Here is a 57,671-nt window from a genome sequence, read left to right on the forward strand (position 1 = left end):
CAAAAATCATTATTACTACAAATAAAAAAGACAAAGCTTTTGATGCCATTCAATACGGCGTGTTTGATTATCTTTTAAAACCCGTTGCGCATATTGATCTGCTGAAAACCGTTTTGAAGCTTAAGAAAGCAAATCTTGAGGTAAAAACAGTACATTCAACAGAAGAACAGACTTCTATTGCAATTGATAATATTGGTAACGTAACGATTCCTCAGAACGCTCAAAAGCCATTAACCATTTGCATAAAATCGTATGGCGATTACCGATATTTGAATGCCGAGGATATCTGCTATTTTCAAGCTGACAATAACTCGACCGATATTTATTTAAATACTGGCGAAATGATTACGGCCTTCAAAACGTTGAAGCATTTTGAAAGCGTTTTGACCTATCCGTTTATCCGAATTCATAACAGTTATGTCATTAATAGAAATTATATTTCGAGGATTCATAGCGGAAACTCAATCTGTTACATAAAAAACTCGACCAAAAAGATTCCTTTTTCCAAAACCTATAGAGCAAATGTAGAGCAGATAATTGCCGATTTTGCAGCAGGAAATTACCTAGAAGTCTAAAAATTAGACAATTACATTGATTTGCTATCCATTGACTATCAATTGGGTACGATCTACCACAAACCTAATTTTTTGTATAAATTTTTTTTCAATCTGGTGTTAGTTTTACACTCTGATTCGCAAGCAAACGGCGAATTGTCTCCAAAAATTAAAACAACATTAAAACCTCAGGTCATGAAAAAAACAGCTTTAACAATCGGATTATTTTCTTTAGTAGTAGTAGCAACTTCTTTTGCGTCAACAGAAGTTCCAACATATTTAGCAGCAAACGATTCTATTAAAGTTTTACCAGTAGATGGTACGACGACAACTGGTGGTGGTGCAGCAGGTGGAGTTATTAAAAAACACGATTTTCATGGAGCTGCTGAATCATTCCAAAAAAATAGCAATGCAAACTTTGCAAGTGTTAATCAAGCTTTCGGACACGATAAAAAAGTAGATTAAAAGAAATAAAGAAATAAAGAAATATATAAAATTAAGGCTGTCAATTTTTGGCAGCTTTTTTTGTGTCTATAGTTTTACTATTTTTGATAAAATTCAAAGGCACAATTGAAGAAACTAAAAAAAATACTGCTGTTTTTATTCTTTGTTATATTGGCATGTACCAAGAAAGCAGGAAACTTAGAGATGACTTCTTCTAAAGACAGCCTTCCTGCTTATCTTACTTTAGCAAATGAGGATAATCTGCCTTTGCACATTAAACAAAAATACGCTCAGAAAGCATTAAGTATTATTTTAGAACAAAAAGATGATTCGCTTAATAAAGTAAATCTTTTTAAGGTTGCTAATCGATATTACAATATGAGCGATTGGAAAGCCTATCTTAAAACAACTAAATTAATTTTAGAAAGGGCTCGGGTATCAAAGGATTCGGTACATATGGCAAAAGCCTATGTATATTTAGGTGATTACTATTTGTCGCAATCTATTTCTGATAGTGCTTTTTTGAATTATTATAAAGCCGAAAAAACATATCAGAGAATTAATGATCAATTAAATTTGGTCAAGACTTTTTTAAATAAAGCGAATCTACAATACAACGAAGGTGATTTTTTTGAAAGTGAAATAACCGTTTTTAAAGCTTTGAGTATTTTAAAATTAAAGAAAGATGTCAATGAATTGCTTTATGAAAGCTATAATTTGTTAGGTATTTTGTATAATGAAAGAGAAGAGTTTGCCAAAGCTTTAGAGTTTCAGAATAAAGCCTTGAATATATTGGATGATAAAAAAATCCCCTCAGATTTTCAATATAAAGCAGCATCTTTAAATAACTTGGGATACATATATATGCGCATGGGGAATTATAAACGTGCCAAAGTTTTTTTTGAAAGGGGACTTCAAGAAAAAAATCTTTTTGTAGATAGATCAAGTTTATATGCAATTTTACTTGATAATTTAGGATATGCTAAGTTGAAACTAAATGATCCCAATAAGATGCCTGAGCTTTTTTATGAATCTCTAAAAATTAGAGATAGCCTTGATCTTACTTCTGGAATGGTGTCAAGTAAAATACATCTATCAGAGTATTACGCTTTGAAAAAAGATACTCTTAAAGCAATTCAATTTTCAAAACAAGCTTTGGCATTATCTCGTACAAGTACAAGGATTATAAATACATTGGAAGCCCTCAAACAAACCGCAGAAGTGGATCCTAAAAATGCTTCTCAATATTCGAAAGAATATATTCAGCTTAACGAAAAAATGCTAAAAGCAGAGCGCAAAATGGGAGAAAAATTCTCTCGCATCGAATATGAAACCAACGAAATTAAAGATCAAAATTCTAGTCTTCAGGAAAAAAATAAAACTTTGGTTTATGTATTTAGTATTTGTACATTGCTTGGGTTGTTTTTTTATGTTTACAAAACACAACAGGCCAAGAATCGTGAACTTCTTTTTAAACAACAGCAACAGATTGCAAATGAAGATATTTACAATTTGATGATTTCGCAACAGAATGAAATTGAGCTTACGCGAATAAAAGAAAAGAAAAAAGTTGCCCAGGAATTGCACGACGGTGTTTTAGGACGTATGTTCGGTATTCGGATAAGTTTGGATAGCCTAGATAAATTGGATGAATCTGAAGCTATTTCTAAAAGAAAAAAGTATCTTGATGAATTGAAAAATGTTGAACAGGATATTCGGGAAATTTCGCATGACTTAAATAGAGAAAAATCGGAATTAATTAATAATTTTGTTTCCATTTTGAATAAACTATTTGAAGATCAGAAGAATACGTATAGTTCGAAATTGATTACTGTTTTTGATCCTGAAATTAAATGGGATTTAATAAGCAACATCGTAAAAATCAATTTGTACAGAATTGTTCAGGAAGGACTCCAAAATTGTAATAAATATGCTGAAGCAGATATTATTAAAGTGGAGTTTAAAAATGAAAATGGTAATCTTGTTTTAACCATTGAAGACGACGGAATCGGATTTAATACCAATAAAACTAAAAACGGAATTGGCCTTAATAATATAGAATATAGAGCAACAGAGTGTAAGGGAACAGTTACGATAAAATCTGCCAAAGGAGAAGGAACCGTTCTCACCATAAAAGTCCCATTAGAGCCAAATAATAACCTGCATAATGACATTTGATTTACCAGCCTCAGCTCCACAATTAGTTAAAAAGAATATTTTAATAGTAGATGACCATCCATTTATTATTGAAGGATATAAGAATGCCATAACTCGTTATAATCCAAAACAATATGAATTTTTAATTGCTCAGGCGCACGATTGTAGATCCGGTTATGATATAATAGAAAATAATAACAACACTGATTTTGATATTGCTTTTTTGGATATCAGCATGCCTCCTTATGAAGAAAAAGAGATTTTTTCTGGCGAAGATCTGGCAAAATTGCTTCTGAAAAAGATGCCTTCATGCAAGATTATTCTTTTGACGATGTACACCGAATTGCTGAAAATCAAAACCATTATCAGAACCATTCAGCCCAACGGATTAATTATTAAAAATGACCTCACTTTTGACGAATTGCTTTTGGCTTTTGATAAAGTAATGAAAAATGAAAAATATTACAGCCAGTCGGTTGTAAAGATGCTGAATCAATCAACTCATAATGCGATTGAAATAGATCAGTACGATAAACAGATATTAATTCATTTGGACAAAGGAACCCCAATTCATGAAGTGTTGCAAAATATTCCAATTTCTTTAAATGCGATCATGAAACGAAAAAAGCATTTAATGGAATTGCTAAAAATAAAAAGCGGTTCTGATCACGATTTGGTAAAAGAAGCGAAAAGCAAAGGGCTTTTTTAGAATTTAAATCCCAATAAAAGAGCAAAATAAAAATTCCAAATTCCAAGATTTTTTAAGTCCTTGGAATTTGGAATTTTTATTATTTGGAATTTCTAAAATTTATTCTGTCAAAGCATCCCATCCGCGAGCTTTTAAAGCAATTTTTGTGTTCGCGCGGGTTACAAGATGGATTCCTTCACTTTCTTGCGTCATATGTCCGATTACAGAGAAATTCGGATTTCCTTTTATTTTGTCGAAATCATTAATGTCGATTGTAAATAATAGTTCGTAATCTTCTCCGCCATTTATGGCAACCGTTGTACTGTCGATATTAAATTCTTCGCAAGTAGAAATAAACTGAGGATCCAAAGGCAGTTTGTCTTCATATAAATTACAGCCTACTTTAGATTGTTTGCAGATATGCATAATCTCAGAAGATAATCCGTCTGAGATATCAATCATTGCGTTTGGTTTTATATCTAAAGCATGAAGCAAGGTACGAACATCTTTTCGCGCTTCAGGTTTCAATTGGCGTTCTACCAAATAAGTATAAGGATCTAAATCGGGCTGATTGTTTGGGTTGACTTGGAAAACTTGTTTTTCACGTTCTAAAACCTGCAATCCCATATACGCAGCGCCAAGATCACCGGTTACAACTAATAAATCAGTTTTTTTAGCTCCATTTCTGTAAACCAATTCATTTTCATCAGCTTCTCCAATCGCAGTAATGCTGATGATTAATCCTTTTTGAGATGAGGTAGTATCTCCACCGATGACATCCACTTTATATTCTTTTGCGGCAAGTGTAATTCCTGCAAACAACTCTTCTAGAGCTTCAAGCGGAAAACGATTAGAAACGGCAACCGAAACCGTAATTTGAGTCGGTTTTGCATTCATCGCGCAAATGTCAGAAACGTTTACTACAACGGCTTTGTATCCTAAATGTTTCAGTGGCATGTAAGCCAAATCAAAATGAACACCTTCAATTAATAAATCGGTCGAAACTACTACTTTTTTATCTTTAAAATCAAGAACAGCGGCGTCATCGCCAATACTTTTTAAAGTAGATTCCTGAGTAATGTCAAAGTTTTTGGTTAAATGGTCAATTAAACCAAATTCGCCCAATTGAGCTATACTAGTTCTCTGTTGATTTTTATCTTCAATCATTTCTGTTAAGTTCCAAAGTTATTAAGGTGCAAAGGTACAAAGGATTTTTCTTTTTAAGTAACAAAGACACAAAGGTTCAGAGTTGCAAAGTTTTTTATAAACGAATTTTCCGTAGAGACACACCGCAGTGCATCTCCCTTGTGTATAAATTTGGGTGTAGATTTCCGATGTGTTAAACGCATTGCGGTGCGTCTAAAATGTGCTGAATAATATTTTTTTAAAATATTTTTTTGCTGCTGACAAACTGTTGTCACCAGCCCATTTTACTTTTGAAGTATTAAAAATATTTAAACTTTAAAACCATGAAAACATTAGAAGCACAAGTTATTACTTCAGAAGATTTATTGAAACATTGGCAAGGGCATAGAGCGCTTACTCGTCGTTTAATTGAACTTTTTCCAGAGAAAGATTTCTTTGAATTTTCAATAGGAGGGATGAGACCTTTCTCAAAATTAGTAGATGAACTTTTGGCGATTGCAGTTCCAGGTTTAAAAGGAATTGTAACGAAAGAAACTGCTCCATTTTCAGAAGGAACAGAAAAATTGATTTTTAAAGCCCAATATCTTGAAAAATGGGATGAAGCTACAGAAGAAATAAATAAATATTGGGAGCAACTATCAGTTGAAGATTTTAGCGAGACTTTTAACCTTTTTGGGCAATATGAATTTCCTGTAATTCAGAATATCTTATACTTTATCGATAATGAAGTGCATCACCGTGGACAAGCTTATGTGTATTTAAGAGCTTTAAATATCGAACCGCCATTTTTCTGGGAGAGATAATTGATAATTTTTTACTATCTTAATATCACATTCTAAAAACCACTGCTATGAGTTTAAAAAAGATAATGTCCAATTTTGCAGATTACAATTTATGGGTAAACCAGCAATTTGTAAACTGGCTTTCGCCAAAAGCTGATGAATTGCTTTATGCAGAAGTGCAATCGAGTTTCTCTACTATCATGAAAACCTTGGACCACATCTGGTCTACAGAAGAATATTGGTTTTCTGTAATTTCTGAAAATGATATGGCAGAAAAAAAGCCTGAAAGCGAATTGTCAAAAGAAGAAATATTTGAAGGATTACTCAATTCATCTACAAGATTGAAACACCTTATCAATTCATTGTCGGAAGAAGATTTGATGAAAGAAGTTAAAATTACCAATCCGTGGTTTGAGTGCGAATTGCCTGTTTCAGATTATCTGCTGCAGGTTATAAATCACGGAACTTATCACAGAGGACAAATTGTAACCATGGGAAGAAATATCGGAATTACAGATGCTTCCAACACCGATTACAATTTTTATAATGTAATTAAGGCCCAATAAAAAAACTCCCAAAAGAATTTGAAATTCTCTTGGGAGTTTTTTTATAATAGTCTTTTTTTATTGATTTCGATTAAATTTAAAACTTTAGTTTTTAATATTTCAGGTTCTAAAATTTCAGCATAATCGCCAAACATTAAAAACCAGCGAGGAAAACCATTTTCGATATCACGGCAGAGAAAAGTCATTTCTAATTTATCTCCAACTTCTTTTTCAGAAACAAAACCATGATATTTTCTATCGAAAGCTAGATAACGGGCAATTTTCTTTTCTACCAGAAGCCGGACTTTTGTAGTTGGAACCGTTTCTGTTTTGCTCAAATATGTCTCCAAAGAATCATGCTCGATTGTAAAATCTAAATCTGTTTTTTTAAGGTTTTGAATTCTGTCTGCCCTAAACTGTCTGTAATCTTTTCTCAAGTGACAGAAACCAAGAAAATACCAATTGTTATTATCATGAAAAACGCCAACTGGTTCCAAATTACGCTCCGTTAATTCATCTTTCCCAAAGGTTTTATAAGAAAGTGAAATCTGTTTCTTCTCTGCAATACTTTCAAACAAAACCGATAGCGTATTTGGCGAATTATCATTAAACATGGGTTCTGCATCCTGCATTACGATTCTCGATTCGATGTTTGAAAGATAATCTTTGTCGTTACTTCTTAAAACAGCTTTCAGTTTGTACATCGCCGAAGCATAATGTGTCCCCAAAGAAGGATCGGTAAACTTCTGCATCAGTTTTTCAGCAGCAATAAAACTGCTGACTTCTTCCCGAGTAAACATCACGGGAGGAAGGCGATAACCATCCATAAGAGCATAACCAACTCCAGCTTCACTATAAATAGGAACGCCAGACGCTTCCAGGGTTCTGATGTCGCGATAGATTGTCCTCAAACTGCATTCAAAACGATCGGCTAATTCTTGTGCTTTGACAATCTTTTTAGATTGCAATTGTATGAGAATAGCAACAATTCGGTCAAATCGCTTTGGGGTTTCGTCGAGCATTTGTTTTTAAGATTCTAAGGTTCTGAGTTACTGAGATTCTAGGTCTTTTTGCTGATGCAAAGATTCAAAGATACAAATGTAAAAACTAAAGGGAATAAAAAAAGCTGTTCCAAATTGAAACAGCTTTCTATCGTAAATCGAAAAAAAAAAATTAAAATCTATACAAAACTCCAAATTGCGGCTGATCGAAAATGTTTTCAAATAAGTTAATATTTAATTGAAAAGTATCAGACGATGGACCATTTTCTGGAGAAACGCTGTTGTAAGCCAAGACATTTGCAAGGACAAAAGTAACGGCAATGTTTTTGGTTACAAAGTAATTCAAACCAACATTAATATCAGCTGTTAAACTATTGTCTGTATCGCTTCCAACTTGTGGTATTTCTGTTTTGTTTCTTCCATAACCTAAACCAAGTTCGGCATACGTTTTAAAACGTTTTTTATCTAATTCTAAGAAATAGTAACGAGCAAAAGCTCCAACTCCAAAAACATTGGTTTTTACTTGAGTTGTTTCTACTTTGTTGCTTGAGTAATTTAGTTTAGCTCCAACAGCAAATTTATCATTTAGCAAATAGCCAAACTTTGGACTAAAGCCATAATAGTCTGCGTCTCCGCCTGTACTAATTTTGATAGATCCTTCTAAAAACATATCACCCTTTTGAAAAGTGATGCCTTTTGCAGAATTCATTTCCGAATCAACTTGGTCTTGTTGAGCGTTTGCAAAACAGAATGTGAATAGTGCTAAAATAACAGAAAATTTGGTTTTCATAGTCTTATAATGTTAAAGTTGTAAGATTAAAAATACATTTTCTGTGTTAAAAAGACCTTCAGTTTATTTGATTGAGTTAAAGAACGGCTTTTAGAGTTAAAAATCTGCAATATTTGTAAGTTTTTACGTTGTAAATTTTAAATCAGACAAATAAAAAACCCAACAACTTTCGTCATTGGGTCAATCTATTATCTTTATTCTTTACTCTATTATCTAAAAAGAACTAGTCGTTCAATTTCAAAACAGCCATAAATGCTTCTTGCGGAATTTCAACGTTTCCTACTTGACGCATACGTTTTTTACCTTTTTTCTGTTTTTCAAGAAGTTTACGCTTACGCGAAATATCTCCACCGTAACATTTTGCGGTAACGTCTTTACGAAGTGCTTTAATTGTTTCACGAGCGATAATCTTAGCTCCAATTGCCGCTTGAATCGGAATATCAAATTGCTGTCTTGGAATCAATTCACGCAGTTTTTCGGTCATTTTTTTACCGATGTTGTAAGCGTTATCTTCGTGGATTAATGCAGAAAGTGCATCAACGGTTTGTGCATTCAAAAGAACGTCAAGTTTAACCAATTTTGAAGTTCTCATTCCAATTGGAGAATAATCAAAAGAAGCATAACCTTTAGAAACTGTTTTCAAACGATCGTAAAAATCGAATACAATTTCGGCCAAAGGCATATCAAAGTTTAACTCAACACGTTCTGTTGTTAAATACGTTTGATTAGTAATCAAGCCACGTTTTTCGATACATAAACTCATTACGTTTCCAACGAAATCGGCTTTTGTAATGATGGTAGCTTTAATAAAAGGCTCTTCAACTCTATCCAATTTTGAAGGCTCTGGCAAATCTGAAGGATTGTTTACAACGATTGGCGTTTCTGGATGTTTCTTAGTATAAGCTAAGTACGAAACGTTAGGAACCGTAGTAATTACAGTCATATCAAACTCACGCTCTAAACGTTCTTGGATAATTTCCATGTGAAGCATTCCTAAGAATCCGCAACGGAAACCGAATCCTAATGCCGCAGAACTTTCAGGAGTAAATACTAATGAAGCGTCATTTAACTGTAATTTTTCCATTGAAGAACGCAAATCTTCATAATCTTCTGTATCGACAGGATAAATACCTGCGAATACCATTGGTTTTACATCCTCAAAACCAGCAACCATATTCGTTGTCGGAACTTTTGCATCTGTAATCGTATCACCCACTTTTACTTCACGAGCTTCTTTAATTCCAGAAATTAAATAACCAACATCTCCTGCTGAAACTACATTTTTAGGAACTTGATTAAGTTTTAAAGTTCCAATTTCGTCGGCAAAATATTCGTTATCTGTAGCCATGAATTTAATTTTTTGGCCTTTTTTGATTTCCCCATTTACAACTCTAAAGATTACCTCAATTCCACGGAACGGATTGTAAACTGAGTCAAAAATTAAAGCTTGCAATGGCTCTTCCGGATCTCCTTTTGGAGCAGGGATTTTTTCGATAATGGCAGCCAGAATGTTCTCCACACCAAAACCAGTTTTTCCTGAAGCATGAATAATATCTTCCAATTTACATCCTAATAAATCGATAATATCATCACTAACTTCTTCAGGGTTTGCACTCGGCAAATCGACTTTATTTAAAACTGGAATAATTTCCAAGTCGTTTTCAAGTGCTAAATATAAGTTTGAAATTGTTTGTGCCTGAATACTCTGCGCCGCATCAACAATCAATAAAGCGCCTTCGCAGGCAGCGATAGATCTGGAAACTTCATACGAAAAGTCTACGTGGCCAGGAGTATCAATTAGGTTTAAGATATATTCCTCGCCTTTGTATTTGTATTCCATCTGAATGGCATGACTCTTAATGGTAATTCCACGCTCGCGTTCCAAGTCCATGTTGTCAAGCAATTGAGCTTTTTCTTCACGGGCTGTAACGGTTTGTGTAGCACTTAGTAATCGGTCTGCTAATGTACTCTTACCGTGGTCAATGTGTGCAATAATGCAAAAATTACGTATCTTCTTCATTTTAATATATCGGTTCTCTAATCGATTTTAAGTCTTTTTTTGGGAATAATCTGCTTTAAGACAATTGCTTTAAAGCATGTTACTAAGGCGCAAAGATAGCGCAAAGTTTTGGATTCTGGAATGCAGATTTTAGATAGTTGAAAGATGTGAATTAAAATTGGCGTTAAAATTCAAAATTAAATCCTTTTTCAGTTAATTTTTTGTACATCTCATCATCAAATTTATAAAGTTTAGCAGCTCTGTGCGAAACGTCTTTTTGTTTTTCATCTAATGCTGTGAGCAGTTTCATGTGAAGAATTTTTCGTCTGAAATTAGATTTGTCCAATTCAATTCCAAGAATTTCTTCGTACAAATGCATGAGCTGCAATAAAGTAAATTTTTCTGGAAGAAGATTAAAACCAATTGGAGCCTGACGCACACGGTTTCTGAGCTGTAATAAACTGAAATTTAAAATTTCATTGTGGTCAAAGATCAACTCAGGAATATCTTTTATTTTATACCATTTGGCTTCGATAACTCTCAAACTGGCTTTAATATTATAATCTTCACGATTCACCAAAGTGTAATAGCCAATCGTTACAACACGTCTTTCTGGAACACGTTTTGGATTTGTGAATGCTTTCAGCTGTTCCAGATAAATATTTTCAAGTCCTGTAAGTTCATGCAAAATACGTTGCGCAGCATCATCGGCACTTTCTTCCAGCTGAAGCCATCCGCCGAGAAGCCCCCATTTGCCTTTACTTTCACCTTGAGCGTGCTGAACCAAGAGAACTTCGAGACTCTCTTTGTTAAATCCGAAGAAAACACAGTCAATTGTGATTCCCTCTACGGCTGGTTTGTGATGATGATTAGTAGTTATTTCTGCCAATGTATTGTTGTCGTGTTATTGTGTATTGAAAATTAAAATACAAAATTAAATCCCTTTTCTGTTAATTGATCATAAATTTCTGGGTCAAACTTATATAGCTGAGCTGCTCTATGAGAAACATCTTGTTGTTTTTCGTCTAATGCAACCAACAATTTCATGTGAAGAATTTTTCTCCTAAAGTTGGGTTTATCCATTTCGATTCCTAAAATTTCTTCATACAACTGCATCAATTGCAATAAAGTAAATTTTTCAGGAAGAAGGTTAAATCCAATTGGCGCTTGACGAACTCTGTTTCGAAGGTGTTTTAAACTGTAATCTAAAATCTCATTATGGTCGTAAATCAAATCTGGAATTTCATTGATTTTATACCATTGGGCATCGGAAGCGGTAAAACCTGCTTTAATATTATAATCTTCTCTTTTTACGAGGGCATAATATCCAATTGTAATAACACGTCGCAGCGGAAAACGATCAGGATCTCCAAATGCTTTCAGCTGTTCTAGATAAATATTATCAAGTCCCGTAAGTTCGTTCAATAAACGATGGGCGGCATTGTCGGTACTCTCCTTTTTATAAATCCATCCCCCAGGAAGTCCCCACTTTCCTTTACTGATACCCTCTGCATGCTGCACTAAAAGCACTTCAAGACTGCCCTTATCAAAACCAAAAATGACACAGTCAATCGTGATGGCATTCATCGCGCTGTTTTCATTTTTATAAGCAGTTTTGTCTTCTACATTTTCAACCATATATGAGATAAATTTTGACAAATTAAATAAATAAAATCATTATTAGCCTTTTTGAAAGCCTTATATTTTTTTTAACGAAATTAAATTTTGATAATCAGCTATTTAAAAATGCGCTAAAAAAGCCTGTTTTTTAAATAGATTCTTAAATCTCTGATTGTCAATTTTATAAAACGTTGGTTTTTTTGCATTTTTTATTTCAATTCTTGTTTAGATTTTACAACATTAATAAAAAGAAGTTAGGATTTATCAGAATCGAAAAAAAATAACCCTAATATTTTGTTAATATAGAAAATTTGTTTTACACTTGTAGTCAAATTTACCATAAGATAAATTCAAACTGACTATAAGTAAAAAAAGAACAAAACTACACTTAACTTAAACTTACCACAAATGTTTTTTTTAGAAATTGAATTTAATCGCTTTTTGATGAGATTACCATCATCAAATTCTGCTGAAAGAATCGATTTTGAAGCTGCTTATAGTCTACAAGTACTAAATGTTGGAAAAGAGATTCAGGCCCTCTTTTTCGGCATGACCTGCTTGGGAAGTTTTTCCAGATTTCTCTTAGGGTAAAAAACACTAACTATAACTTAAACTTAATCAATTCTTATTATGAAAAGCAAAAATTGTATTAAAACAACAAAGCTTCCATATTTTATGGCGGTGCTGCTTAGCGTATTTATGATGCAGTTTGGATTTGCTCAAGAATCCAAAACTGTAAGTGGGACCATTACCTCTTCTGAAGACGGATTTGGGGTTCCGGGAGCAACTGTACTTGTGCAGGGAACAAAATCGAGTACGGTTACCGATTTTGATGGAAAATATAAAGTAGAGGCTAAAACAGGCGATGTTTTAGTAATTACTTTTGTAGGTTTCAAATCGCAGAATATTACGGTTGGGACTCAAAAAGTGATCAATGCGGTTTTGCAGCCAGAAACTGCAGAACTTAAAGAAATTGTAGTGATCGGTTACGGTACTCAAAAGAAGAAAGTGAATACTGCTGCGACCTCATTGGTGTCTGGAAAAGACATTCAGCAAGTAGCAAGTCTTGATGTTGTAAATGCTTTACAAGGTCAGGCTTCTGGGGTTTCGGTAACTTCATCTTCGGGTCAGCCGGGAGCGAATATGGTGGTAAATATTCGTGGAGCAGGTACAGCAGGAAATAGCGATCCCCTTTATGTGGTTGATGGTGTAGTGGTAGATAACGGAATTGGATATCTTGATCCGTCTGTTATTGAAAGGGTCGATATTTTAAAAGATGCTTCGGCAGCTTCTATCTACGGAGCAAGGGCTGCAAATGGAGTTATCTTGGTTACAACCAAAAAAGGTAAAGATGGTAAAATGAATGTGTCTTTCAGTACTTATACAGGTTTTCAGCAGATTGCAAAAAAACTTGATTTAATGAATACGCAAGAATATACAACAATCATGAATGAAGCTCGTGTAAATTCAGGATATGCTCCATTATACACAAAAGAGCAAATTGCTGGATTTCCAGATCACGATTGGCAGAAAGATTTATTTAATGAAGGCGCAATGAAACAAAATCATTCGCTTTTGATTACTGGAGGCGACGAAAAGTCTACTATTGCAACAGGTTTATCGTACTACGGACAAGAAGGTATGATTGGAGGATCTACGAATCAATCTCAATATGACCGTATTACTTTTACAGCAAACTCTACTTCAGAAGTAATTAAAGGGTACTTAAAAATAGGGGAAAACTTCACTTTATCAAACATCAAGTCAAGCGGTGTTGCCGATGACGGAATCTACAGCAATGCGATTAGAAGTTTCTTAAATGCGGCTCCTATTGATCAGCCATATGACGAGAATGGAGATTTTGCTCGCTCTATTATTTCTCAAGATATCAGCAATCCGGTTGGATCTTTATATTACAACAACTTTAATCAGACTAAGACGAATCGTTATGTAGGTAACATTTTTGCCGAATTAAAATTTGCAAAGAACTTTACTTTCAGAACTAGTTATGGGGTTGATATGACAGATAGCAATTATCGTGCTTTCAGACCTGTTTATTCACTTTCTTCAAATGACAATAATACGGTTTCGAGCGTAACTCAAAGTGCAACAAAATCATTAGGATGGATTTTTGAGAATACACTTCAATACAAATTCAATGTTGCTACTTCTCATAATTTTGATGTTTTAGTAGGTACTTCTGCTAAAAAGAATACGTCTGATTATATGGAAGGGCAAGGAAGAAACTTGATTTTTGATGATTTCGAGCACGCGTATTTAGATAATGCAAAGGATCCTACATCAAATGTGGTAAAAGGAAATCGTAGAGATTATGCAATCCAGTCTTATTTCGGACGTTTATTGTACGATTATAACAATAAATATTTATTCTCTGCAACAGTTCGTCGTGACGGATCATCAGAATTTGGTCCAGATAACAAATATGCTATTTTCCCATCATTCTCTGCAGGTTGGAATTTAGATAAAGAAGCTTTCTTCAAAGAAAACAAGGTTTTAAATACTTTCAAATTAAGAGCGAGCTGGGGACAAAATGGTAACGATCAATTTGCAAGAAGATTTGCTTACATGTCTGTAGTAAACTCGACAGATAAAACATATCATTTTGGAACTGGTGATGAAACTCTTTTAGTAGGTTCAAGCCCAGATCAGTTAGCAAACCGTAATTTAAAATGGGAAACTTCTGAGCAGTTAGATTTAGGTTTTGATGCTACCTTGTTTACCAACTTTACTTTAACTTTTGATTACTATGACAAGAAAACCAAAGATTGGTTAGTATTGGCTTCTATACCGGCTTATGCAGGAGCAACTGCCCCTTATATTAATGGTGGTGACGTAAGCAATAAAGGTTTTGAAATTGGTTTAGCTTATCGTACACATTTTGGAAAAGACTGGAATTTTGCTATTAATGCAAATCTTTCTCGTAACCAAAATGAAGTGTTGAGAATTGCTAACAACGAAGGGATCATTCACGGTGAATCAAATGTATTGTTTCAAGGTTTAGACGAGATGAACCGTGTTGAGGTTGGAAAACCAATGGGTTATTTCTACGGATTAAAAACAGACGGAATTTTCCAAAATGCTGCTGAAGTTGCCGCGGGTGTTCAGCCAAATGCACAGCCAGGAGACGTTCGCTTCGTAGACTTAAATGGTGACGGAAAAATTGATGCAAATGATAAAACTAAAGTTGGAGATCCAAACCCTGATATCAACTATGGTGTTAATTTAGAATTATCATACAAAGCTTTTGACTTATCTGTTAATACTTATGGTATCGCTGGAGGACAAAACGTTTTTGGAGTTCACGATTACACACGTGCTTACACAAATAACACTACAGATGTGTTGAATAGATGGACAACTGAAGGAACTTCGAACAGAATTCCAAGAGTAACTTACGGAACTGATGCAAACGGAAACTATACTAAATTCTCAGATTTATATATTCAGGATTCAGATTTCTTTAGAATTAAAAATGCTACAATTGGATGTGATTTAACGAAGTTGACAGACAGATTAAAGTTCTTCTCTAAATTCAGATTGTATGTGGCAGGAAATAACATTTACACATTCACAAAGTACAAAGGAATGGATCCAGAAATTGGTTTCGGAAACGTAAATCAATCTTGGGCTAAAGGTATTGATGTTGGATATTATCCACAGCCAAGAACCTATTTAATGGGTCTGAATGTTAACTTTTAAAATTTGAAAATCATGAAAACATATATAAAATTATTTGCGCTTTCAAGCTTACTTACTTTAGGAGCTTGTTCGCAGGATTTCTTGGAAAATGAACCATACACAGATAAGGTAACGGAGAATTTTTATAAAACACCATCTGATGCTTTTGAAGGTCTTGTGGCAGTTTATGATGTTTTACAGCGCGAAGCTTACGGCGGACCATTATTAATTAGCGAACAAGCTTCTGATGATTGCTTTGGAGGTTATGGTATTGCCGATGCTCAAACCGATATCGAATGGGATCGTTTCTTATACGTTTCGGACAAAGACATGAACAAAGATGTTTGGTCAAATGCTTATTTAGGAATTTACAGAGCTAACATTTTGTTAGAAAATTTAAATAAAGTAAACTGGGGATCTGATACAGCTTTGAAAACTCGCTACGAAGCCGAAGCACGTTTCTTAAGAGCGCACTTCCATTTTACAGCGGCTAAAATGTTTGGAGATATTATCCCACTTGACCATACGGTAACAACAAGTGAGTTCGAATTGCCAAGACAAGCTCCAGAAGTTACTTATGCTTTAATTGCAAGCGATTTAAGATTTGCAGCAGACAATTTAGGGCCAGAAAATTATTCGCAAGCAGGAAATGCTAATTATGGCCGTATTACAAAATGGGCTGCAGAAGCGTATTTGGCTCGAACATTCTTATTCTATACAGGAACATATGGTAAAGCAGATTTAGCCGGAGTGGTTTCTAAAGCTGAAGCAACAGCTTACATTAACGATGCTGTAAATAATAGCGGACACGGTTTAGTGGCTGATTTTGCTAATCTTTGGTTGGCAGCTTCTTTTGAAAACTTTGTTGGAGAAGATAATACAGAAATGGTTTGGGCGGTTCGTTTTAACGGTTCAGGAAAAGGAAACTGGGATCTTCACGAAGGAAACCGTTTCCAAGTAAATATTGCGCCTCGTGGCGGTTCAATAGGAAGATATGCCACAGGTTGGGGAGGAGCAACAGTGAATCCTAAGTTGGTTGATTCTTACGAAGCTGGTGACACGAGAAAAGCTGCTTCATTTATTGATTATGCAAGTGAAAATTTAAATTTTGATCCACAGGCTAGAGAGCAGCGTCAGTACACAGGATATTCTTGGAAAAAATATTGTCCAATTACCAATGCAGCAGGAACTGCTGTTGTAGAGGCTAATGGAGGAAACTTCCAAATTGATAACTACCAAGATTATGCTATTATTCGTTTCTCAGATGTATTATTAATGGCAGCTGAGTTGAATTTACAATCGAACCCTGCTTTAGCGCAGGCAGATTATGATAGAGTACGTGATCGCGCTTTCAAAAATACCACTCACAGAAAAACAGTCAGTTTAGAGAATATCATGAAAGAGCGTCAGTTAGAATTAGCACTTGAAGGACTTCGTTATTTTGATTTAATCAGACAAGGAATGCCTGCCATGAAAGCGGCTATTGATAACAATACTGGAGATTCTCAGTTTAATGTAACTTTTAGAACAGAGACTCAGGGTTGGTTCCCATTACCGCAATCGCAGATCATTCTTTCAAATGGTACAATAACTCAAAATTCTGGCTGGAATTAATTTAAAACAAAAGACTATGAAACGTATATTATATATTTTAATAGCAGCTGTTACAATGGGTTCGCTGTTATTTTCTTGTGAGGCAATTGAGGATCGCGAAAGTCTTCCAGCAATTACTTTGACACCAGAAACACTTAAATTTTCTGTAACGCAAGATGCTACAAATAAAAATCTTGTAAGTTTTAAAAGTGATGATCCGACTGTAATTCCATTTTGGAAATATGTAGATGGATCGGGAAATGAATTAGGACATTCTAACAAAAGCAGTGATCAAGTGGTTCTCCCTTTTGCTGGAAAATACACTATCTATTACACCGCTTATACAAGAGGAGGTTCTGTAGAAGCGGCTCCTGTAACTGTAAACGTCCCTGAAAATGACGAAAGTTATTTTAGAGATCCAAAATGGCAAATGTTGACCAATGGTGTCGATGGAAAAACTTGGGTTTTAGATTTTACAGATCCAGTGGGATGGGCAGGCTTAGATTACCCAGCTGCATCTGGCGATAACTGGAGCTGGCTGCCAGATTATGCAAGCAACTCTTGGGTAATGACTAATAAAAACTGGGGCGAAATGTATTTTGATTTAAATGGAAATTATAATACAACTGTTACTCAAACAGCGATTGCAAACAATAATCAGACTACAAAAAAGGGAACCTATTCATTTGATATTGCAAATAATAAATTAGTTTTTAATGGTGGGGTCCAAATGCTTTACGGTGGAGACTATTATGGAGACTGCAGCAACTGGATCAGCGTAAAAGTGGTTGAGCTTACAGCTACATCTTTAAGATTAGCAGTAGTGCGTGACCAGAGCAGAACTGGTGAAGGAGTTTGTCTAATTGTATTCCACTACAAGCCGAAATCATAAGTTAGTTAGTTTTGAAGTCTCAGTCTTATAAACATTTCGTAATGTGCTTTAAGACTGAGACTTAAATTATTTTTGTAAGAAAGAAATGAAACCGTTTTTTATTTCTATCTTCCAATTCCAAAAAACAAAAAGGTACCTATGCATATTAGAAAAAACATAAAAAATATAAGTTTATGGGCAGTTGCAGCTGGAGTTCTTTTCTTGAATTCCTGTGCTAAAAAACAAGATGCATTTATAAACCGAAAAGTTTCTTTTAATGAAGATTGGAGCTTTCATCTTAATGACAGTATTGTTGATAAAGATACAATTGGAGATTCAACAAAATGGAGAACTTTAGACGTTCCTCACGATTGGAGCATCGAAGGAAAATTTGATGAAAAAAGCCCTGCAGGTTATGGAGGAGGATCACTCACCGGAGGTTTAGGCTGGTATAAAAAAACATTCAAAGTAGCAACAGAAGACAGTACAAAAATAATTTCAATCACTTTTGATGGCGTTTACAGAAACAGCGAAGTTTGGATAAACAGCCATTATTTAGGAAAACGCCCAAACGGATATATTGGTTTTCAATATGATATGTCACCATATTTAAATTACGGGGACAAAAACAACGAAATAATTGTTAAGGTTGACAATTCAAAACAACCCAATTCACGCTGGTATTCGGGTTCAGGAATTTTTAGAAATGTCTGGATCGAAACAACAGATAAACTTCATGTGGGAAAATGGGGAACTTATATTACGACTCCAAAAGTTACTGCCGAAAAAGCTTCTGTAAATATTGAAACAACAATCAAAAATCAATACAAAGAAGGCAAAAAAGCAACGGTAACCACAACTATTTTTAAAGAAGATAAAAAAGTAACATCAGTTACTCAAGATATAACAATCAATGGCAACGGAAATCAAATCTTGAAGCAATCGGCTGAGGTTGAAAATCCTGCATTATGGTCAGATGAAAAACCAGAATTGTATACGGCAGTTACCGAAATTTCGCTTGACGATAAAATCATTGATCAATACGAAACTACTTTCGGAATCAGAGATTTTAAATTCGATTTGAACAAAGGTTTTATCTTGAATGGAAAACAAGTTAAAATTAAAGGCGTTTGCATGCATCATGATTTAGGGCCATTAGGCTCTGCAATTAATACGCGCGCAATCGAACGTCAGTTGGAAATCCTGAAAGAAATGGGCGTAAACGGAATCAGGACTTCGCACAATCCTCCCGCTCCAGAGCTTTTAGATCTTTGCGATAAAATGGGTTTCATTGTTATGGATGAAGCTTTCGACATGTGGAAACAAAACAAAACCAAATATGATTATGCTAATGATTGGGACAAATGGCATAAACAAGACTTAATCGACCAATTGTTGCGCGACCGCAATCATGCCAGTATTTTTATGTGGAGTATTGGAAACGAAATTCCAGAACAATGGAATGAAAAAGGTATCGAGATTGCCAAAGAATTAGCAGCAATAGTGCGTTTAAATGATAAAACGCGTCCGTTTACTGCAGGAATGAATCCACCAGTAAATATGAACATTGATGCCGTGACTTTACAATTCGAGAAAAAAGAGGTTTCTATTAATCCGCTTGCAGGATCTGGAGTTTTAGATTTAATCGGATACAATTACGCGCACCAAACGTTCGAACATCATCAAAAGAATTTTCCAAATACGCCATTCATCGCCACTGAAACTACTTCGGCTTTAGAAACTCGCGGATATTATGACGCTGTTTCAGATACGATCAAAAAGTGGCCAGTAAGATGGGATCTTAAATTTACTGAAGGAAATCCAGGAAATACCGTTTCAGCTTACGATCAGGTTCAGGCACCTTGGGGTTCAACACACGAGGCAACTTGGAAAATCATTAAAAAATATGATTTCCTTTCTGGAATGTATATCTGGACAGGTTTTGATTATATCGGAGAACCAACGCCTTACGAGTGGCCATCGGTAAGTTCCTATTTCGGAATTGTCGATTTAGCCGGTTTCCCGAAAGACGTATATTATATGTACCAAAGTGAATGGACGAATAAAGATGTTCTACACATTTTCCCGCATTGGAACTGGAAAGCTGGACAAACGGTTGACGTTTGGGCTTATTACAATAATGCTGATGAAGTCGAACTTTTCGTAAACGGGAAATCAGTTGGAAAAAGAGCTAAAAAAGGAGATGATTTGCACGTAATGTGGAGAATTCCGTTTGAAGCAGGAACGCTGAAAGCCATTTCTCGAAAAGGCGGAAAAGTGGTTTTAGAAAAAGAAATCAAAACTGCTGGAAATCCTTCACAATTAAAATTATCTGCAGATAGAAGTACTATCAAAGCAGATAAAAATGATTTGTCTTTTGTAACGGTAGATATTTTGGATGCGAACGGAATTTTAGCTCCAAATGCCAGTAACGAAATCAATTTTTCATTAAAAGGAAATGGAAAAATCGTAGGCGTTTGCAGCGGAGATCCAGTAAGTCACGAATCGTACAAAGGAACTAAACATACGGCTTTGGCTGGAAAATGTTTGGTGATTGTACAATCGGGCGATAAATCAGGAAGATTGGAATTAACTGCGAAGGCAAACGGATTAAAACAATCAACAATTGTAATTACAACAGAATAATTTTTAAAATTTTAAATATAGCCACAGATTAAAAGGATTAAAAAGAGTTTTATGTTCTCGCAGATTTAGCAGATCATGCAGATTTGTTTTTTCAAATCTCTGTAAAAAGATTTAAATCCGCATGATCTGCTAAATCTGCGAGAGAAAAGAAAAAAGAAAAAATCCTTTCGAATCCTTTTAATCTGTGGCAAAAAAATAAAAACTAATCCATGAAAAACTCACAATTAACCGCATTAGTTTCTGCTTTTGTTTTGGGATTTATAGCTGTGCCAAAAGCGACAGCACAAATTCAAAACGCAGATGTACTAAACGCGCCAATAGATATCAGTAAAGATTTTCAGAACTATCTGAATACTTTTTATTTCGCAGATGAACTAGCTTCTTTTGATCCAGCAACGGGAAAAGGAACAATTAAATATTTACGATACAATTATAAAACGCGTCAGGCTTTCAACAACATGATGATGAAACCAGATGTGGAAAAAGCGAACGAATTTCCAACAACAGAATATGAAGCTTCGCCAGTTTTGCCATTCGAAATTCAGTTTGTTTCAGACAGAACCCTTCGTATCAAAACGACTTCTGGACCTCAATTTCATCCGCAAAAAGAATCATTGATGTTGGTTGATGGAGTGGCACCGAATCATCCCGAATTGTGGAAATATGCTAAAATCGAAGGCGGTCACAGTTATACCAGTAAACACGGAAAAGTTGAAATTTTAACAAAACCATGGCACGTAAAAATCTACGATGAAAAAGGGAAATTGCTGACAAGTACACTTCATGATACTGATTTTAAAAACACCTATACACCAACACTTCCGTTTTCTTACGTTCGCAGAAACAGCGATTATTCAAGAAGTATGGGCGCGGCTTTCAGTTTAGAACCAGACGAAAAAATATTTGGTTGCGGTGAATCATTCACACAATTCAACAAACGTGGTTCAAAAGTTGTTTTGTGGGCAGACGATGCCAACGGAATCCAAAATGAAACGATGTATAAACCAATTCCGTTTTACATGAGCAGCCGTGGTTATGGCGTTTTCATGCATCATTCGACACCAATTACAGTTGACTTCGGAAAATATTTTTCAAGTGCAAACGAAATGTACATTGGAGACGATGAAGCCGATTTATTTTTCTTCATCGGAGAACCAAAAGACATTTTAGACCAATACACGAATCTGACAGGAAAAGCGGCTATGCCACCACTTTGGTCATTCGGTTTCTGGATGAGCCGTATTACCTATTTCTCAGAAAAAGAAGGACGCGACGTTGCAAGAGATTTGCGTAAATACAAAATTCCAACCGATGTTATTCACTTTGACACAGGCTGGTTTGATGTAGATTGGAGAAACAACTACGAGTTTGCAAAATCTCGTTTCCCGGATGCTGTAAAAATGATGTCTGATTTAAAGAAAGACGGTTTCCAAGTTTGTCTTTGGCAATTGCCTTATTTCACACCAAAGAACACATTGTTCCCTGAAATTATGGATAAAAATTTGGCAGTAAGAGACAGAAAAGGAAATCTTCCTTACGAGGATGCCGTTTTAGATTTCTCAAATCCAGAGACTATTTCTTGGTACCAAGGGAAATTGAAAAAGCTGTTTGATGATGGGGTAGCGGTTTTCAAAGTTGATTTTGGGGAAGCAGCTCCGCCAGACGGAATTTACCATTCAGGAAGAACAGGTTTCTATGAGCACAATTTATACCCACTTCGCTACAACAAAGCAGTTGCTGAAATCACGCAGAAAGAAAAAGGATATACTTTAATCTGGGCAAGAAGCACTTGGGCAGGAAGTCAGCGTTATCCGCTGCATTGGGGTGGAGATGCCGAAACTTCAAACGGAGCAATGTCGGCAGAATTGCGCGGCGGACTTTCATTAGGATTAAGCGGATTCAGTTTCTGGAGCCATGATGTTGGAGGATTTGCAACTAAATCTCCTGAGAATATTTACAGAAGATGGACGCCATTCGGAATGTTTACTTCACACGTAAGAAGCCATGGAGAACCGCCTCGCGAACCTTGGTTGTACAGCAAAGAATTCTTGGAAGGATTTAGAAAAGCAGATAATATGCGCTACGAATTAATGCCATATATCTACGCTCAAGCAAAAGAAAGTTCGCAAAAAGGATTGCCAATGATGAGAGCTTTATTTGTAGAATATCCAAACGATCCAGGAGCATGGTTAGTCGATAATCAATATTTATTTGGATCAAGCATGCTAGTTGCACCACTTTTTGAAGAAGTAGAAGAAAGAGACGTTTACCTTCCAGAAGGAACTTGGATCGATTACCAAACTAAAAAAGTCTATCAATCTGGCTGGCATAAAATCAAAGCGGGCGAAGTGCCAATCATAGTTTTGGTAAAAGACGGAACGGCATTGCCTCACATCGGTTTAGCACAGTCCACAACAGATATGGATTGGAGTAAATTGACATTGAAAGTTTACGCTAGCGATAAAACAGCTTCGGCTTCAGCTAAAGTTTATTTGCCAAACGGAGACGCTGTCCAAGAAATAAAAGTGACCAAAAACGGAAACAATTTTGATGTAACGACAAATCCATTAAACGGAAAAACCACTTTTAAAACCGAGTGGGCAAAATAAAAAAGTTAGCCACGATCCGAGCGATAGCGAACAGGCGAAGCAATTGCACGAATTAAATTTGTGATAATTTCGGAATTTGTGGTGAAAAAATAAAAAATATTTAAACACATAGAAACATAGATTTTTTTTGTGAATAAAAGAAGTTGGAAAGAAACTAGTTTCTCACGCATAGGCTATGTGAATTTAAACAAGTGAAACGCCTTTTTTTAAAGACTCCAATAAGCTATGATTCTATGTGTTAAAAAAATGCAACCACAAATTGCAAAAATTATCACAAATTCAATTCGTGGAAATTCGTGCAATTCGTGCAATTCGTGGCAAAAAATATAATACCAAAAACATGAAAAACTATCTAATTCTCCCAGCTGTACTGTTTTCAATTGCGGTTGGATACAGCCAGAAAGCAAAAAATGCTTACGAATTGGCATCGCCAAACGGAAAAAATAAAATCAAATTTGAGCTGGTAAAAAACGCTCCAAAATACGCCGTTTCTCACGGAAAAACAGAAGTGATTTCTCCGTCTGATATGGGATTTGTATTGAAAGGAAATGAAGACTTAAGTTCAAATTTCGAAATCAAAGGAGCCAAAACTTCGACTTTTGATGAAACTTGGGAACAAGTTTGGGGAGAAAAGAAAAACATCAGAAACCACTACAATCAATTAGTTGTTGATTTACAGCAAAAAACTGGAAACAAAAGAAAACTTCAGATTCAGTTTCGTGCTTTTGATGACGGAGTGGCTTTTAGATATGTTTATCCAAAACAAAATGTAAAAGACAGCATTTTCATCATGGATGAAAAAACGACTTTCAACTTAAAAGAAGACGGAAAAGCGTGGTGGATTCCAGCCAATAGAGAAAACCGTGACGAATATCTTTTCAAAGATGCGCCAGTAAGTACACTTGATACGGTTTTAACTCCATTAACAATCGAAAGCAAAAGCGGATTAGCTTTAAGTTTCCACGAAGCAAACTTGTATGATTTTGCAAGCATGACTTTGGTCAACACAAAGGGAACAGAATTAAAATCAGATTTAGTGCCTTGGGCAGATGGCGTAAAAGTTCGTGTGAAAGATTCGTTTACTTCTTCTTGGAGAACTATTCAAATTGGAGAAAATCCAGGAGAATTAATTACTTCTTATTTGGTTTTAAACTTAAACGAACCAAATAAATTAAAAAACACAAACAGCTATTTCAAGCCTTATAAATATTTAGGAATTTGGTGGGGAATGCACATTGGGAAATATACTTTCTGGGAAAGCGACAAACAAGGTGCGACAACCAAACATGCTGAAGAATATATTGATTTTACAGCAAAAGAAGGTTTTCACCATTTATTAATCGAAGGATGGAATAAAGGATGGACGCCGGGTTGGTATGAAAACCGTATGCACATGTTCAGCTTCACGAAAAGCGCAGACAATTTCGACTTAGAAAAAGTGGTTGAATACGGAAAGAAAAAGAATATCGAATTAATCGGTTATCACGAAACAGGTTCGAACTTAATTAACTACTTAAAAGAAGTTGACGAAGGTTTTGCCTTATACAAAAAGCTAGGTATTCATACCGTGAAAATCGGTCATGTTGGTTCTAAATTGAATATGAAACAAATGCATTTCGGACAATTTGGAGTAAACTATTTCAGATACATTTTAGAAAAAGCAGCGCAATACGATTTAGCGGTTTTATACCACGAATCAATTAAAGATACGGGAGAAAGAAGAACTTATCCGAACATGGTTTCGAGAGAAGCAGCGCGCGGACAAGAGTATAACGCTTGGAGTGAAGGAAATCCGCCAAATCATTTAAGTATTATTCCGTTTACAAGATTACTTTCTGGACCAATGGATTTCACTCCTGGAATTTTCGATGTTGAGGTAAAACAAGGCTATCCAGGAAAAAGAATTCAGGGAACTGTGGGTCAGCAATTGGCATTGTACGTTACGATTTATTCTCCGATTCAAATGTTAGCTGATCTTCCTGAAAACTACGAAGGGAAACCAGCTTTGCAATTCCTAAAAGATGTTCCAACAGATTGGGAAGACACTAAAATCTTAGAAGGAAAAATTGGTGAATACATCACAACAGCAAGAAAAGACAGAAATAGCGCCGACTGGTATCTAGGAACTTTGACCAATGAAAAACCAAGAAATGTAGAAGTTTCATTATCATTCTTAGATCCAAATGCAACATACGAAGCACAGATTTATGTGGATGCTGAAGGAACTGATCAAACGCATAATCCAGAAGCAGTGGCAATTTCGAAAAAAACAGTAAAAGCATCAGATAAATTACAATTGAAATTAGGCGGAGCTGGCGGTGGCGTAGTAAGATTCAAGAAATTATAATCCACAAAGATTTTCTGTAGAGACGCACTGCAGTGCGTCTAACATATAGTTAGAGAATAAAATATTTAGCCACAGATTACACGGATTAAAAGGATTATTACTCTCGCAGATTTAGCAGATCATGCAGATTTTTTTAAATTTTTAAATTAGCTAAATCTGCCAAATCTGCGAGAGAAAAAAGAAAAAAATCCTTTAGAATTCTTTTATCCCGATGGCTATCGGGAGTGGCAAAAAAATAAACAAAACCATTTTCAGATGAAAAAACTTTTAATCATAGCAACATTTTTATTTAGTTCAATCTATTCATTTGGACAAAATGAAAGCCGAATCATAAAAGTTGATTTCAATAAAACTGCCGGAAAATTAAACACAATGTTCAAAGAATGCATTGGCGCAGGAAGGGCAAATGAAGGACTTCGTGCCGATTGGCAGCAGCAATTGGCATTGGTGAAAAAAGAATGCGATTTTAAGTACATCCGCTTTCATGGTTTATTGTCTGATGATATGGCCGTTTATCGTGAAGACGAAAAAGGAAATCCAGAATACAATTACCAATATGTTGACGTTTTATTTGATTATATTGTAAGTCTGAAAATGAAACCATTTGTAGAATTAGGTTTTATGCCGAATGCATTGGCAAGCGGAAAAGAAACTATTTTTTGGTGGAAGGGAAATGTAACGCCTCCAAAAGATTATAAAAAATGGGAAGATTTAATTAGAAATCTAACGGCGCATTTTAAAGAGCGTTACGGAGATGAAGAAGTAAAAACTTGGTATTTTGAAGTATGGAATGAGCCGAATTTATCACCAGGTTTTTGGACAGGAACACAAACAGAATATTTCAAATTATATGATTACGCTGCTCGAGGCGTAAAGGCAGTAAATTTAGCGTATAAAGTGGGCGGTCCAGCAACAGCAGGTGCAGCTTGGGTTCCCGAAACCATTGATTTTTGTGCCAAGAATAATCTTCCGATTGATTTTATTTCGACACATGCATACGGAGTGAAACATGGTTATTTGGATGAATTCGGAACTTCTGGAACGATATTAAGTAAAGATGAATTTAGCGTAAGCGGAGAAATTATAAATTCACGAAAACAAATTACAGAATCGGCTAAACCAAACTTGGAACTGCATTATACAGAATGGAGTTCATCGTATACGCCAGCAGATCCAATTCATGACAGTTATCATTCGGCTGCTTATATTCTGCAAAAAATAAAACAAGTTGGAAATGCTGCAAACTCCATGTCGTATTGGGTTTTCACTGATATTTTTGAAGAGGCTGGCCCAAGATTTACGCCTTTCCACGGCGGTTTCGGATTATTGAATACGCAAGGAATTAAAAAGCCGGCTTATTTTTCGTATTTTTTAATGAATAAATTGGGAGAAACAGAACTTCAAAATTCTGATAAAGCTTCCTGGACTTCTAAAAATGCAAAAGGAGATGTGCAGGTTTTATTGTGGGATTTTACGAATACACATCCTGGCGATAAAGAGCTGAATCAAACCTATTACATAAAAGACCTTCCATCAAAAGAAAAAGGAAAAGTCAAAGTTGAAGTGGACGGAATGCAGAAAGGGAAATATCTTTTAGAAATATACAAAGTCGGTTATAAAGTGAATGACGCTTACGCGGATTATCTAATGATGAATAAACCAAGTCAGTTAACACGTGAGCAAGTCAATTCGATAAAAAAGAAAAATAACGGGGCGCCAATTTCGACAGAAAAAATTACAATTGACGGAAAAGGAACTTTTAGCAAGGAATTTAAAATCAATGAGAATGATGTTTTTTTTCTTAATTTAATCAAACAATAAAAACCACAAACAATATAATTATTAACTGGATTTGAAGTCTATGCGTGAGGAATCAAAATCTTTAAATTCAAAACACCTAACTATCTATGAAAAACAAAATGATATTCCTATCATCAGCTTTGGTTTTCGCATTTTTTACTTCTTGTAAAAATGATGCGCAAACTTTAGCTTCAAATTCGGTGCAGACCGAAGAATACGTTGGAAAAGAAATAAGCGCGGATCATGATGCAGAAATCGACAAACTGATTTCGCAGATGACATTAGAAGAAAAAGTGGGAATGCTTCACGGAAATAGCATGTTTGCCAATGCAGGCGTAAAACGTTTAGGAATTCCAGAATTAAAAATGGCCGATGGTCCGTTGGGAGTTCGTGAAGAAATTTCAAGAGACAATTGGGCTCCAGCGGGATGGACAAACGACTTTGCTACTTATTATCCTGCGGGAGGAGCTTTGGCAGCGACATGGAACGCAGAGATGGCGCATACTTTCGGAACCAGTTTAGGAGAAGAATTACGTGCAAGAGATAAAGATATGCTACTTTCTCCAGCGATTAATATGGTGAGAACACCGCTTGGAGGAAGAACATACGAATACATGTCAGAGGATCCGTTTTTGAATAAAAAAATCGCAGTGCCTTTGATTGTTGGTTTACAGGAAAAAGATGTAATGGCTTGTGTAAAACATTATGCAGCAAACAATCAAGAAACGAATCGTGATTTTGTTGATGTGCAAATTGACGAACGAACACTTCGTGAAATTTATCTTCCAGCTTTTGAAGCTTCAGTAAAAGAAGCAAAGGCATACAGCATTATGGGCGCTTATAATAAATTTAGAGGTGAATATTTATGCGAAAATGATTATATGCTGAATAAAATCCTGCGTGACGAATGGGGATTCAAAGGTGTCGTAGTTTCAGATTGGGCTGCAGTGCATTCTACAGCAAAATCTTTAAAAAATGGTTTGGATATTGAAATGGGTACGCCAAAACCTTTCAATGAATTTTTCTTAGCCGATAAATTAATTGCAGCAGTTAAATCTGGAGAAGTTTCAGAAAAAGAAATTGACTTGCATGTAAAACGCATTTTAAGAGTTTTATTCCAAGTGAAAGCAATGGGCGGAGGCGAGCGCGCAAAAGGAAGCATTGCAACCGAAGCGCATTACCAAGACGCTTACAAAATTGCTGCTGAAGCAATCGTATTGTTGAAAAACGAAAACAATGCACTGCCGTTAAAGCTTGATGGAGTAAAATCTATTGCTGTAATCGGAAACAATGCAACTAAGAAAAATGCTCTTGGCGGATTTGGAGCGGGAGTAAAAACAAAAAGGGAGGTTACGCCACTTGAAGGTCTTAAAAACAGATTGCCTTCTTCAGTTAAAATCAATTATGCAGAAGGATATTTAGAACGTTACGATAAAAAGAACAGAGGAAATTTAGGAAATATTACGGCTAATGGTCCCGTAACAATTGACCAATTAGATCCAGCAAAAGTTCAGGAAGCTGTAGAAGCAGCTAAAAACTCTGATGTAGCCATCGTTTTCGCAGGTTCAAACCGTGATTACGAAACAGAAGCTTCAGATCGTAGAGATTTGCATTTGCCTTTTGGACAAGAAGAATTAATTAAAAAAGTAATTGAAGCCAATCCGAGAACTATTGTGGTAATGGTTGCGGGTGCTCCATTTGATATTAATGAAGTAAGCAAAAAATCTTCTGCTTTGGTTTGGAGCTGGTTCAACGGTTCTGAAGGAGGAAATGCGTTGGCTGATGTGATTTTAGGAAAAGTAAACCCGTCAGGAAAACTGCCTTGGACAATGCCAGTTGCTTTAAAAGATTCTCCTGCGCATGCCACAAACAGTTTCCCTGGAGACAAAGCGGTAAATTACGCAGAAGGACTTTTAATTGGATACCGTTGGTTTGATACTAAAAATGTAGCGCCGTTATATCCTTTCGGTTACGGATTGTCATATACTACTTTTGCACTTGATAATGCAAAAACAGATAAAACATCTTATTCTCAAAACGATGTAATCGAAGTAACAGTAGAGGTTAAAAACACAGGAAAAGTTGACGGAAAAGAGGTCGTTCAATTGTACACTTCAAAATCTAACTCTAAAATTACTCGTGCTGCACAAGAATTAAAAGGTTTCAAAAAAGCAGAAGTAAAAGCGGGAAGTTCAGAAACAGTAACGATTAAAGTTCCTGTAAAAGAATTGGCGTATTATGATGTTGCTGCTAAAAAATGGACAGTGGAACCAGGAAAATATACTATTAAAGTAGGAACTTCTTCAAGAGACATCAAAAAAGAAATTTCAATAACAATTAAGTAGTCTTTTTTAACCATATAAATAATTTAAGTTCATTCAAACTTTGCTTTAACCTTTGCGTCTCAGTGTCTTTGCGAGATTAATTTGAAGCTTAATTAAATGGACTTAAATTACTTATATGGTTATTTTTTTTAAGCTTTAGAACGCATAAGCTTTAAACGCATTAATCGACGGATTAAAGTAATGTTATAAAACCATACAAGTGATATAAGTAAATTTAAGTGCAACACGAATTAAAAACTTAAAATAACTTATATCACTTATATGGTTCAAAAAAAAATAAAATTAGTATAAATGAAAAAGTTAATAGTTTTTATTTTATTGATAATTAGTGTAATATCTAGTGCTAATGTACGAATGCCTATACTATTTTCTGACGGAATGGTACTTCAAAGAGACAAAAAAATTCCGATTTGGGGCTTTGCAGATGCAAATGAAAGCGTAGAAATTCATTTCAACAAACAAGTTAAGAAAACAACAGCCGATAAAAACGGAAAATGGATTTTAAATTTAAGTGCCGAAAAAGCTGGTGGTCCATTCGAATTGACCATTATCGGAAAAAATAAGATCACAATCAAAAATGTTTTGGTTGGAGAAGTTTGGATTTGCAGCGGGCAATCGAATATGGAATTTCAGGTTTTCAAAACTATGAATGCCGAAAAAGAAATGGCAGATGCTAATTATCCAATGATCCGTCATTTTGGTGTGGCACAGGATTTAAGCGGCACTCCGAAAGACGATTTAAAACAAGGAAAATGGGAAGAAGCCAACAAAAAAAATGTAGGCAACTTTACAGCAGTTGGATATTATTTCGCGAGAAAATTATATGCTGAATTAAAAATCCCAATTGGAATTATTAATACTTCTTGGGGTGGAACTAATGTTGAAACTTGGACAAGTCGTGAGGCTTTTGAAAACAGCCCTGATTTTAAAGCCATGATTGCCGATGTTCCGACTCTAAATGTAGACTCTATTTCAAAATTATATGCCAGAAAGATGAATGAAAGAGTTGAAAAAATTCAAGGAAATCCTGTTAGCTCTGATAACGAAGATTCATTTAAAGAACTTTCTTTTAATGATAATTCTTGGGGCGAACTCAATACGCCAAGTTTATGGGAAAATCAGCCTTTAGGAGATTTGGATGGCGTAGTTTGGATGCGAAAAACAATTACACTCACAGCCGATGATCTTAAAAACAAAGCCGTTTTAAGTTTAGCTAAAATTGACGATGAGGATATTACGTATGTAAACGGAATCGAAATTGGCCGAAACACACAATACGATTTAAAAAGAGTGTATTCTGTTCCTGGAAATGTTTTAAAAGAAGGAAAAAATGTAATTGCTGTCCGAATTGTTGACAACAGCGGAGGTGGAGGGATTTATGGTGAAGCACAAGATCTAAAACTGACTATTGGCAGTAAAAGTATTCCGCTTGACGGAAAATGGAAATTCAGAGTTATTGTTGTAAAAACAGCTTTATCACCAAACAGTTATCCGTCATTATTGTACAATGCGATGGTAAATCCGTTAGTTCCTTACGGAATTCAAGGCGTTTTATGGTATCAGGGAGAAGCCAATGTTTGGAGAGCAGCAGAATACAAAAAATCATTTCCGTTAATGATCAATGATTGGAGAACAAAATTCAAACAAGGAAACTTCCCATTTTACTTCGTTCAATTATCCACTTTTGACGAATTTGGAGGCAATAGTGAGAAAGGTAGCCGATGGGCAGAACTTCGCGAAGCACAGTCTGAAACACTAAAAGTGCCGAACACAGGAATGGCCGTAACCACAGATATTGGAAACGCCAAAGACATTCACCCAACTAACAAACAAGATATTGGATTACGTTTGGCAGCTATTGCCATGAATAATATTTACGGCAAAAAACAAGTTCATAGCGGACCAACTTACAAATCTCAAGAAATAAAAGGAAACCAAATCGTATTGACTTTTGATAATATCGGCAGCGGATTATCAACACCAAACAATGTAGAGTTAAAAGGTTTCGAAATTGCTGGTGCTGATAAAGTTTTTCATTCCGCGAAAGCGATAATGAAGGACAACAAAGTAATTGTCTCGAGCGATCAGGTGCAAAATCCTGTAGCAGTGCATTATGGTTGGGCAGATGATGATACGGCGATCAATCTTTTCAATAAAGAAAAATTTCCGGCTTCGCCTTTCAGAACCGATAATTGGGAGATGCTAACTGCGAATGAGAAATATAAAGTGAGTAAATAAGTCCTAAGTACTTCATAATTAGTGATCAGTTCTTATTAAGAAGTATACAGGCGAATAATAAAAATTTGCAAAATAAAGCTCCAGTGGAACGAAGTGAATTTCGCACCGCTGGAGCTCTTTTGCATTGACAGGATTTAATTTCTAAACGTTATAATTATTTTTTTGCCTGCTCTTTTTCTTCTGGTTTCTTAGAGTGCTCTTTTTTAAACGTTTCGTACCATTTTTCAATCGACGGATAAACAAAAGCTGCAACTTTTTTTACTGGATTATAAAAAATAGAATTGTCTAAAGTTTCTTTTTTAGCGAATGTATTATTGAAGTTTATTTTCTCAAACAAAGCAATAAAAATACTCAGAATTAGAATGGTTTTTAAAACCCTAAAAAATCCGCCTCCCAGTTTATTCATCCAGCCTAACATGGCAAAATCGGCAATTCCGGTTAGAATTTTTGCTAAAAAGTAAACTCCAATTACAACCAAAATAAAGGTCAGGATAAAAGCCGTAATTTGAATATTAGTCGGATTCCAAGAAACGTGCTTTGAAATCATTCCTGTCATTAATGAAGAAAATTTAATGGCAAGATAAATTCCTAATAACAGGGAAATAAAAGAAGCAACTTCTACAAAAAGTCCATTTTTAATGCCTTTATACAAACTGTATCCTAAAAGCGCGGCTACAATAATATCAAAAAAACTCATGTTTGGGTTTGGTGTTTAATGAGGCGCAAAGATATATCTTTTTTAGATCCAAAGGCTCATAGTGGCAAAGGTTCAGAGGTTTTATAGCAGTTGTAATTTTATGTGTTTAAAATTTTTAGGCACATTGAGTTTGAACTCTGTATCTTTGCAAATCAAAATTTAGAGTTCAGATTACGATTCTGCCCCCTCAGAATAGATTTTAATCAGTAATCCAACATCTAAAATCAACAATCTAAAATCACACAATGTCTAGAGATATACAGTTAAAAGAGCGATGGGAAAAGCTCGTTGATATACTTTCCAATCAATTTTCACAAGGTGAAGATCTTGATTTGGACGCTATAATTTATCTAATTGGAGTTCAGGAACTCGGAAAAGTGCATCGTCAATTTAAGAAAGACGAAAAATTAAATCTAATGCATATTGCCATTTGCAGATTGTTAGAACCTTATGGTTATTACGAATTTGATTTTTTTGATAGCGAAGGCTGGCCACACTACAAAATAAAAGAACAATTACCGCCGTTAAAAGCAGGTGAACAATCGGTTTTAATGAAAGAAGCGATTGTAAATTATTTTTTGGAAAGAAAACTTATTGAGTAGTTTTTTTGGTTTACAGTCGCAGTCTCAGTTTACAGTGTTTGAGACTGTAAACTGTCACTGAAAACTGAGACTAAAATTAAAAAAATGTGCAGATACGCAATGACATCTTATAAACCTCATTATGCTTGTTTTAATTGTCGGAAGACTTTTAAAAGAAGATTGATGGTGGATATAAAAAAAGGAGAAGCATCGGTTTTTGAAGCCAAATGTCCGCAATGTGGAGAATTAATGGCGAACATGGGACTGGATTTTGAATCGCCTAAAAAAGATGATGTCAAAAAGTGGGAACATATTAAAAGTTTATTTTCCGTTGGCATTACCTTTCATTCTTGCGGCTGCAGCGGACCAGGCTATATTCCGAATTCAAAAGAAAAATTAGTCGAGTATTTTGAAGACATAAAAAAGACCTATTTTAAAAATATGGATTTTTGGCGTACCAGAATTGAACCTTCAACAAAGCAAGAGAAAGAACGAGATTCAAATAAAAATTGGCATGAACTCGGACGTATTTCTTCTAATTATAAAAAGCAAGTTGTAACCAATCAAGAAGGTTTAGATTATTGGCATCTAAAGATTAAACAAGTTGAAGAAAAGTTAAATCTGATAAAATAATTTACGGAAAACCTAAAACTGCGACTGTGACCGCACATTTTCAACTAAAAACACTAAATTTGTACTCTCAATTATCGAAGGAAAATGATAGATAAGATAAAACAGCACATAGAGGAAGCTAAAGCCTTTAATGAGAAAAATAAAGAATCGTTAGAACAATTCCGTATTAAATATTTAGGAAGTAAAGGTTTGCTGAAAGAACTTTTTACTGAATTTAAAAATATTCCGAACGACCAGAAAAAAGATTTCGGACAAGTAATCAATACTTTAAAAGCAGTAGCTGAAGAAAAAGTAAAGCAGATTCAGGAAGAGCTTGAAAGTAAAGAAGAGTCTAAAGGGGTTTTTGGAGATTTAACGCGTGCTGCAGAACCAGTAATTATTGGTTCGCGCCACCCAATTTCTATCGTTAAAAATCAAATTATAGATATTTTTGCTAATATCGGATTCAACGTTTCTGAAGGACCAGAAATTGAAGACGACTGGCATAACTTTACAGCATTGAACTTGCCAGAATATCACCCAGCGCGTGATATGCAGGATACGTTTTTCATTCAGACCAATCCTGATGTGTTGTTACGTACGCATACATCATCTGTTCAGGTGCGTTATATGGAAAATCATAAACCGCCAATTCGTACGATTTCTCCGGGACGTGTTTTCCGTAACGAAGCTATTTCATCTCGTTCGCACTGTATTTTCCATCAAGTGGAAGGATTATACATTGACAAAGATGTGTCTTTCGCCGATTTAAAACAGACTTTGCTATATTTTACTAAAGAAATGTTCGGAAAATCTAAGATTCGTCTTCGTCCGTCATATTTCCCATTTACGGAGCCAAGTGCTGAAATTGATATTTATTGGGGACTGAAAACAGAAACGGATTATAGAATTACAAAAGGAACGGGCTGGCTGGAAATTGGAGGTTGCGGAATGGTTGATCCAAACGTTTTGAAAAACTGTGATATCAATCCAGATGAATACAACGGTTTTGCTTTCGGAATGGGAGTAGAGCGTATTGCAATGCTTTTATACCAAATTGGAGACATTCGTATGTTCTATGAAAATGATGTTCGTTTCTTAGAGCAGTTTAAATCAAATATATAATTCTAAGTCTAAAAGTCATAAAGTCGAAAGTCTAAAAGTCATTACTTTGGGTTTTCGACTTTATGACTTTCGACTTTAAACTTTTGACTAAAATGAAAAAAGATATAATAATTCCAGAGGTTGAAAACGTCTTTCTTGCAGCAGTACAAGAATGGAGCGACGATTTTATGGAAAAAGTGTGGTACGCTTACTTAGTTAATGACAGTGACTTTAACCTAGACAGCGTAATGGTGGTTTCAAAAGCATTTGGAACTATTGAAGGAGAAATGAAAAAAACGTCAATTCTACGCCATGCATTTGTTGAGGTTCCTGCAGTTTCTGTTGTAAAGATAGAATTGATAGAAAAAAGCCTTTTAGCGCTAAATAACGAATTCATGGTAACTTTCTTCATCGGAAATACTTTGTACGATAAGAAGTTTATTTTTAAAGCCAATTCGCTTGACGAAAACAATACGGAAGAAGTACCGATTTTGTTTGTTGAAGGGATTATGGTGAAATAGAGATTTGGAAGAAGAAAGAAGCAAGAGGAAAGACTATATTAAGACTTAAATAGAATAAAGAAGAAAGAGCCAAGACTGAAATTCAGTTTGGCTCTTTTTTTATCTCAAACAAAAGTCTTTACTCTTGCGTCTTTCTTCTATTTTCTTAAAGATTAATCCAAAGACTCCGTCAATTTCTTGAAAACCGTTTTGGCATCTTTCCCTTCATATAAAATGGCGTAAACTGCGTCGATAATTGGTGTTTTAGCACCATAACCCTGATTTAGTTTGTAAGCACTTTTTGTTGCGTAATACCCTTCGGCAACCATACTCATTTCCATCATGGCGCTTTTTACGGTGTAGCCTTTTCCAATCATATTTCCGAACATTCTATTTCTAGAAAAAACGGAATATCCTGTAACCAACAAATCGCCCAAATAAGCCGAATCATTGATGTTACGTTTCATTTTATGCACTTTTCTAATGAATTTCTTCATTTCGCGAATTGCATTACTCATTAAAACCGACTGGAAGTTATCGCCATAACCTAAACCATGCGCAATTCCGGCAGCAATAGAATAAATGTTTTTCAGCATTGCAGCATATTCAGTTCCGATAATGTCGTCTGAAATTTTGGCTTTTATGTAATTTCCAGAAAGTGATTTTGCCACAATACAAGCTTTTTCTGGATCACCACACGCAATTGTTAAGTAAGAAAGTCTTTCTAGGGCAACTTCTTCAGCGTGGCAAGGTCCCGTAATAACTCCAATGTTGTAATAAGGAATGTCGTATTGAATGTGGAAATGTTCGCCGACAATTAAACTCGTTTCTGGAACGATACCTTTAATAGCAGAAAAAATGATTTTATCGGCTAGAGAAACCGTCATATTTTTTAATTCGGCATCTAAGAAAGCTGATGGAATGGCAAAAATGATGTAATCTGCATATTCAATCGCTTCGTTTATATTGCTTGTCAGTTTAAGTTTGTTAGTGTCAAATTCAACAGAACTTAAATAGTTGGGATTGTGTTTGTATTTCTGAAGATGTTCAATCGCAGATTCATTACGCATATACCACGCAATTTCCGAAAGATTCACACATAGCATTTTGGCAATTGCCGTTGCCCAACTTCCTCCTCCAATTACTGCAAATTTTAACTTTTCGCTCATTATTTTATTAATTTGAAACAAAAGTACTTAATAATGTGCTAATAAAGCAAAATCTGATTTAAGAAATTTGAAAAAGCCCTTTAATTATAATGACTTTCAAGAGTTTTAGCTTAAAATTTTTTTTTGCAATGCAATACAATAAAATCAAAACAGTATCGTTATAAAAGTTTATAAATTAGAATTTTAATGAATTTAAAAAAAATTGAGTTAGTTAGTTTTGTTTTAGTATTTTAAAAAGGCGTTCCTAAACTGGTTAAGAACGCCTTTTTTATTTAAATCTCAATTCTAAAATTCCAAATGGATAATCTCAAAAGATTTGGAATTTGGAATTTTCAAGTTGGAATTTCATTAATAAGAAAGTTCAACAATTGATTTTACTTTGTCTAAAGTTACCAATTGATTTTCTCCTAAACCTTTCCAGCCTCTTTCATCAAAACGTTTTACGATAAAATCTGCTGTTTTAGAATAGTCTTCTGTGTATTGAGAAAGTTTAGTGCCCATTCCCATTGTATGGAAAAATTCAACCGTCTTATTGATGGCTTCTTTAGCTACTTCTTCGTCAGAACCTGTTAAGTTGAAGATTCTTCTTCCGTATTGTGCTAATTTTGCTTTTTTAGTTTCAAACATTACATGGTACAAACTTGGTCCAATTATCGCCAAAGTTCTAGCATGATCAATTTCGTAAAGTGCTGTCAATTCGTGACCAATCATATGCGTTGCCCAATCGCTTGGAACACCTTTTTGAATTAATCCGTTTAAAGCCATTGTACAGCTCCACATAAAATTGGAAGCCAAAGTATAATCGGTTGGGTTTTGTACAACGCCAGGACCAACTTCAATTAACGTCTGTAAAATTCCTTCGGCAATTCTATCTTGAAGAAAAGCATCAGTAGGATACGTTAAATATTGCTCCATTACGTGTGTGTAAGCATCTACAACACCATTTTCGATTTGTCTTTTTGGTAAAGAAGAAATCACAGTTGGATCACAAATAGAGAATTGTGGGAATAAAGCGCTTCCGCCAGAAGATAACTTTTCTTGAGTTGCTTCAATGGTTACCACATATCCAGAATTCATTTCACTTCCCGTTGCTGGTAAAGTTAAAACAGTTCCAAACGGCATTGCATTTTCTTTAATTAAAATTCTTTTTTGAAGAATGTCAATCGGATTTCCTTCAAAATTAACTGCGCCCGAAATAAATTTCACACCATCAATCACGGATCCGCCTCCAACAGCCAAAATAAAATCGATTTTTTCTGCTTTTATAACATCAACAGCTTTCATCAAAGTTTCAAATCTCGGATTTGGTTCGATTCCGCCAAATTCTACAATTTCAAAACCTTTAAGATTGTTGATTACTTGATCGTAAATTCCGTTTTTAAAAATACTTCCACCGCCATAAGCCAAAAGTACTTTTGCATCTTTTGGAACTAAAGTCGAAAGTTTTTCAATTTGCCCTTTTCCGAAAACTAAGTTTGTCGGATTGTATAATTCAAAGTTTAGCATTTTTTTTAGAGTTTCTAAGATGCTAAGCTACTAAGAACCTAAGTTTTGGACTTATCTAGTAGATTTAGCTCGTTGTTTATTTAATTTTTTATTATTGATGAGTAAGGATTTGATTTTTAAGTTGCTAAGGAAAAAACTCAGGATCTTAGCAACTTAAAATCTTAGTATTTTTATTTTAACTCTTGTAATAATTTTGCAGCTACCAATTTAGACGATGCAGGGTTTTGGCCTGTAATCAAAAGTCCGTCGGCTACTGCGTATGGTTGCCAGTTTTCTCCTTTAGAAAAGATTGCTCCATTTGATGCTAAGGCATCTTCTAGTAAAAAAGGAACTACTTTAGTTAAACCAACTGCTTCTTCTTCGGCATTGGTGAATCCTGTTACTTTTTTGCCTTTTACTAAGTATTCGCCATTTACTTTTACATTTTTCAAAACTGCAGGCGCGTGACATACAAATGCTACTGGTTTATTGTGAGTATAAAAAGATTCGATTAAAGCAATAGAATTTTTATCTTGGACTAAATCCCAAAGCGGACCGTGGCCTCCTGGATAAAATACAGCGTCGTAATCTTTTTGGTTAACTGTCGAAAGTTTTAAAGTGTTTTTTAATTTTTCTTGTAAAACCTTATCGGCATCAAAACGTTTGGTGTCTTCAGTTGCCGATGCAGGATCGGCACTTTTTGGATCAATCGGCGGCTGGCCTCCAAGCGGAGATGCAATTGCAATTTCTACTCCTTGATCTAATAATTCATAATATGGTGCAGCAAATTCTTCTGACCAGAATCCTGTTTTTTCTCCTGTATTGCCCAGTTTATCATTGCTGGTTACAACAAATAATACTTTTTTCATACTCTTTTTATTTGATTTTTGAGCTTCAGCCGAGATGCTTACAGCTGTGAATGCAGTTATTGCGAATAGTGCTATTTTTTTCATAAATATTAAATTTTGAACAAATTTACGGCGAATGTGATATCAGTAAAAATAAAATAAACTATGTTTGTTATAAATAAATTTATGTCATGGTAAATCTAGAATGGTACAGAACTTTTAAGGCAGTTTACAAAAACGGCAATTTTTCAGTGGCTGCGAAGGAATTATTTATGAGTCAGCCTGCGGTTAGTCAGCAGATCTCTATGTTAGAGGCGCATGTTGGCAATAAATTATTTAACCGAAAATCAAAAGGCGTAGAACCAACCGAATACGCTAAGTTACTGAATAATTTGATTATAGACGCTCTAGACAGGCTCGAAAGTGTCGAAACAAGTTTCAGGGCTAAAGCAGAAGATGCTAATCGATTAATTTCTGTTGGAATCTCGAAACATCTTTTTGATTGCGTTGGCAATCTTTTAATTTCAAAGTTTGATTTAATTGATTTTACTTTCGCAGAAAACGACGAACTTTTTGCTTTAGTAGATGCTAAAAAACTTGATTTTGCGATTACAACCAAAAGATTTGACACTTTTGATACGACTTACGAAATTGTTGGAAAAATTAAATTGATATTGGTTGCTCCAACAAGTTTGGATATAACAGAGTTTCGCCAAAGGTTAAAAGCAGATAATTACACGGAAATTGAACAATGGCTGAATACGCAAAAATGGTACAGTCATGATGCTAGAATTCCGCATATAAAACTATTTTGGTTGCATGCTTTCAATAAAAAAAGGCCGTCGATGGTTCCTAATTACATTATTCCTTCAGAATCTGAAATGTTGAGACTTTTAGCCAAAAATGAAGGAGTTGCTGCAACTTGGAATTGCAATGCAAGAAATTATATTAAAGAAAATAAATTGCAGCTAGTTTGGAATAGTTTTCACGTGCCAGAAGAGTTTGTGTATTTATTAGCTCCAAAGAATAATAATGTAAAGTCGTTTTTTGATATTATCGAGAAAGAATTGAAACTGTTTTTTGGTAATAGGTTATAGAATTAGTCTTAAGAAATAGATGGAAATTCGGACTTTTTAATGCTTTTTTTAGCCTGAAAAAGGCTAACTTTGAGAAAAGTAAATTTCTAAAAGGACAAATTATGAGAAAGATTGTATCGTGTTTAATATTTGGCGTTGTATTTTTTATGGCCAATTCCTGCAGTAAAAGTGACGCAGATGATGTTATAGATTGTTTTGCCGAAGCAATTTATATCAAATTGCATAATTCTACAGATCCTTCTAATCCGAAATTAATGAATTATTCTGTTGAGTATAGTGGTACAGGAACTCTAAGTGGTGTAAAATGGAATTTTGGAGATGGAACTTCGGGTACAGGTGCAACAGTTACTCATACTTATGTCGCAGCTGGCGAATATACGGCTACAGCAGAGGTGACAATTAAAAAAGACGGTTCAGAATGTACATCTAGTCCAAAACGAACTGTGACAATAAACTAGAAATAATAAACGATCATATTTGAGAGCCAATTTTATAATTTAAGCTTTTGCATTAGATTATAAAATTGGCTCTCATTCGTTATATTTGTTTGATAGTTTAGATTATGGAAAAATTACAAAATATTAGAATTGCTGTTGATGCGATTGTTTTTGGATACAAAAACAATGGTTTATATGTGCTTTTGATTGAACAGCAATTTGGCTCTTCCGAAAAATATTGGGCATTACCAGGCGGTCTAGTGCAAAATGATGAATCTTTAAACGATGCTGTAATCCGAGAATTGCATGAAGAAACAAATGTACAGCTCACTTTCATGGAACAATTGTACACTTTTGGAGATGACATTCATAGAGATTCCAGAAACCGTGTTATTTCAGTAGCGTATTATGCTTTAGTAGATGCTTCAAATTTGGAAATTAAAGCAGATACTGATGCCGAAAGAGTGCAATGGTTTAAAATAGATGAGATTCCGTCTTTGGCCTTTGACCATAATTTAATCTTAAAAAAAGGAATAGAAAGGCTTAAAGCCAAATTAACATACGAACCAATTGGTTTCGATTTACTTTCAGAAGAATTTTTGTTTTCAGATCTTGAAAACCTTTACTGCACTATTTTAGAAAAGGAAATTGACCGTCGAAATTTCAGAAAAAAAATACTCAGTTACGGTATTTTAGAAGAAACTGAAAAATTTTCACCTATTAAAACAGGTCGTCCAGCAAAACTTTTTAAGTTCAATAAGTTGAAATATAATGAGTTAATTCAAAAAGGGTTTCACTTCGAAATAAAGTTTGCGTAATTTTTACACAAAATAAATTGTTTATTCAAAATTAAATTCTACATTTGCGTATAATTAACGCAAACCAAAAAGCTATGATACTAAATCTCGACCCAAAATTCGCTCCATTTCAAAATCAGGAAGAAATCAAATTTCAAAGTTTTACATTTTCTGGAGGTGAGCCACACATTAAAATTACACCAGATTTTGATGCCAATAGAAAAGTAACCATTACACATAGATTAAATTCATTCAACGATTTAGGTTTATTGTGCGTTACGGTTGATGCGTTGCGTAGAATGGATGTTAAGATTATAGATCTTTTTATTCCGTATTTTCCAGCTGCAAGACAAGATCGTGTTATGATTCCTGGCGAACCATTATCTGTAAAAGTATATGCTGATATTATTAATGCGATGCAATTGAACAAAGTTTTTGTTTTTGATGCGCACTCAGAAGTAACTCCTGCTTTGTTGAATAATAGCACTGTAATTCCGAATTATACTTTTATAAAAGCAGTTTTAGAAAACATAGGAAATGATGTAAAACTAATTTCTCCAGACGGAGGCGCTTTGAAAAAAATCTACAAAGTATCTGAGTTTTTAGGTGGTGTTGAGGTTGTAGAATGCAGCAAAAGCCGTGATGTAAAAACTGGAAAACTATCTGGTTTTAAAGTTTACGAAGATGATTTACAAGGAATGGATTGTTTAATTGTAGACGATATCTGCGATGGAGGAGGAACTTTCGTAGGATTAGCAGAAGAATTAAAAAAGAAAAATGCCGGAAAATTATACTTAGCCGTAAGCCACGGAATCTTCAATAAAGGTTTTGAAGTTTTAAACTGCTTCGACGGAATTTTTACAACCAATTCTTTTAAAGATTTTGAAGGTGAAAGTGTTCAGGTGATTGGATTAGATCAATTGATATGAAAGTCATTTATCCAGTAAACGAAATTGAAAAGAAAGGAATCAAAATATTTCTGGCTGGAACAATAGAAATGGGAAATTCAGAAGATTGGCAGCAAAAAGTAATTAATGATTTCCAGAGTTTTTACAACGAAAAAGAGATTGTTGTTTTAAACCCACGAAGAGCCAATTGGGATTCTAGCTGGATACAATCTATACAAAATAAACAATTCAGCGATCAGGTCAATTGGGAATTAGATGCTTTAGAAAAGTCAGATTTCATCATTATGTTTTTTGATAGAAATTCTAAATCTCCGATTTCAATGCTCGAATTGGGATTGTTTGCAGATTCAAAGAAAATGCTCGTCTGTTGTGAAGAAGGTTTTTGGAGAAAGGGCAATATTGATATTGTCTGTAAACGAAAAGGGATTTCAACTTTTGAAAATTTAGAAGACTTAACTAAGGCATTAAAGAATTTAATCAATTTATAAATCCATAAAAAATGATACTAGAAGCAGCAATCGGTGATGCCTACGGAGCAGGATTTGAATTTCAGGAGTTAGATTACATTATTAAAAACAATGATTTGACTCAATATCATAAGCATGGAATGTATGCAGAAATCTATAAAAGATATACTGACGATACACAAATGGCAATTGCAATAACAGAACTTTTGTTAGAAGATGACAATTGGAATGAGGTAAAAGTGGCCGATAAGTTTGTTGAAGTTTTTCATAGAGATAAAAGAAGAGGATATTCAGACAGAGTTTATAATGCATTAGATGCGAGTAAAAACGGAACTGATTTTCTAAAAATAATTGATAACAGAAGTAGCGGAAATGGATCTGCAATGCGAGCTTACTCAATCGGACTTGTAAAAGACGTCAATCAATTGCTAGAGTTTTGTGAGATTCAAGCCAAAACATCTCATCATACAGCAGAAGGAATCAGCTGTGCTAAAAGAATAGCTCTTGCGGTTCATTTCTACAAGTATAAATTGGGAGATAAAAGTTCTTTGATTGATTTTGTAAACGATACTTTAAAAGAAAAGGAAATATACAAAGTAACATCGCCAATAGATATGCACGGTTATTTTACCACTCAAGCTGTTATCAAAATGGTTTCTGAAGCAGATTCTATGCAAGATTGTTTAAAAAGAGGAATCGATTACGGCGGAGATACAGATACTGTCGCCGCTTTGAGTATGGCGATTTTGAGTCAAAAAGAGAATTGCGAAAAAACGCTGCCAAAGTTTTTATATGATGAATTAGAAAATGGCACATACGGAAAAGATTTTCTAATCAGTTTAGATCTTAAATTAAAAGAGAAGTTTCATTGAGATTAGAAGTTTCAAGTTTCAGGTTTAAGTTGCTTTGGCAAACCTTAAAAAGAATATCTATTAACAGTTTTAGGATAATGTTTCAAATGGCAAGTTCAGTGCACAACCTGAAACTTGAAACAAAGAAAACCTGAAACAAAAACAACCAAAATATTATGAGCGACGATTTAAAACCAAGATTTATTGAATCTTTAAGAAGAAACAATGATCAGATAAGAGAAGACAGAGCCAAAGTAATTGGTGAAGATTCTGAATTAATATACAGAAGAAGAGTCGAAGATATCGAATTAAAAATCAAAAGACTCGAAAGAGAACAAGAAGGATTAATTGATATTAGTCCGCTGGATAAAAACAGTTTGACTTTTGCCGATTTTCAGCCAGAAGCCTTTGTTCAGAAAGACATGGAACTTTCGCTGACGATTAGAAATTTAAACATCCAGTTTGAGGTTACAAAAAAGAGATTTGAATATTTATTTGGTAAAAAATATTAATCATGGGAGGTACAAGATACGATATAAGCGCTCGTTTGAGCAGAGCAGAAGCAGCAGGTTACGGAAAAAAATCGGCCAGCGAGATATTTACACAGAATGCATTGCATAAGGCTCACGAATCTATGAATCCGAATGGAGTGATTTTTAGAGAAGCAAGAGATTCAGATGTTCATCCAAACACGGTTCCGATTATTTTAGGATTGGACGTTACAGGAAGTATGGGGCATATTCCACACGAATTGATAAAAGATGGGCTTCCAAAATTGATGGGAGGAATTATTCAAGGAGGCGTTCCAGATCCAGCACTTTTATTCTTAGGAATTGGAGATCATGAATGTGACCGATATCCGTTACAAGTCGGACAGTTTGAATCTGGTGACGAAGAATTGGATATGTGGTTAACAAGAACGTATATCGAAGGTGGAGGTGGAGGAAACGCTGGTGAAAGCTATCTTTTAGCATGGTATTTTGCAGCATTTCACACGAAAACAGATGCATTCGAAAAAAGAGGACAAAAAGGATTATTGTTTACAGTGGGTGATGAGCCAGGTTTGAAAACGCTTCCAGCTTCGGCAATTAAAGAAATTATGGGTCAAGGACAACAGACTTATACACATCTTGAATTATTGGCAGAAGCTCAAAAAAGATACGATGTATATCACATTAGTGTTTTGCATTCAGGACAAGCCATCGACGCGGATGTAGAATGGAAACAATTATTGGGACAAAACTGTTTGTCAATTGAGGATCACAGAGAAATTCCAAACGTAATTAAAAAGATCATCTGCGATAAACATAAAAGTTCTGGTTTAGGAACAATACCGGTTTCTGATGCAAGTGATAGCAGTTTGGATAATATACAAATGCTTTAAAAGTTTCTCAGATTTCTTAGTAATGAAAAATTATGCTCGCAAAGTCGCGGAGACGCAAAGATTCTTAATTAGAAAGTTAAGTTAAAAGAAAAACTTAGTGACTTAGCGCCTTTGCGAGATTAAAATAGCAACAAAATGAAAACAGCGAAAATAGTTATAGGTTTAGGATTTGGCGATGAAGGAAAAGGCATAACAACAGATTTTCTGGCAAGACAAAATCCTGAATCTATTGTTATTCGCTTTTCAGGAGGGCAACAGGCCGCTCATACTGTTATGATCGACAATAGAAAACACGTGCATTCGAGTTTTGCAAGTGGAGCACTCCGTGGTCTTCCGTCTTATTACAGCGAACACTGTACGATTCATCCACTCTTTTTATACAACGAAAGAGAAGAATTAAAAGAAAAAGAAGCTAATCTGGATTTGTACATTCATCCTTTAGCAAAAATTACCACTCCTTTTGATGTCTGGCACAACAGAGGAAATGTGCGAAACATTGAAAATGGAACCTGCGGAAAGGGTATTGGTTCAACCATGAAAAGAAACGAAGGTCCGTATAAATTGTTTGCCATCGATTTGATTGCGCCTCGAGAAATGCTTTTAGAAAAACTAAACCAAATCGCTTATTACTATGGTTTTTTAAACGAAAGTGAAATCGACGAAGAAGTCAATCAATATCTAGAAGCAATCGATAAAATACAATGGAATATTGTCGATTATACGTTTCTTTCAAAATACGAAAATCTGATTTTTGAAGGCAGTCAAGGAATTTTGCTAGATATGGATCATGGTGTTTTTCCGAATGTTACTTATGCCAATACCACTTCAAAAAATGCAATTGAAATCTGTAATAAACTAAAAATTGAAGATGTCGAAGTGTACTACGCAACCAGAAGTTACACCACAAGACACGGTCACGGCTGGATGCCAAATGAAAGAGAAATACAATTAAAAAACAACGAAGAAGAAACCTGCGTTTTTAACGAATATCAAAAACATCTTAGATTTGGGGAGCTGGATTATGATTTGTTGAATTACGCTTTAAAATTAGATGCCGCTTATAGTCAGAATGCAAAAAGAAATTTGGTTGTAACGTGCATGGATCAGTTAGAAAAGGATTATGAATTTGAAAAACTAACAACAGATTTCGATACCATTTACGGATCATTTTCTCCAGATTCAAAAGATTTTAAAAAGATTACTTCTTTGTATTAATAATTAGAAAAAATGAAATACAATATAGAAAATATAGTTCCAGAAAGTAAGTTTTTGTTTTTCTGGGGACACCAGCCAAGTAAAGACGGAACGATTACTAAAACCTGTTTCAGCCAATGGTGGTTAAGTTCGTTCGAAGTTAATGATGTAACTTATAAAACAACTGAACACTGGATGATGGCCAAAAAAGCGGAATTGTTCAAGGATCAGGAAATTTTAGAAAAAATCATAAAATGCAATTCGCCTGCCGAAGCCAAAAAACTAGGTCGCAAAGTGAGAAATTATGATGACAGAATCTGGTTAGAAAACCGATTTGAAATTGTAAAAGAAGGAAACTATCATAAATTCAGTCAAAATCCTGATTTGAAAACATTTCTCTTAAACACAAACGATAGAGTTATTGTAGAAGCGAGTCCAGTAGATTCAATTTGGGGAATCGGAATGGCAAGCGATCATACAGAGGCGCTAAATCCTGAAAAATGGAAAGGTTTGAATCTTTTAGGTTTTGCTTTGATGGAGGTTAGGGATGAATTGAGATAAATTTTGGAGATGAAAATAGAACTTCTAAAAGCAGATATAACAGAAATTGAGGTTGATGCGATTGTTAATGCCGCAAATACTTCCCTGTTAGGTGGAGGAGGAGTTGATGGAGCTATCCACAGAAAGGGAGGAAAAGCTATTTTAGAGGAATGCATCCAAATTCGCAATAAGCAAGGCGGATGTAAAACAGGCGAAGCGGTTATAACGACAGCAGGAAATCTACCTTCAAAATATGTTATTCATACAGTCGGATCAGTTTGGAATGGTGATAAAGAAGAGAAATCTAAATTACTGGCTGATTGCTATACGAATAGTTTGAATCTCGCCATTCAAAATGGAATTAAATCTATTGCTTTTCCAAATATAAGTACTGGAATTTATCATTTTCCAAAAGATAAAGCAGCAGAAATTGCTGTAAAAACCGTAAAAGATTTTGAAAAATCTGTTGAAATAGAAAAAGTGATATTTGTCTGTTTCGATGATGAAAATTATAAGATTTACAAAAGTCTTTTGCAGATCGAAGATGTTCCGTAGGAACATTTCATCGGTAGAAAAAAAATATTTATTATGAATGAACAAATAGCAAAGAGCGTCAGCAAATTTCTAAGTCTGGTGCTCAGACATTCGCCGGAAAAAATCGGATTAAAATTAGACGAAAACGGCTGGGCAGATGTCGAAGAATTAATAGCAAAATGTAATAAAAAAGGGAATCGTCTCGACGCCGAACTTTTAGATTACGTAGTAGAAAATAACGATAAAAAGCGTTTTGCTTACAATGAAGATAAAACCAAAATACGTGCAAGTCAGGGACATTCGATTTCAGTTGAATTGAATTTAGCCGAAACAGAACCTTCAGAATATCTGTATCATGGAACGGTTGGAAAGTTTATGGAAAGCATCAAAAATGATGGTTTGAAAAAAATGAGCCGTCAGCACGTACATCTTTCAAAAGACAAGGAAACGGCAGCAAAAGTAGGAAGCAGAAGAGGAGTTCCGCAGATTTTAACCGTTAGAAGCGGAGCCATGTTTAGAGACGGATTCAAATTTTATTTATCCGAAAATAATGTTTGGCTGACTGATGAGGTTCCAGCAAAGTACATTGAGTTTGCATCATAATAAACAGATTGCTTTAGATATAAAACTTTCCAAGAAACAATTTTAATAATTCCTAAATACGTAATCATGTTAAATATTATTAATGAAGAAAAGGAAATTTACACAATCGATAATTTTCTTAGTGTTGAAGAGTGTAATGAGTTAATAGAGAGAAGTGAACAAATTGGTTTTGAAGAAGCTGAAGTAAATGTTGATGGCGCGCAAAAAATGATGAAAATGGTACGTAATAACGAACGTATCATGTATCAGGATGATGAATATGCTTCTTTATTATGGCAGAAATTGGAGCCTTATGTTAGGAGAGAAGTAGGAAATACTACAGCTATAGGATTAAATGAGATGTTTAGGTTCTATAAATATAATCCGAGTCAGCGTTTTAAAATGCATATTGACGGAAGTTATAAACGAAATGAATTTGAATCTAGTTATTACACATTTCTTATTTATCTGAACGATGGTTATGAAGGGGGAGAAACAAAATTTGCTTCGGGTGAAATTATCGAACCTAAAATGGGATCAGCCCTTATTTTTGAGCATAAACAGCGTCACGAAGGAGCTGCTTTGATTTCGGGAATAAAATATGTTTTAAGAAGTGATATTATGTATAAACGCAAAGACAGTATTTAATTAATGAAAAGAACAATAGTTTTTGGAGACATTCACGGGGGATTAAAAGCTTTGGTTCAATTACTGGACAGAATTGATGTGTCTGAAAATGGTCGGCTAATTTTCTTAGGAGATTATGTAGATGGTTGGAGCGAATCGGCTCAGGTTATTGATTTTCTTATTGAATTATCTCAAAAACACGAATGTATTTTCATAAAAGGAAATCACGATGTCTGGTGTCAAGAATGGTTGATGAATGATGTTATAAACGATATTTGGTTTTTGCATGGAGGAAAATCGACTATAGAAAGTTATCAGAATATTGATTTTTCAGAAAAAGAAAAGCATCGTCAGTTTTTCAATAATATGAAAGATTACTTTGTAGACGAAAACAACAATTTGTTTATTCATGCTGGATTTTCATCGATGCACGGACCAGAAAAAGAGCATTACAAAACCAATTATTCGTGGGACAGAACGCTTTGGGAAATGGCTCTGACCATGGATAAAAGAATCCCAAAAGATTCACTGTCATATCCAAAACGATTACTGCTTTTTAATGAAATTTATATTGGTCACACACCAACACTTCATTATAATGTCGAAATTCCGATGCAAGGATGTAATGTTTGGAATATTGATACTGGAGCAGGTTTTTATGGTAAATTAACTTGTCTGGATGTTGAAACGAAAGTTTTTTGGCAAAGTGATGCTGTGCAGACGCTTTATCCTAACGAAAAAGGAAGAAATAAGTAAAAATGAAAAACAAAATAGAATCAGGTTTATTTGGATTGGCAATTGGAGACGCTTTAGGAGTTCCGGTTGAATTTAAGTCGAGAAAGTACCTAAAAGAAAATCCAGTTATTGAAATGTTTGGTTTTGGAACACATCATCAGCCAATAGGAACATGGAGCGATGATAGTTCACTTGCTTTTTGTCTGGCAGAAAGTTTATGTTCGGGTTATGACTTAGCGGATATCGCTAGAAATTTCGTAAAATGGTATGGTGAAGAATTATGGACACCGCATGGAAGAGTTTTTGATATTGGAATAGCGACTACTCATGCGATTCACAATATAGCCAAAGGGCATCAGCCAGATTTATGCGGAGGTTTTTCTGAAAGCGATAACGGAAATGGTTCCTTAATGCGTATTTTGCCATTGGTTTTTTATCTTCAAAAAGAAGATGATATTGAAATCATTTATAAAAAAGTAAAAGAAGTTTCGTCCATAACGCATGCTCATTTCCGTTCGGTATTTGCTTGTTTCATTTATGTTGTTTATTGTTTGGAGATTCTAAAAGATAAAGATAAATTCGAAGCTTATAAAGAAATGCAAAATATCGTAACAAAATTCCTAGAAAGCAAAGAATTTAATCGAGTAGAAATTGGATTGTTTGATAGAATTTTAAAAAATGATATTTCTGCATATCCAGAAAATGAAATTTATTCATCAGGTTATGTACTTCATAGTTTAGAAGCGAGCTTTTGGTGTTTTTTAAATTCCGATTCTTATGAAGAAACCGTTTTAAAAGCGGTTAATTTAGGCGAAGATACCGATACAACAGGAGCAATCGCAGGCGGACTTGCAGGAATTTATTATGGAATTGACAATATTCCACAAAAATGGATCGACAATTTAGTCAGATCCAATGATATTAAAGATTTAGCAGAACGATTATCACATTAAATATAAATAGAAAATATATGAACCCACTATTATTAACCGACGGTTACAAAGTTGACCACAGAAGACAATACCCAGACGGAACAACATTAGTATATTCTAACTGGACACCTCGTAAATCAAGAATTGAAGGATTGGATGAGGTTGTATTTTTCGGATTGCAGTATTTCATCAAAAAATATATTATTCATGATTTTGAAGAGTATTTCTTTAAAAAATCAAAAGAAGAAGTAGTGGCTAAATACGCTCGCAGAATCAATAATTATTTGGGAGAAAACCAGGTAGGAACTAAACACATCGAAGATTTACATGATTTAGGATATATTCCGATGGTTTTTAAAGCTTTGCCAGAAGGAGCAAGCGTTCCGTTGCGAGTTCCAATGTTTACCATGTACAATACTATTCCAGAGTTTTTCTGGCTGACGAATTATTTTGAAACCTTACTTTCTGCTGTAATTTGGCTGCCTTGCAACTCTGCTACAATTGCAAAAGAGTATAGAAAAGTTTTAGATAAGTATGCAGACCTGACTTCTTCTGTTCCAGAATTTGTAGACTGGCAGGCGCACGATTTCTCAATGCGAGGAATGGGCGGAATCGAAGCGGCTTTAACTTCTGCAGCTGGACACTTATTGAGTTTCACTGGTTCTGATACTATTCCAGCAATAGATTTCTTAGAAGAATATTACAAAGCCAATTCAGATCAAGAGTTGGTTGCAGGTTCAGTAGCCGCAACAGAACATTCTGTTATGTGTATGGGAACTACTGAAGGCGAGTACGAAACTTTTAAAAGATTAATTACAGAAGTATATCCAAAAGGAATTGTTTCTATCGTTTCTGATACTTGGGATTTATGGAAAGTTTTAACCGATTATTTGCCAAGATTGAGAGAAGATATCGTTTCAAGAGAGGGTAAAGTCGTAATTCGTCCTGATAGTGGTGATCCAGTAGATATTATCTGTGGAAATCCAAACGGAAAAACAGAACAAGAGAAAAAGGGCGTTATCGAATTGCTTTGGGATGTTTTTGGCGGTACAACAAACGCGAAAGGATTCAAAGAATTGGTTCCGCAAATTGGAGCGATTTATGGAGATAGCATCACCGTAGCAAGAGCAACTCAAATCTGCGAAAGATTAAAAGAAAAAGGATTTGCTTCTACAAATGTTGTTCTTGGAATAGGATCTTTCACCTATCAATACAACACTAGAGATACTTTCGGATTTGCAATGAAAGCAACTTACGGAGAAGTAAACGGAGAGGGAAGAGCGATCTTCAAAGATCCGATCACAGATGACGGAACTAAAAAATCGGCTAAGGGATTGATGAAAATTGATTTAATCGACGGAAAGTATCACTTAACTGATAATGTTTCTTGGGAAGAAGAAAAACAAGGTGAATTGAAGGAAGTTTTTAGAGATGGAAAACTTTTGGTTGATCAATCACTGAGTGAAATAAGAACGAGAGTGAAAAATGAAGTAAGCGTTGAAGCTTAATTATAGCCAAAAGCTTGAATTTTATGTTCAGGCTTTTTTTATGATTGTGTCTCAATTCAGTTTGTCAGGAATGACAAGATTGTGTGTATAGTCTTAATGAATTGCCTCCAGTTTTAACTGGAGGTAAAAAATATCTGCAATCTGGATAGGCTTTAGCCAAACTATCGCAATTTTGGCTAAAGCCATTTATTGCTAAAAAATAAAAAGCCTCCAGTTAAAACTGGAAGCAATTTAAAGGGATGTTTTAAGCGCAATATTTTGCTTTAAATTCTGTGATGTCTTTATTTGAATTGAATTTTACCATGTTAACACCTTCTTTATAATCAATTTTCTTTTCTTGAATCAATTTTCCAATTAAAAATTCAAAAAGAATGTAAGATCGATGCTCTTCATTAATAAAATTTAAATATTCCTTTTTGAAAGGAATTTTGTCCTCAGTAATAATATGAATCAAAGAATTTTGCAATTCATCAAGATGACGTTCTGAATTTAATTGAAAGTGTTTTTCTATTTTAATTCCATTATGTGTAAATGAAATTAGATTTTCGACACCATTTCCATACATAGGACCATATCTGTAATTTTTTGTTTTTTCTCCTGAGAATGAGTTTCCATAAATTAATAAATTCTCCAATTCAGAATATTTAAATTCAATCTCATTAATGATTAAGAAGTTTTCTTTAAATGAAATTACACCCTCTAAGTATCCGTTAAGATTTTCAAATTCTGTTAGTCTGATAAAATAACTACTGAAATTTATCAAAAAAGCGAAAAATGCGGGATAATGAACCCATTGAGGAAATTTATAATTGTAAAAATTCTCGATAAATAAGCATGGTAATGAGTAGGCAATGAGCACAGCAAGTGAATACCAGCAAATTTTTTCGGACTTAGTTAAATTAAGACCTTTTGATTTTTCAGGAATAAAAATTGAAGCAGAAAAAAGCATCTACTTCTTATAAAAATTATTATGATCAATATATTCCCAAACCTTTCGAGGCAATAAAGGCTGAATATTTTTACCCTCTTTAATGCTATTTCGAATAAAAGTTGAAGAAATTTCTACAATAGGTGCATCGATTACATGAATTTTCGGATGCGATTTTAATTCCAGATTTTCAGGTTCATCAGAAATTCTCGGATACACATAAATATTATGATTTTCAAGAATCACTTCATAATTTCGCCATTTGTGAAGCGTTTTCAGGTTGTCTTCGCCCATAATTAAAGAAAATTCATGATTTGGATATTTTTCTTGTAAATGAGCGAGTGTAATCACTGTGTAACTTGGTTGAGGTAATTTAAACTCAATATCTGACGGTTTTATCTTCGGATAATCTTCTGTTGCCAGATAGACCATTTGCAAACGCTGCTGGTCGTCTAATAAAGTTGCTTTCTTTTTTAACGGATTGTGAGGTGTAACGACCATCCAAATCTGATCTAAATCTGCAAACTCAGCCATATGATTAGCAATGATCAAATGACCAACATGTATAGGGTTATATGTTCCGAAGTAAAGACCTATTTTCATTTTGTATAGTTTCGCAGAGAGTTGCTAAGATAACACAAAGATTCGCAAAGTTTAAAAATGTTTTGCGAATCTCCGTGTTTGTCCTCGTGAATCTTTGCGTAATAAAATTACTTATTTACGAACTCTTTCACTAATTGATATGCTTCTTCTTTAGCAGTATCTAAATCGTAGTTTTTAATAATGGTGTCAAATTGAGGAGCAGTTGCCAATTCAACCGAAGCTTTTGCAATACGCATATTAATTTTGTCTTCACTTTCTGTAGAACGCTGTTTTAATCGGCGTTTTAATTCGTCAACACTTGGAGGTTTAACAAAAACAGCTAAAGTTTCTTCTGGAAATTTATGTTTAATGCGAAGACCGCCAACCACGTCAATATCAAAAATGACATTTTTTCCAAGAGCCCAGATTCTTTCAATCTCCGATTTTAAAGTTCCATAGAAATTGTCGCGGTAAACTTCTTCCCATTCTAAGAAATCCTCAGCTTTAATGTGCTTTTTGAATTCTTCTAGCGAAATGAAATAATAATCCTTTCCGTGTACTTCTTCACCGCGTGGTGCACGCGATGCTGCCGAAATCGAAAATTCAAGATTTAAATCTTCTTGTCCTAATAAATGTTTTACGATAGTTGTTTTACCTGAGCCTGAGGGTGCCGAAAAAACAATTAATTTTCCTTTGTTCATTGTGTTGGTTATGTGTGATCTGTCTTTAAAAGTTAAATTCCTTTTCTAGAACAGATAGTAATTCATTATATGAAATTAATTCGTCGACTGTTGGATAATACTTTAAGTAAGTTTTAGGATTGTCGAAATAGAAACTGTTTTTGGTTTTTCCATTTCTAACATATACTTTATATTCAACTCCGTCTAGAACTTGTTTTTTTATTCTAGAGATTACTTGTTCGCCTCTGTCTAAATCAATTTTTGGTTTGCCAAATTTATATCTAATGGCTTCCATGTTCGGAAGGAACTCGACATTTGTAATAAGTAAATTAAGCCAAATTAATTCTGGATCTTTTGGTTTTAATTTACCAATACTTTCTTTTGGAAAACGAATTTCATCAATTTTGGTTACACTTTTAATGTTTTTGAAAAACCAAAATTTCTGAGCAATCCATTCATTAGTCTGATCTTTGAATAATCTTAAAATTTCAGTTTTACTTGTAAAAGAATCTTTATAAATGCGAATTTCTTGCTGATGTTCTAAAGTGTTTGGTATTTCTAAAACTTTGTTTATTTCAGATACTTCTTGACTGAAACAATTGAATATTGTGAAAAAGATAAAGACAAGATAATATTTCATTTTTAAAGAACATTCAATACTTGCTCCTTGATTTTCTCCAATTCATCTTTCATCATCACGACTAATTTCTGCATTTGAGCATGATTAGATTTAGAACCCATGGTATTGATTTCACGCCCCATTTCCTGAGTGATAAAACCAAGTTTTCTTCCGTTGGCTTCAGAACCATTTAAAGTTTCCAAAAAGTAATCTAAATGATTTCCTAAACGTACTTTTTCTTCTGTAATATCTAGTTTCTCTAAATAATAGATTAATTCCTGTTCAAAACGATTTTCATCAACATTAACTTGCAATTCTGAAATCGCAGTTTGCAAACGATCTTTTATAGCTTGTACACGCTCTGGATCAAGTGCCAAAGTATCGTTCATATATTGGCGAATGTTTCCAATTCGGAAATTGAATTCTTTTTCAAGTGCTTCTCCTTCATCTTTTCTGAAATTTAAGATGTTTTGAAGTGCTTCGTCAATAATTACCTGAATTTGCTCCCAATCATTTTCATCAATTTCTTCGCGTTCTGTTTTTAATGTATCTGGCATACGAACAGCCATTTTCATTAATTCAGTTTCGTCAGCATCGGGATTTACTTCTTTTAATTGTGCGATATAATTTTTTACAACAGGTACATTTACTTTGGTTGAAGTCTGCTCTGCAGTGCTTTCTACATAAATTGCAAAATCAATTTTACCTCTTTCCAGTTTGGTCGAAATGAGAGTTCGTAAACCAAGTTCCAATTCGCGGTAAACTGATGGCATTCTTACATTCAAATCTAAACCTTTACTGTTTAGGGATTTTACTTCAACGGTAATTTTTTTTGTAGGCAATTGCAAAGAAGCTTTGCCAAACCCTGTCATAGATTGTATCATATAATTGAGTATAAAGGCGCAAAGATAAATAAAAGTTTGCTCTATTTGGTTGGAAATTAGTGTTCAGTCGCAGTTTTCAGTTTAACAGAAAAGAAAATAGCTTTTTAGCTCAGGACATTTATCACTTCGGCTATATTTTTTTGGCTGTTGCCGATGTAAATTTTACCATCAATAATAAAAACGGGGCGGCTTAAGAAAGTATAATGTTCCAAAATGTATTTTTTGAAATCGGCTTCTGTTAAAGATTGGTCTTTAAGTCCCATTGACTTGTATAACTGTGCTTTTTTGCTAAATAATGCTTCGTAGCTTCCAGAAAGTTTGTGCATTTCTTCCAATTGTTCTTCAGTGATTGGATCTTGTTTAATATCTTGAAAAACAAGATTGTTTTCAGGTAAACTTTTGATGATTTTTCTGCAGGTATCACAAGATGATAAATAATATATTTTGTTCATTTTTTTTATGGATTTGTTAGAATGCAAAGAAAATCCATTTAAAACTTAAAAATGACTAATTTTAGAAAAAAAATAAAATTATGAGTTCAGTTTTTGATGTACAAAAAACAATAAGAGAAGTTCTTTTGAAAATCTTAGATAGTCATTCATTAGAGCAATTAAACAAAGTTCCAGATGGTTTTAGTAATAATATTATTTGGAATATTGGACATTGCGTTTCTTCGCAGCAGCTTTTGGTTTATAAATTGTCTGGTCTTCCCACAATGGTTTCTGAAGATTTCATCAATAAATACAGAAAAGGAACCAAACCAGAAGGAGATGTTTCTCAAGCTGAAGTTGATGAAATTAGAACATTGCTTTCAACAACTTTAGAAAAAACAAAAAATGATTTTGAAAGCGGTCTATTCGTTGATTATCATGAATACACTACAAGTATGGGATTTACACTTCGTCATGTTCAAGGTGCTTTAGATTTTAATAATTATCATGAAGGACTTCATACTGGAGTTGTAATGGCGCTAAGAAAATTGGTTTAAATAAAAAAGTCCCGCTTTAAGCGGGACTTTTTTATTCGATTATGGTTTCGATAGTAACTTTCATTGCTCCGGCACCTTTATTTTTTGCGATATCCATAAAAGCTCTTTTTGACAAATCGATTTCGCGGGTTTTTACAAATGGGCCGCGATCGGTAATTTTTACTATTACAAATTTGCCATTGGCTTCATTTGTTACTTTTACTCTCGTTCCAAAAGGAAGCTTTTTGTGAGCAGCTGTATAGTTGTTGTTGTTAAATCGGCTTCCATTAGCTGTTCTTTTTCCATTAAAACGATCTGCATAGTAGGAGGCATGAGCGTTTTTTTTGTATGGTCTAAGTTTTAAACCTTTGTCTGTAAAAACCGAGTCCGGTAATGGAACAATAAGTGGTTTTACATTCTTAACAGTATCTTGGATAATTTTAGGTTCTGTTGTAGGTTTGGTCTGGCTTATCATGTAAGTAAAGCCGCTAATTAGGGTTAAAGCGATTGTGGCGAATAAAATGTTTGTTTTATTTCTCATGGGTTATTTTTTTTCAGACTTGGGGGGAGTTTGTACAAATAATATGCCGAGATAAAAAAAGCCCTGATTAAGGGCTTTTAATTGGTATTTTCTAGAACCAAAGGTTCCATGGAATTCTACTTAAAATAAGCAATAATCCTAATCCGTAAAAAATAGCAAAGGTTTTAAATTTAGCTTCGCTATTAACTAATTTTTTATGTTTAGACCATCCGATAGTGATTAGGATGATAGCAATAATATTAATTAGAGGGTGCTCTAATGATGTTAATCTTAATTCTGCATTAGACATTTGCCCGAAAGCGTCTTTTCCAAGCGGAGAGACAAAATATAAGATTAAACCAATCAATAATTGAGTGTGTGTACCAATTAAAGCAAATAAAGCGATTTTACGATCTTTAGCTGTAAACTCTTTTTTTGAAGTTACCCCGATGATGGCATTAACCACTGCAACCACTAAAAGAAGTAATGCTAAGTATGCCCAGCCAGAGTGGAATTTTTGTAGAAAATTATACATAAACTGTGTTTTTTGTTCAAAACAAATATAACAAAAAAGGCTATAAAAAAACGGCATTAAACTTAAAAGTCAATGCCGTTTTTATTATTTATTTAGATTCTAAATTTTAGAAATCGTAACGTAAACTAAAGTTCCAAGTTCTTCCGAATCCGAAGAAAACCTGATTAACATTTGCTACTCCTTGGTAAAGCATTCCATTAGAAGCATATGTTCCTTTAGATCCTACTGGTTGTCCAGATGCTACTGGTAAGAAATCATCTGCAAATGTGTTAGTTCTAGACTCAGCAATGTAGATCTTATCAAATAAGTTATTGATGTTTAATCTGAAATTAACTGATTTGTCTTTATCTTTTCCTACTAACATTTTGTATGAGAAACCAGCGTCAAATAATCCGTAAGAAGGCAATTGTAAAGCGCCTTTGTTGTTTGGATCTGAGAAGTTAATTGGGCTTAATCCAGCATACAATTTGTCGTTGTAGTTGTAATTAGCATC

The 57,671-nt window shown here is 34.5% G+C and carries 55 protein-coding genes (2 of these 55 cut by a window edge); 36 read left to right on the plus strand and 19 right to left on the minus strand.

Annotation, left to right across the window (positions count from 1 at the left end; genetic code table 11):
- From GR162_RS16055 to GR162_RS16070, 4 genes are all read left to right on the plus strand, one after another.
- Positions 1-575 carry the 3' portion of a LytTR family DNA-binding domain-containing protein gene (locus GR162_RS16055; protein WP_160782967.1) on the plus strand. The gene continues 244 nt to the left of window position 1, outside the view, so 575 of the gene's 819 nt are visible here — the last part of the coding sequence; its start codon lies beyond the left edge, outside the window; the stop codon is at positions 573-575.
- Positions 576-749: 174 nt separating this feature from the next.
- On the plus strand, positions 750-1,019 hold the full coding sequence (locus GR162_RS16060; protein ID WP_066033312.1) for a hypothetical protein: 270 nt from the start codon (positions 750-752) through the stop codon (positions 1,017-1,019).
- A gap of 105 nt (positions 1,020-1,124) precedes the next feature.
- On the plus strand, positions 1,125-3,176 hold the full coding sequence (locus GR162_RS16065; RefSeq protein ID WP_370516256.1) for an ATP-binding protein: 2,052 nt from the start codon (positions 1,125-1,127) through the stop codon (positions 3,174-3,176).
- A complete protein-coding gene (locus tag GR162_RS16070; RefSeq protein ID WP_160782968.1) occupies positions 3,166-3,864 on the plus strand; it encodes a response regulator transcription factor in 699 nt (232 codons plus the stop codon). The genes GR162_RS16065 and GR162_RS16070 overlap by 11 nt, the downstream gene beginning before the upstream one ends.
- Before the next feature lie 99 nt (positions 3,865-3,963).
- Here GR162_RS16070 and thiL read toward each other — a convergent pair whose 3' ends face one another.
- Positions 3,964-5,010, minus strand: a complete 1,047-nt coding sequence (gene thiL, locus GR162_RS16075; RefSeq protein ID WP_160782969.1) for a thiamine-phosphate kinase — start codon at positions 5,008-5,010, stop codon at positions 3,964-3,966.
- 302 nt (positions 5,011-5,312) lie between these two features.
- Here thiL and GR162_RS16080 point away from each other — a divergent pair, with 302 nt between their 5' ends.
- Positions 5,313-5,792 carry a DinB family protein gene (locus GR162_RS16080; protein WP_160782970.1) on the plus strand — a complete coding sequence of 160 codons (480 nt, stop codon included), beginning with the start codon at positions 5,313-5,315 and terminating at the stop codon, positions 5,790-5,792.
- A 47-nt stretch (positions 5,793-5,839) separates the two neighbouring features.
- Positions 5,840-6,337: a DinB family protein gene (locus tag GR162_RS16085; RefSeq protein WP_160782971.1), complete on the plus strand. Its 498-nt coding sequence runs from the start codon at positions 5,840-5,842 to the stop codon at positions 6,335-6,337.
- A 41-nt stretch (positions 6,338-6,378) separates the two neighbouring features.
- Here the strand turns inward: GR162_RS16085 and GR162_RS16090 are convergent, their stop codons facing one another.
- From GR162_RS16090 to GR162_RS16110, 5 genes are all read right to left on the minus strand, one after another.
- The gene (locus tag GR162_RS16090; protein ID WP_160782972.1) at positions 6,379-7,338 is read right to left on the minus strand and encodes a YafY family protein; all 960 of its coding nucleotides are present in this window, start codon (positions 7,336-7,338) and stop codon (positions 6,379-6,381) included.
- 151 nt (positions 7,339-7,489) lie between these two features.
- The gene (locus tag GR162_RS16095; protein WP_008465432.1) at positions 7,490-8,107 is read right to left on the minus strand and encodes an outer membrane beta-barrel protein; all 618 of its coding nucleotides are present in this window, start codon (positions 8,105-8,107) and stop codon (positions 7,490-7,492) included.
- 223 nt (positions 8,108-8,330) lie between these two features.
- Entirely contained in the window at positions 8,331-10,127 is a 1,797-nt protein-coding gene (gene lepA / locus GR162_RS16100; protein ID WP_026728216.1) for a translation elongation factor 4, read from the minus strand.
- A 163-nt stretch (positions 10,128-10,290) separates the two neighbouring features.
- The gene (locus tag GR162_RS16105; protein WP_160782973.1) at positions 10,291-10,995 is read right to left on the minus strand and encodes an NUDIX domain-containing protein; all 705 of its coding nucleotides are present in this window, start codon (positions 10,993-10,995) and stop codon (positions 10,291-10,293) included.
- A 32-nt stretch (positions 10,996-11,027) separates the two neighbouring features.
- Entirely contained in the window at positions 11,028-11,744 is a 717-nt protein-coding gene (locus tag GR162_RS16110) for an NUDIX domain-containing protein (RefSeq protein WP_160782974.1), read from the minus strand.
- Positions 11,745-12,356: 612 nt separating this feature from the next.
- Between GR162_RS16110 and GR162_RS16115 the strand changes: the two genes are divergently transcribed.
- From GR162_RS16115 to GR162_RS16155, 9 genes are all read left to right on the plus strand, one after another.
- Positions 12,357-15,446 (plus strand): TonB-dependent receptor, encoded by a 3,090-nt coding sequence (locus GR162_RS16115; RefSeq protein WP_160782975.1) that lies wholly within the window; start codon positions 12,357-12,359, stop codon positions 15,444-15,446.
- A gap of 12 nt (positions 15,447-15,458) precedes the next feature.
- On the plus strand, positions 15,459-17,039 hold the full coding sequence (locus GR162_RS16120; RefSeq protein WP_160782976.1) for a RagB/SusD family nutrient uptake outer membrane protein: 1,581 nt from the start codon (positions 15,459-15,461) through the stop codon (positions 17,037-17,039).
- A 16-nt stretch (positions 17,040-17,055) separates the two neighbouring features.
- Complete coding sequence (locus GR162_RS16125) at positions 17,056-17,910, plus strand: hypothetical protein (RefSeq protein WP_160782977.1); 855 nt, start codon at positions 17,056-17,058, stop codon at positions 17,908-17,910.
- 138 nt (positions 17,911-18,048) lie between these two features.
- On the plus strand, positions 18,049-20,535 hold the full coding sequence (locus GR162_RS16130; RefSeq protein ID WP_160782978.1) for a glycoside hydrolase family 2 TIM barrel-domain containing protein: 2,487 nt from the start codon (positions 18,049-18,051) through the stop codon (positions 20,533-20,535).
- Between the two features lie 209 nt (positions 20,536-20,744).
- Positions 20,745-23,144 carry an alpha-xylosidase gene (locus GR162_RS16135; RefSeq protein WP_160782979.1) on the plus strand — a complete coding sequence of 800 codons (2,400 nt, stop codon included), beginning with the start codon at positions 20,745-20,747 and terminating at the stop codon, positions 23,142-23,144.
- Positions 23,145-23,484: 340 nt separating this feature from the next.
- Complete coding sequence (locus GR162_RS16140) at positions 23,485-25,491, plus strand: glycoside hydrolase family 97 protein (protein WP_160782980.1); 2,007 nt, start codon at positions 23,485-23,487, stop codon at positions 25,489-25,491.
- Positions 25,492-25,746: 255 nt separating this feature from the next.
- Complete coding sequence (locus GR162_RS16145) at positions 25,747-27,312, plus strand: glycoside hydrolase (RefSeq protein ID WP_160782981.1); 1,566 nt, start codon at positions 25,747-25,749, stop codon at positions 27,310-27,312.
- A gap of 86 nt (positions 27,313-27,398) precedes the next feature.
- Positions 27,399-29,636, plus strand: a complete 2,238-nt coding sequence (locus tag GR162_RS16150; RefSeq protein ID WP_160782982.1) for a glycoside hydrolase family 3 C-terminal domain-containing protein — start codon at positions 27,399-27,401, stop codon at positions 29,634-29,636.
- 291 nt (positions 29,637-29,927) lie between these two features.
- The gene (locus GR162_RS16155) at positions 29,928-31,874 is read left to right on the plus strand and encodes a sialate O-acetylesterase (RefSeq protein ID WP_160782983.1); all 1,947 of its coding nucleotides are present in this window, start codon (positions 29,928-29,930) and stop codon (positions 31,872-31,874) included.
- 154 nt (positions 31,875-32,028) lie between these two features.
- Here the strand turns inward: GR162_RS16155 and GR162_RS16160 are convergent, their stop codons facing one another.
- Positions 32,029-32,571 carry a CvpA family protein gene (locus GR162_RS16160; protein WP_008465408.1) on the minus strand — a complete coding sequence of 181 codons (543 nt, stop codon included), beginning with the start codon at positions 32,569-32,571 and terminating at the stop codon, positions 32,029-32,031.
- 245 nt (positions 32,572-32,816) lie between these two features.
- Here GR162_RS16160 and GR162_RS16165 point away from each other — a divergent pair, with 245 nt between their 5' ends.
- The 4 genes from GR162_RS16165 (at position 32,817) to GR162_RS16180 (ending at position 35,389) form a co-directional block, all read left to right on the plus strand.
- Positions 32,817-33,173: a hypothetical protein gene (locus GR162_RS16165; RefSeq protein ID WP_160782984.1), complete on the plus strand. Its 357-nt coding sequence runs from the start codon at positions 32,817-32,819 to the stop codon at positions 33,171-33,173.
- Between the two features lie 162 nt (positions 33,174-33,335).
- Positions 33,336-33,785, plus strand: a complete 450-nt coding sequence (locus GR162_RS16170) for a hypothetical protein (RefSeq protein WP_237421379.1) — start codon at positions 33,336-33,338, stop codon at positions 33,783-33,785.
- Positions 33,786-33,869: 84 nt separating this feature from the next.
- Complete coding sequence (pheS, locus tag GR162_RS16175) at positions 33,870-34,889, plus strand: phenylalanine--tRNA ligase subunit alpha (protein WP_008465397.1); 1,020 nt, start codon at positions 33,870-33,872, stop codon at positions 34,887-34,889.
- Between the two features lie 92 nt (positions 34,890-34,981).
- Positions 34,982-35,389, plus strand: a complete 408-nt coding sequence (locus GR162_RS16180; RefSeq protein ID WP_160782985.1) for a hypothetical protein — start codon at positions 34,982-34,984, stop codon at positions 35,387-35,389.
- A gap of 152 nt (positions 35,390-35,541) precedes the next feature.
- Here GR162_RS16180 and GR162_RS16185 read toward each other — a convergent pair whose 3' ends face one another.
- The 3 genes from GR162_RS16185 to GR162_RS16195 form a co-directional block, all read right to left on the minus strand.
- Positions 35,542-36,537 (minus strand): NAD(P)H-dependent glycerol-3-phosphate dehydrogenase, encoded by a 996-nt coding sequence (locus GR162_RS16185; RefSeq protein ID WP_160782986.1) that lies wholly within the window; start codon positions 36,535-36,537, stop codon positions 35,542-35,544.
- Between the two features lie 348 nt (positions 36,538-36,885).
- Complete coding sequence (locus GR162_RS16190; RefSeq protein WP_160782987.1) at positions 36,886-38,043, minus strand: iron-containing alcohol dehydrogenase; 1,158 nt, start codon at positions 38,041-38,043, stop codon at positions 36,886-36,888.
- A 170-nt stretch (positions 38,044-38,213) separates the two neighbouring features.
- Positions 38,214-38,975 carry a type 1 glutamine amidotransferase domain-containing protein gene (locus tag GR162_RS16195; RefSeq protein WP_160782988.1) on the minus strand — a complete coding sequence of 254 codons (762 nt, stop codon included), beginning with the start codon at positions 38,973-38,975 and terminating at the stop codon, positions 38,214-38,216.
- A gap of 86 nt (positions 38,976-39,061) precedes the next feature.
- On the opposite strand from GR162_RS16195, the gene GR162_RS16200 reads away from it, so the two are divergent.
- From GR162_RS16200 to GR162_RS16275, 16 genes are all read left to right on the plus strand, one after another.
- Positions 39,062-39,967 (plus strand): LysR family transcriptional regulator, encoded by a 906-nt coding sequence (locus GR162_RS16200; protein WP_160782989.1) that lies wholly within the window; start codon positions 39,062-39,064, stop codon positions 39,965-39,967.
- Positions 39,968-40,068: 101 nt separating this feature from the next.
- Complete coding sequence (locus tag GR162_RS16205) at positions 40,069-40,425, plus strand: PKD domain-containing protein (RefSeq protein ID WP_160782990.1); 357 nt, start codon at positions 40,069-40,071, stop codon at positions 40,423-40,425.
- A gap of 104 nt (positions 40,426-40,529) precedes the next feature.
- A complete protein-coding gene (locus tag GR162_RS16210) occupies positions 40,530-41,222 on the plus strand; it encodes an NUDIX domain-containing protein (RefSeq protein WP_091129615.1) in 693 nt (230 codons plus the stop codon).
- A 74-nt stretch (positions 41,223-41,296) separates the two neighbouring features.
- A complete protein-coding gene (prs, locus tag GR162_RS16215) occupies positions 41,297-42,130 on the plus strand; it encodes a ribose-phosphate diphosphokinase (RefSeq protein WP_160782991.1) in 834 nt (277 codons plus the stop codon).
- Complete coding sequence (locus tag GR162_RS16220; RefSeq protein WP_160782992.1) at positions 42,127-42,597, plus strand: nucleoside 2-deoxyribosyltransferase domain-containing protein; 471 nt, start codon at positions 42,127-42,129, stop codon at positions 42,595-42,597. Before prs ends, GR162_RS16220 begins: the two co-directional genes overlap by 4 nt.
- 11 nt (positions 42,598-42,608) lie before the next feature.
- Positions 42,609-43,448, plus strand: a complete 840-nt coding sequence (locus GR162_RS16225; RefSeq protein ID WP_160782993.1) for an ADP-ribosylglycohydrolase family protein — start codon at positions 42,609-42,611, stop codon at positions 43,446-43,448.
- 155 nt (positions 43,449-43,603) lie between these two features.
- A complete protein-coding gene (locus GR162_RS16230; RefSeq protein ID WP_091494899.1) occupies positions 43,604-43,939 on the plus strand; it encodes a hypothetical protein in 336 nt (111 codons plus the stop codon).
- A gap of 2 nt (positions 43,940-43,941) precedes the next feature.
- Positions 43,942-44,811 carry a hypothetical protein gene (locus GR162_RS16235; protein ID WP_160782994.1) on the plus strand — a complete coding sequence of 290 codons (870 nt, stop codon included), beginning with the start codon at positions 43,942-43,944 and terminating at the stop codon, positions 44,809-44,811.
- A 135-nt stretch (positions 44,812-44,946) separates the two neighbouring features.
- Positions 44,947-46,026, plus strand: a complete 1,080-nt coding sequence (locus GR162_RS16240; protein WP_160782995.1) for an adenylosuccinate synthetase — start codon at positions 44,947-44,949, stop codon at positions 46,024-46,026.
- Between the two features lie 12 nt (positions 46,027-46,038).
- Positions 46,039-46,566 carry an NADAR family protein gene (locus GR162_RS16245; protein WP_160782996.1) on the plus strand — a complete coding sequence of 176 codons (528 nt, stop codon included), beginning with the start codon at positions 46,039-46,041 and terminating at the stop codon, positions 46,564-46,566.
- Positions 46,567-46,575: 9 nt separating this feature from the next.
- Complete coding sequence (locus GR162_RS16250) at positions 46,576-47,100, plus strand: O-acetyl-ADP-ribose deacetylase (RefSeq protein ID WP_160782997.1); 525 nt, start codon at positions 46,576-46,578, stop codon at positions 47,098-47,100.
- Positions 47,101-47,133: 33 nt separating this feature from the next.
- Positions 47,134-47,682, plus strand: a complete 549-nt coding sequence (locus GR162_RS16255; protein ID WP_160782998.1) for an RNA 2'-phosphotransferase — start codon at positions 47,134-47,136, stop codon at positions 47,680-47,682.
- A 66-nt stretch (positions 47,683-47,748) separates the two neighbouring features.
- Positions 47,749-48,309, plus strand: a complete 561-nt coding sequence (locus tag GR162_RS16260; protein ID WP_160782999.1) for a 2OG-Fe(II) oxygenase — start codon at positions 47,749-47,751, stop codon at positions 48,307-48,309.
- Between the two features lie 3 nt (positions 48,310-48,312).
- Positions 48,313-49,044 (plus strand): metallophosphoesterase family protein, encoded by a 732-nt coding sequence (locus tag GR162_RS16265; RefSeq protein ID WP_160783000.1) that lies wholly within the window; start codon positions 48,313-48,315, stop codon positions 49,042-49,044.
- A gap of 2 nt (positions 49,045-49,046) precedes the next feature.
- Complete coding sequence (locus GR162_RS16270) at positions 49,047-49,976, plus strand: ADP-ribosylglycohydrolase family protein (RefSeq protein ID WP_160783001.1); 930 nt, start codon at positions 49,047-49,049, stop codon at positions 49,974-49,976.
- Positions 49,977-49,993: 17 nt separating this feature from the next.
- Positions 49,994-51,463, plus strand: a complete 1,470-nt coding sequence (locus GR162_RS16275; protein ID WP_160783002.1) for a nicotinate phosphoribosyltransferase — start codon at positions 49,994-49,996, stop codon at positions 51,461-51,463.
- Between the two features lie 244 nt (positions 51,464-51,707).
- Here GR162_RS16275 and GR162_RS16280 read toward each other — a convergent pair whose 3' ends face one another.
- The 6 genes from GR162_RS16280 to GR162_RS16305 all read right to left on the minus strand — a co-directional run bounded on the left by GR162_RS16280 (position 51,708) and on the right by GR162_RS16305 (position 55,608).
- Entirely contained in the window at positions 51,708-52,226 is a 519-nt protein-coding gene (locus GR162_RS16280) for a hypothetical protein (RefSeq protein WP_160783003.1), read from the minus strand.
- Positions 52,227-52,412: 186 nt separating this feature from the next.
- A complete protein-coding gene (nadD, locus tag GR162_RS16285) occupies positions 52,413-52,994 on the minus strand; it encodes a nicotinate (nicotinamide) nucleotide adenylyltransferase (protein WP_160783004.1) in 582 nt (193 codons plus the stop codon).
- 107 nt (positions 52,995-53,101) lie between these two features.
- A complete protein-coding gene (gene gmk, locus GR162_RS16290) occupies positions 53,102-53,674 on the minus strand; it encodes a guanylate kinase (protein WP_008465369.1) in 573 nt (190 codons plus the stop codon).
- 25 nt (positions 53,675-53,699) lie between these two features.
- Positions 53,700-54,293 carry a hypothetical protein gene (locus GR162_RS16295; RefSeq protein WP_160783005.1) on the minus strand — a complete coding sequence of 198 codons (594 nt, stop codon included), beginning with the start codon at positions 54,291-54,293 and terminating at the stop codon, positions 53,700-53,702.
- A 2-nt stretch (positions 54,294-54,295) separates the two neighbouring features.
- Entirely contained in the window at positions 54,296-55,156 is an 861-nt protein-coding gene (locus tag GR162_RS16300) for a YicC/YloC family endoribonuclease (protein ID WP_160783006.1), read from the minus strand.
- Between the two features lie 104 nt (positions 55,157-55,260).
- Positions 55,261-55,608: an arsenate reductase family protein gene (locus GR162_RS16305; RefSeq protein ID WP_160783007.1), complete on the minus strand. Its 348-nt coding sequence runs from the start codon at positions 55,606-55,608 to the stop codon at positions 55,261-55,263.
- Positions 55,609-55,688: 80 nt separating this feature from the next.
- On the opposite strand from GR162_RS16305, the gene GR162_RS16310 reads away from it, so the two are divergent.
- A complete protein-coding gene (locus tag GR162_RS16310) occupies positions 55,689-56,144 on the plus strand; it encodes a DinB family protein (RefSeq protein WP_160783008.1) in 456 nt (151 codons plus the stop codon).
- 31 nt (positions 56,145-56,175) lie between these two features.
- Here GR162_RS16310 and GR162_RS16315 read toward each other — a convergent pair whose 3' ends face one another.
- The 3 genes from GR162_RS16315 to GR162_RS16325 form a co-directional block, all read right to left on the minus strand.
- Positions 56,176-56,664 (minus strand): septal ring lytic transglycosylase RlpA family protein, encoded by a 489-nt coding sequence (locus GR162_RS16315; RefSeq protein ID WP_160783009.1) that lies wholly within the window; start codon positions 56,662-56,664, stop codon positions 56,176-56,178.
- 91 nt (positions 56,665-56,755) lie between these two features.
- Positions 56,756-57,178: a hypothetical protein gene (locus tag GR162_RS16320; protein WP_160783010.1), complete on the minus strand. Its 423-nt coding sequence runs from the start codon at positions 57,176-57,178 to the stop codon at positions 56,756-56,758.
- Positions 57,179-57,284: 106 nt separating this feature from the next.
- A protein-coding gene (locus tag GR162_RS16325; RefSeq protein WP_160783011.1) for a TonB-dependent receptor crosses the window boundary here: on the minus strand, positions 57,285-57,671 show its final stretch. The gene runs 2,442 nt beyond the window's last position; 387 of the gene's 2,829 nt are visible here — the last part of the coding sequence; the start codon falls outside the window, past its right edge; the stop codon is at positions 57,285-57,287.

This window comes from Flavobacterium sp. HBTb2-11-1 (assembly GCF_009826975.1).
In the GTDB taxonomy this organism is placed as follows: Bacteria; Bacteroidota; Bacteroidia; order Flavobacteriales; family Flavobacteriaceae; genus Flavobacterium.

Coding starts and splice junctions, on each gene's coding strand:
- pheS (WP_008465397.1), top strand. CDS start 33,870: ATGATAGATAAGATAAAACAGCACATAGAGGAAGCTAAAGCCTTTAAT.
- GR162_RS16265 (WP_160783000.1), top strand. CDS start 48,313: ATGAAAAGAACAATAGTTTTTGGAGACATTCACGGGGGATTAAAAGCT.
- GR162_RS16225 (WP_160782993.1), top strand. CDS start 42,609: ATGATACTAGAAGCAGCAATCGGTGATGCCTACGGAGCAGGATTTGAA.
- GR162_RS16190 (WP_160782987.1), bottom strand. CDS start 38,043: ATGCTAAACTTTGAATTATACAATCCGACAAACTTAGTTTTCGGAAAA.
- GR162_RS16095 (WP_008465432.1), bottom strand. CDS start 8,107: ATGAAAACCAAATTTTCTGTTATTTTAGCACTATTCACATTCTGTTTT.
- GR162_RS16255 (WP_160782998.1), top strand. CDS start 47,134: ATGAATGAACAAATAGCAAAGAGCGTCAGCAAATTTCTAAGTCTGGTG.
- GR162_RS16200 (WP_160782989.1), top strand. CDS start 39,062: ATGGTAAATCTAGAATGGTACAGAACTTTTAAGGCAGTTTACAAAAAC.
- GR162_RS16110 (WP_160782974.1), bottom strand. CDS start 11,744: ATGGTTGAAAATGTAGAAGACAAAACTGCTTATAAAAATGAAAACAGC.
- GR162_RS16195 (WP_160782988.1), bottom strand. CDS start 38,975: ATGAAAAAAATAGCACTATTCGCAATAACTGCATTCACAGCTGTAAGC.
- GR162_RS16140 (WP_160782980.1), top strand. CDS start 23,485: ATGAAAAACTATCTAATTCTCCCAGCTGTACTGTTTTCAATTGCGGTT.
- GR162_RS16185 (WP_160782986.1), bottom strand. CDS start 36,537: ATGAGCGAAAAGTTAAAATTTGCAGTAATTGGAGGAGGAAGTTGGGCA.
- GR162_RS16250 (WP_160782997.1), top strand. CDS start 46,576: ATGAAAATAGAACTTCTAAAAGCAGATATAACAGAAATTGAGGTTGAT.
- GR162_RS16245 (WP_160782996.1), top strand. CDS start 46,039: ATGAAATACAATATAGAAAATATAGTTCCAGAAAGTAAGTTTTTGTTT.
- GR162_RS16155 (WP_160782983.1), top strand. CDS start 29,928: ATGAAAAAGTTAATAGTTTTTATTTTATTGATAATTAGTGTAATATCT.
- GR162_RS16060 (WP_066033312.1), top strand. CDS start 750: ATGAAAAAAACAGCTTTAACAATCGGATTATTTTCTTTAGTAGTAGTA.
- GR162_RS16310 (WP_160783008.1), top strand. CDS start 55,689: ATGAGTTCAGTTTTTGATGTACAAAAAACAATAAGAGAAGTTCTTTTG.
- nadD (WP_160783004.1), bottom strand. CDS start 52,994: ATGAAAATAGGTCTTTACTTCGGAACATATAACCCTATACATGTTGGT.
- GR162_RS16135 (WP_160782979.1), top strand. CDS start 20,745: ATGAAAAACTCACAATTAACCGCATTAGTTTCTGCTTTTGTTTTGGGA.
- GR162_RS16270 (WP_160783001.1), top strand. CDS start 49,047: ATGAAAAACAAAATAGAATCAGGTTTATTTGGATTGGCAATTGGAGAC.
- GR162_RS16090 (WP_160782972.1), bottom strand. CDS start 7,338: ATGCTCGACGAAACCCCAAAGCGATTTGACCGAATTGTTGCTATTCTC.
- GR162_RS16160 (WP_008465408.1), bottom strand. CDS start 32,571: ATGAGTTTTTTTGATATTATTGTAGCCGCGCTTTTAGGATACAGTTTG.
- GR162_RS16125 (WP_160782977.1), top strand. CDS start 17,056: ATGAAACGTATATTATATATTTTAATAGCAGCTGTTACAATGGGTTCG.
- GR162_RS16320 (WP_160783010.1), bottom strand. CDS start 57,178: ATGTATAATTTTCTACAAAAATTCCACTCTGGCTGGGCATACTTAGCA.
- GR162_RS16130 (WP_160782978.1), top strand. CDS start 18,049: ATGCATATTAGAAAAAACATAAAAAATATAAGTTTATGGGCAGTTGCA.
- GR162_RS16275 (WP_160783002.1), top strand. CDS start 49,994: ATGAACCCACTATTATTAACCGACGGTTACAAAGTTGACCACAGAAGA.
- GR162_RS16085 (WP_160782971.1), top strand. CDS start 5,840: ATGAGTTTAAAAAAGATAATGTCCAATTTTGCAGATTACAATTTATGG.
- GR162_RS16170 (WP_237421379.1), top strand. CDS start 33,336: ATGGTGGATATAAAAAAAGGAGAAGCATCGGTTTTTGAAGCCAAATGT.
- GR162_RS16120 (WP_160782976.1), top strand. CDS start 15,459: ATGAAAACATATATAAAATTATTTGCGCTTTCAAGCTTACTTACTTTA.
- GR162_RS16260 (WP_160782999.1), top strand. CDS start 47,749: ATGTTAAATATTATTAATGAAGAAAAGGAAATTTACACAATCGATAAT.
- GR162_RS16295 (WP_160783005.1), bottom strand. CDS start 54,293: ATGAAATATTATCTTGTCTTTATCTTTTTCACAATATTCAATTGTTTC.
- GR162_RS16165 (WP_160782984.1), top strand. CDS start 32,817: ATGTCTAGAGATATACAGTTAAAAGAGCGATGGGAAAAGCTCGTTGAT.
- GR162_RS16145 (WP_160782981.1), top strand. CDS start 25,747: ATGAAAAAACTTTTAATCATAGCAACATTTTTATTTAGTTCAATCTAT.
- GR162_RS16305 (WP_160783007.1), bottom strand. CDS start 55,608: ATGAACAAAATATATTATTTATCATCTTGTGATACCTGCAGAAAAATC.
- gmk (WP_008465369.1), bottom strand. CDS start 53,674: ATGAACAAAGGAAAATTAATTGTTTTTTCGGCACCCTCAGGCTCAGGT.
- GR162_RS16315 (WP_160783009.1), bottom strand. CDS start 56,664: ATGAGAAATAAAACAAACATTTTATTCGCCACAATCGCTTTAACCCTA.
- lepA (WP_026728216.1), bottom strand. CDS start 10,127: ATGAAGAAGATACGTAATTTTTGCATTATTGCACACATTGACCACGGT.
- prs (WP_160782991.1), top strand. CDS start 41,297: ATGATACTAAATCTCGACCCAAAATTCGCTCCATTTCAAAATCAGGAA.
- GR162_RS16070 (WP_160782968.1), top strand. CDS start 3,166: ATGACATTTGATTTACCAGCCTCAGCTCCACAATTAGTTAAAAAGAAT.
- GR162_RS16205 (WP_160782990.1), top strand. CDS start 40,069: ATGAGAAAGATTGTATCGTGTTTAATATTTGGCGTTGTATTTTTTATG.
- GR162_RS16240 (WP_160782995.1), top strand. CDS start 44,947: ATGAAAACAGCGAAAATAGTTATAGGTTTAGGATTTGGCGATGAAGGA.
- GR162_RS16220 (WP_160782992.1), top strand. CDS start 42,127: ATGAAAGTCATTTATCCAGTAAACGAAATTGAAAAGAAAGGAATCAAA.
- GR162_RS16300 (WP_160783006.1), bottom strand. CDS start 55,156: ATGATACAATCTATGACAGGGTTTGGCAAAGCTTCTTTGCAATTGCCT.
- GR162_RS16180 (WP_160782985.1), top strand. CDS start 34,982: ATGAAAAAAGATATAATAATTCCAGAGGTTGAAAACGTCTTTCTTGCA.
- GR162_RS16230 (WP_091494899.1), top strand. CDS start 43,604: ATGAGCGACGATTTAAAACCAAGATTTATTGAATCTTTAAGAAGAAAC.
- GR162_RS16235 (WP_160782994.1), top strand. CDS start 43,942: ATGGGAGGTACAAGATACGATATAAGCGCTCGTTTGAGCAGAGCAGAA.
- GR162_RS16115 (WP_160782975.1), top strand. CDS start 12,357: ATGAAAAGCAAAAATTGTATTAAAACAACAAAGCTTCCATATTTTATG.
- GR162_RS16080 (WP_160782970.1), top strand. CDS start 5,313: ATGAAAACATTAGAAGCACAAGTTATTACTTCAGAAGATTTATTGAAA.
- GR162_RS16210 (WP_091129615.1), top strand. CDS start 40,530: ATGGAAAAATTACAAAATATTAGAATTGCTGTTGATGCGATTGTTTTT.
- GR162_RS16150 (WP_160782982.1), top strand. CDS start 27,399: ATGAAAAACAAAATGATATTCCTATCATCAGCTTTGGTTTTCGCATTT.
- thiL (WP_160782969.1), bottom strand. CDS start 5,010: ATGATTGAAGATAAAAATCAACAGAGAACTAGTATAGCTCAATTGGGC.